This window comes from Burkholderia sp. Tr-20355, assembly GCF_017104685.1.
Taxonomy (GTDB): Bacteria; Pseudomonadota; Gammaproteobacteria; order Burkholderiales; family Burkholderiaceae; genus Burkholderia; species Burkholderia seminalis.
In genome coordinates this window covers 1-57,671 of sequence record NZ_JAAGPK010000033.1, presented here as the reverse complement: position 1 = coordinate 57,671, position 57,671 = coordinate 1, and the positions used below count along the sequence as shown (strand labels likewise).

General features: G+C 62.6%; 45 protein-coding genes (1 of these 45 running past the window's edge). 27 read left to right on the top strand and 18 right to left on the bottom strand.

The features are described 5' to 3' along the window. Positions 1-549 carry the final stretch of a phenylacetate--CoA ligase PaaK gene (paaK, locus tag G3N62_RS11610; RefSeq protein WP_034187475.1) on the top strand. Its footprint begins 750 nt before the window's first position, so the window shows 549 of its 1,299 coding nt (coding positions 751-1,299); its start codon lies off the left edge, out of view; it ends in the stop codon at positions 547-549. Positions 550-715: 166 nt separating this feature from the next. Here paaK and G3N62_RS11605 read toward each other — a convergent pair whose 3' ends face one another. Both G3N62_RS11605 and apaG read right to left on the bottom strand, forming a co-directional pair. Beyond that, entirely contained in the window at positions 716-1,948 is a 1,233-nt protein-coding gene (locus tag G3N62_RS11605) for an MltA domain-containing protein (protein WP_034187532.1), read from the bottom strand. An 81-nt stretch (positions 1,949-2,029) separates the two neighbouring features. Then, the gene (gene apaG / locus G3N62_RS11600; RefSeq protein WP_034187476.1) at positions 2,030-2,404 is read right to left on the bottom strand and encodes a Co2+/Mg2+ efflux protein ApaG; all 375 of its coding nucleotides are present in this window, start codon (positions 2,402-2,404) and stop codon (positions 2,030-2,032) included. Positions 2,405-2,582: 178 nt separating this feature from the next. On the opposite strand from apaG, the gene rpe reads away from it, so the two are divergent. The 8 genes from rpe to G3N62_RS11560 all read left to right on the top strand — a co-directional run bounded on the left by rpe (position 2,583) and on the right by G3N62_RS11560 (position 9,907). Continuing rightward, a complete protein-coding gene (gene rpe, locus G3N62_RS11595) occupies positions 2,583-3,269 on the top strand; it encodes a ribulose-phosphate 3-epimerase (protein WP_006482066.1) in 687 nt (228 codons plus the stop codon). A 4-nt stretch (positions 3,270-3,273) separates the two neighbouring features. Beyond that, positions 3,274-4,047 (top strand): phosphoglycolate phosphatase, encoded by a 774-nt coding sequence (locus G3N62_RS11590; RefSeq protein ID WP_034187477.1) that lies wholly within the window; start codon positions 3,274-3,276, stop codon positions 4,045-4,047. A gap of 357 nt (positions 4,048-4,404) precedes the next feature. Then, positions 4,405-5,898: an anthranilate synthase component I gene (trpE, locus tag G3N62_RS11585; protein WP_011546531.1), complete on the top strand. Its 1,494-nt coding sequence runs from the start codon at positions 4,405-4,407 to the stop codon at positions 5,896-5,898. 13 nt (positions 5,899-5,911) lie between these two features. Further along, a complete protein-coding gene (locus G3N62_RS11580) occupies positions 5,912-6,502 on the top strand; it encodes an aminodeoxychorismate/anthranilate synthase component II (protein ID WP_049030266.1) in 591 nt (196 codons plus the stop codon). 13 nt (positions 6,503-6,515) lie between these two features. Continuing rightward, positions 6,516-7,547 carry an anthranilate phosphoribosyltransferase gene (trpD, locus tag G3N62_RS11575; RefSeq protein ID WP_124670883.1) on the top strand — a complete coding sequence of 344 codons (1,032 nt, stop codon included), beginning with the start codon at positions 6,516-6,518 and terminating at the stop codon, positions 7,545-7,547. 29 nt (positions 7,548-7,576) lie between these two features. Then, the gene (gene trpC / locus G3N62_RS11570; RefSeq protein ID WP_124670884.1) at positions 7,577-8,362 is read left to right on the top strand and encodes an indole-3-glycerol phosphate synthase TrpC; all 786 of its coding nucleotides are present in this window, start codon (positions 7,577-7,579) and stop codon (positions 8,360-8,362) included. Then, positions 8,362-8,988, top strand: a complete 627-nt coding sequence (locus G3N62_RS11565; protein WP_069705988.1) for a CYTH domain-containing protein — start codon at positions 8,362-8,364, stop codon at positions 8,986-8,988. The genes trpC and G3N62_RS11565 overlap by 1 nt, the downstream gene beginning before the upstream one ends. A 13-nt stretch (positions 8,989-9,001) precedes the next feature. Then, positions 9,002-9,907: a uracil-DNA glycosylase gene (locus tag G3N62_RS11560; protein WP_034187483.1), complete on the top strand. Its 906-nt coding sequence runs from the start codon at positions 9,002-9,004 to the stop codon at positions 9,905-9,907. A 120-nt stretch (positions 9,908-10,027) separates the two neighbouring features. On the opposite strand, the gene G3N62_RS11555 is transcribed toward G3N62_RS11560, so the two are convergent. The 4 genes from G3N62_RS11555 to G3N62_RS11540 form a co-directional block, all read right to left on the bottom strand. Then, the gene (locus G3N62_RS11555) at positions 10,028-10,624 is read right to left on the bottom strand and encodes an NAD(P)H-dependent oxidoreductase (protein ID WP_034187484.1); all 597 of its coding nucleotides are present in this window, start codon (positions 10,622-10,624) and stop codon (positions 10,028-10,030) included. A 147-nt stretch (positions 10,625-10,771) separates the two neighbouring features. Continuing rightward, entirely contained in the window at positions 10,772-12,571 is a 1,800-nt protein-coding gene (locus G3N62_RS11550; RefSeq protein WP_124670885.1) for a PDZ domain-containing protein, read from the bottom strand. A 105-nt stretch (positions 12,572-12,676) separates the two neighbouring features. Continuing rightward, on the bottom strand, positions 12,677-13,405 hold the full coding sequence (locus tag G3N62_RS11545; protein ID WP_034187486.1) for a DsbC family protein: 729 nt from the start codon (positions 13,403-13,405) through the stop codon (positions 12,677-12,679). Positions 13,406-13,495: 90 nt separating this feature from the next. Beyond that, positions 13,496-14,674 carry a UbiH/UbiF family hydroxylase gene (locus tag G3N62_RS11540; RefSeq protein WP_034187487.1) on the bottom strand — a complete coding sequence of 393 codons (1,179 nt, stop codon included), beginning with the start codon at positions 14,672-14,674 and terminating at the stop codon, positions 13,496-13,498. Between the two features lie 247 nt (positions 14,675-14,921). Between G3N62_RS11540 and ychF the strand changes: the two genes are divergently transcribed. Next, positions 14,922-16,019, top strand: coding sequence for a redox-regulated ATPase YchF (gene ychF / locus G3N62_RS11535; RefSeq protein ID WP_124670886.1), 1,098 nt, complete (start codon positions 14,922-14,924; stop codon positions 16,017-16,019). A gap of 366 nt (positions 16,020-16,385) precedes the next feature. On the opposite strand, the gene G3N62_RS11530 is transcribed toward ychF, so the two are convergent. Continuing rightward, positions 16,386-16,625 (bottom strand): helix-turn-helix transcriptional regulator, encoded by a 240-nt coding sequence (locus G3N62_RS11530; RefSeq protein WP_124670887.1) that lies wholly within the window; start codon positions 16,623-16,625, stop codon positions 16,386-16,388. A 104-nt stretch (positions 16,626-16,729) separates the two neighbouring features. Here G3N62_RS11530 and G3N62_RS11525 point away from each other — a divergent pair, with 104 nt between their 5' ends. The 10 genes from G3N62_RS11525 to G3N62_RS11485 all read left to right on the top strand — a co-directional run bounded on the left by G3N62_RS11525 (position 16,730) and on the right by G3N62_RS11485 (position 33,475). After that, positions 16,730-17,485: a hypothetical protein gene (locus tag G3N62_RS11525; RefSeq protein WP_162531912.1), complete on the top strand. Its 756-nt coding sequence runs from the start codon at positions 16,730-16,732 to the stop codon at positions 17,483-17,485. 11 nt (positions 17,486-17,496) lie between these two features. After that, positions 17,497-17,652: a hypothetical protein gene (locus G3N62_RS11520; RefSeq protein WP_185733116.1), complete on the top strand. Its 156-nt coding sequence runs from the start codon at positions 17,497-17,499 to the stop codon at positions 17,650-17,652. Positions 17,653-17,956: 304 nt separating this feature from the next. Next, positions 17,957-18,760 carry an HAD domain-containing protein gene (locus G3N62_RS11515; protein WP_239694023.1) on the top strand — a complete coding sequence of 268 codons (804 nt, stop codon included), beginning with the start codon at positions 17,957-17,959 and terminating at the stop codon, positions 18,758-18,760. A gap of 21 nt (positions 18,761-18,781) precedes the next feature. Beyond that, the gene (locus G3N62_RS36415) at positions 18,782-18,997 is read left to right on the top strand and encodes a BPSL0761 family protein (RefSeq protein WP_306170532.1); all 216 of its coding nucleotides are present in this window, start codon (positions 18,782-18,784) and stop codon (positions 18,995-18,997) included. Positions 18,998-19,121: 124 nt separating this feature from the next. Further along, positions 19,122-19,733, top strand: coding sequence for a hypothetical protein (locus G3N62_RS11510; RefSeq protein ID WP_058040313.1), 612 nt, complete (start codon positions 19,122-19,124; stop codon positions 19,731-19,733). Between the two features lie 400 nt (positions 19,734-20,133). Then, on the top strand, positions 20,134-21,423 hold the full coding sequence (locus G3N62_RS36410) for an SAVED domain-containing protein (RefSeq protein ID WP_124670889.1): 1,290 nt from the start codon (positions 20,134-20,136) through the stop codon (positions 21,421-21,423). Next, a complete protein-coding gene (locus G3N62_RS11500; RefSeq protein ID WP_239694022.1) occupies positions 21,386-22,777 on the top strand; it encodes a cyclic GMP-AMP synthase DncV-like nucleotidyltransferase in 1,392 nt (463 codons plus the stop codon). The genes G3N62_RS36410 and G3N62_RS11500 overlap by 38 nt, the downstream gene beginning before the upstream one ends. A gap of 74 nt (positions 22,778-22,851) precedes the next feature. Further along, positions 22,852-24,375: a hypothetical protein gene (locus G3N62_RS11495; protein WP_124670890.1), complete on the top strand. Its 1,524-nt coding sequence runs from the start codon at positions 22,852-22,854 to the stop codon at positions 24,373-24,375. A 472-nt stretch (positions 24,376-24,847) separates the two neighbouring features. Further along, the gene (locus G3N62_RS11490; protein ID WP_124670891.1) at positions 24,848-29,383 is read left to right on the top strand and encodes an AAA domain-containing protein; all 4,536 of its coding nucleotides are present in this window, start codon (positions 24,848-24,850) and stop codon (positions 29,381-29,383) included. Between the two features lie 576 nt (positions 29,384-29,959). Next, complete coding sequence (locus G3N62_RS11485; protein ID WP_124670892.1) at positions 29,960-33,475, top strand: hypothetical protein; 3,516 nt, start codon at positions 29,960-29,962, stop codon at positions 33,473-33,475. Between the two features lie 48 nt (positions 33,476-33,523). Here G3N62_RS11485 and G3N62_RS11480 read toward each other — a convergent pair whose 3' ends face one another. The 5 genes from G3N62_RS11480 to G3N62_RS11460 form a co-directional block, all read right to left on the bottom strand. Continuing rightward, the gene (locus G3N62_RS11480; protein WP_124670893.1) at positions 33,524-34,033 is read right to left on the bottom strand and encodes a DUF4365 domain-containing protein; all 510 of its coding nucleotides are present in this window, start codon (positions 34,031-34,033) and stop codon (positions 33,524-33,526) included. Positions 34,034-34,144: 111 nt separating this feature from the next. Further along, positions 34,145-37,291, bottom strand: coding sequence for a type I restriction endonuclease subunit R (locus tag G3N62_RS11475; RefSeq protein ID WP_124670894.1), 3,147 nt, complete (start codon positions 37,289-37,291; stop codon positions 34,145-34,147). Beyond that, positions 37,288-38,631, bottom strand: a complete 1,344-nt coding sequence (locus G3N62_RS11470) for a restriction endonuclease subunit S (RefSeq protein ID WP_124670895.1) — start codon at positions 38,629-38,631, stop codon at positions 37,288-37,290. The genes G3N62_RS11475 and G3N62_RS11470 overlap by 4 nt, the downstream gene beginning before the upstream one ends. Further along, the gene (locus G3N62_RS11465) at positions 38,621-40,207 is read right to left on the bottom strand and encodes a class I SAM-dependent DNA methyltransferase (protein ID WP_058040304.1); all 1,587 of its coding nucleotides are present in this window, start codon (positions 40,205-40,207) and stop codon (positions 38,621-38,623) included. Before G3N62_RS11465 ends, G3N62_RS11470 begins: the two co-directional genes overlap by 11 nt. A 416-nt stretch (positions 40,208-40,623) precedes the next feature. Further along, the gene (locus tag G3N62_RS11460; RefSeq protein ID WP_058040303.1) at positions 40,624-41,328 is read right to left on the bottom strand and encodes a hypothetical protein; all 705 of its coding nucleotides are present in this window, start codon (positions 41,326-41,328) and stop codon (positions 40,624-40,626) included. Positions 41,329-42,351: 1,023 nt separating this feature from the next. On the opposite strand from G3N62_RS11460, the gene G3N62_RS11455 reads away from it, so the two are divergent. From G3N62_RS11455 to G3N62_RS11440, 4 genes are all read left to right on the top strand, one after another. Then, positions 42,352-43,617: a site-specific integrase gene (locus G3N62_RS11455; RefSeq protein WP_124670896.1), complete on the top strand. Its 1,266-nt coding sequence runs from the start codon at positions 42,352-42,354 to the stop codon at positions 43,615-43,617. Further along, positions 43,610-45,298, top strand: coding sequence for a site-specific integrase (locus G3N62_RS11450; RefSeq protein ID WP_058040331.1), 1,689 nt, complete (start codon positions 43,610-43,612; stop codon positions 45,296-45,298). Before G3N62_RS11455 ends, G3N62_RS11450 begins: the two co-directional genes overlap by 8 nt. 404 nt (positions 45,299-45,702) lie before the next feature. Continuing rightward, positions 45,703-47,358, top strand: coding sequence for a hypothetical protein (locus tag G3N62_RS11445; RefSeq protein ID WP_080498871.1), 1,656 nt, complete (start codon positions 45,703-45,705; stop codon positions 47,356-47,358). After that, entirely contained in the window at positions 47,342-47,764 is a 423-nt protein-coding gene (locus tag G3N62_RS11440; protein ID WP_076892507.1) for a hypothetical protein, read from the top strand. Before G3N62_RS11445 ends, G3N62_RS11440 begins: the two co-directional genes overlap by 17 nt. A gap of 314 nt (positions 47,765-48,078) precedes the next feature. Here G3N62_RS11440 and gabP read toward each other — a convergent pair whose 3' ends face one another. From gabP to G3N62_RS11425, 3 genes are all read right to left on the bottom strand, one after another. After that, entirely contained in the window at positions 48,079-49,470 is a 1,392-nt protein-coding gene (gabP, locus tag G3N62_RS11435; RefSeq protein ID WP_034187489.1) for a GABA permease, read from the bottom strand. Between the two features lie 367 nt (positions 49,471-49,837). Beyond that, entirely contained in the window at positions 49,838-50,173 is a 336-nt protein-coding gene (locus tag G3N62_RS11430; protein ID WP_034187490.1) for an MmcQ/YjbR family DNA-binding protein, read from the bottom strand. An 81-nt stretch (positions 50,174-50,254) separates the two neighbouring features. Continuing rightward, on the bottom strand, positions 50,255-51,520 hold the full coding sequence (locus G3N62_RS11425; protein ID WP_124670897.1) for an MFS transporter: 1,266 nt from the start codon (positions 51,518-51,520) through the stop codon (positions 50,255-50,257). A 193-nt stretch (positions 51,521-51,713) separates the two neighbouring features. On the opposite strand from G3N62_RS11425, the gene gcvA reads away from it, so the two are divergent. The 3 genes from gcvA (at position 51,714) to ettA (ending at position 54,900) form a co-directional block, all read left to right on the top strand. Continuing rightward, positions 51,714-52,631 (top strand): transcriptional regulator GcvA, encoded by a 918-nt coding sequence (gene gcvA, locus G3N62_RS11420; protein WP_124670898.1) that lies wholly within the window; start codon positions 51,714-51,716, stop codon positions 52,629-52,631. A 106-nt stretch (positions 52,632-52,737) separates the two neighbouring features. After that, the gene (locus tag G3N62_RS11415) at positions 52,738-53,046 is read left to right on the top strand and encodes a DUF3761 domain-containing protein (RefSeq protein ID WP_069705994.1); all 309 of its coding nucleotides are present in this window, start codon (positions 52,738-52,740) and stop codon (positions 53,044-53,046) included. Between the two features lie 186 nt (positions 53,047-53,232). Beyond that, entirely contained in the window at positions 53,233-54,900 is a 1,668-nt protein-coding gene (gene ettA / locus G3N62_RS11410) for an energy-dependent translational throttle protein EttA (RefSeq protein WP_006494122.1), read from the top strand. 137 nt (positions 54,901-55,037) lie between these two features. Here the strand turns inward: ettA and G3N62_RS11405 are convergent, their stop codons facing one another. From G3N62_RS11405 to G3N62_RS11395, 3 genes are all read right to left on the bottom strand, one after another. Beyond that, positions 55,038-55,661 carry an HAD family phosphatase gene (locus G3N62_RS11405; RefSeq protein ID WP_049028997.1) on the bottom strand — a complete coding sequence of 208 codons (624 nt, stop codon included), beginning with the start codon at positions 55,659-55,661 and terminating at the stop codon, positions 55,038-55,040. Next, the gene (locus G3N62_RS11400; RefSeq protein WP_034187495.1) at positions 55,658-56,209 is read right to left on the bottom strand and encodes a cysteine hydrolase family protein; all 552 of its coding nucleotides are present in this window, start codon (positions 56,207-56,209) and stop codon (positions 55,658-55,660) included. The genes G3N62_RS11405 and G3N62_RS11400 overlap by 4 nt, the downstream gene beginning before the upstream one ends. 66 nt (positions 56,210-56,275) lie before the next feature. Continuing rightward, positions 56,276-57,671: aminopeptidase family protein P (locus G3N62_RS11395; RefSeq protein WP_206141237.1), on the bottom strand; the 1,396-nt coding region annotated here is incomplete at its 5' end.

The following is a 57,671-nucleotide window of genomic DNA, read 5'->3' as shown; positions in this document are numbered from 1 at the left end:
TGCGTCGAGACCAAGGACGGCCCGACCATCTGGGAAGACCATTTCTATCCGGAAATCATCGACCCGGAAACCGGCGAAGTACTGCCGGACGGCGAGCTCGGCGAACTCGTGTTCACGTCGCTGACGAAGGAAGCGCTGCCGATCATCCGCTATCGCACCCGCGATCTCACGCGCCTGTTGCCCGGCACCGCCCGCACGATGCGCCGGATGGAGAAGATCACCGGCCGCTCGGACGACATGATGATCGTGCGCGGCGTCAACGTATTCCCGACGCAAATTGAGGAGCAGTTGCTCAAGCAGCGCGCGCTCGCGCCGCACTATCAGATCGTGCTGACGAAGGAAGGCCCGCTCGACGTGCTGACGCTCAACGTCGAGCCCTGCCCCGACTCCGCACCCGATACGGCAGCGATCCACGCGGCAAAACAGGCGCTCGCGCACGACATCAAGTCGCTGATCGGCGTGACGGCCGTGATCAACGTGCTGCCCGTGAACGGGATCGAACGCTCGGTCGGCAAGGCACGCCGCGTCGTCGACAAGCGCAAGGGATAACACCGGACGCCGCCGGTCAGCGACGCGGAGCGGTCATCGCGCCGCCCCAAAAAGAAACAGTCCGAATCGGCCAGAGCCGGTCGGACTGTTTTGTCTCGGGGCACGGCCCGTCAAGTCAGTCACGTCACGTGGGGCATTCCGCCTGGAACAACCGCGCCGCTGCGCATCACGAATTCGGGAACAGCAGCCACATCCGGCCGACCTGCTTCATCCGGCCGGCCTGATCGCCCGCGTCGTCGCCGAGCCCCCAGAAATAGTCGGCCCGCACGCCGCCCTTGATCGCCGAACCCGTATCCTGCGCGAACACGAGCCGGTTCATCGGCGTATTCGTCAGCGGACGCGTAGTCTGCAGGAACACGGGCGTGCCGAGCGGAATCGCCGACGGGTCGACCGCGATCGAACGCTCCGGCGTCAGCGGCACGCCAAGCGCGCCGATCGGGCCGTCCGCGCCGCCGTGCGGCGCATCTTCCTTGGTCGGCATGTCGCGGAAGAACACGAACCGCGGATTCGTGTCGAGCAACGCGTCGACGCGGGTCGGGTTCGCCTTCGCCCATGCCTTGATGCCCTGCATCGTCGCCTGGGCGGGCGTCAGTTCGCCGCGATCGAGCAGCCACTTGCCGATCGAACGGTACGGCTGGTTGTTGGTGCCGCCGAAGCCGACCCGCATCACCGAACCGTCGTCGAGCAGCACGCGCCCCGAGCCCTGCACCTGCAGGAAGAAGGCCTCGATCGGATCGTCGACCCACACGAGTTCGTTGCCGTTCAGGATCCCGGCGCGCTCGAGCTGCGCGCGTGCCGGCAGCGCGGCCCCCGCGCGATAGCCGGCCGGCCAGCGATAGAGCGCGTACTGATACGGGCCGCGGCGCACGCGCGAACCGTGCAGCAGCGGCTCGTAATAACCGGTCACGAGCCCGTCGAGCGTCCCGTCGGTGTTCGCGAGCTGGAACGGCGTGAAATACGTTTCGAAGAAAGTGCGCGCGCTGCCGACGTCGAGCTCGTCGAGCCGGTCGGCGGCCGCGCACGCGCGCGCCCAGGCCGGCTGGCGCGCGAGCCGCACGCAGTTCTGCCGCAGCGCGGCCGTCGCGCCTATCAGCGAATCGTCCTGCCAGCCCGGCACCTGCTGCCACGCGACCGGCGTGAGCCGCTTCGCGGCGACCTGCCCCGGCACGATCGCCGCGCCGGTCGGCGGCTTCAGCGACGACGTCCGCGTCGGTGCGCTGCCGCACGCGGCAAGCAGCGCCGCCGCCGCGGCCGCTGCCACCCACCCGGCCAACCGGGGCCCAAACCACATACAATGTCCGTTCTTGATGGAAACCGCCATGTCAGATTTTCTCGACCAATATCCGATGCTCATCTTCGCGCTCGAAGCCTTCGTAGCGCTTGCCCTGCTGATCTTCATCGTCGTGTGGACGTCGTCGGGCAGAAAGAAGCACGCCCGCGGCAACAACGACCGCCAGCCGCGCTGACGCGCTTCGCACGCTCAATGCAGCGTGCGCGGCATGTGCAGTGCGAACTCGTCGACCGGCGCCTCGAAACGCTCGCCGTCTTCCGCCACGCAGAAGTACGCGCCCCGCATCGTGCCGACCGGCGTCGCGATCACGGCCCAGCTCGTGTATTCGAAGTGTTCGCCCGGCTGCAGCAGCGGCTGGTGCCCGACGACGCCGAGCCCCTTCACTTCCTGCACGTGGTTCTCGCTGTCCGTGATGATCCAGTGACGCGCGATCAGCTGCGCCGCGACCTGTCCCGTGTTGCGGATCGTCAGCGTGTACGCGAATGCGTATTGACGGTGATCGGGGTCGGATTGTTCCGGCAGGTAGCTGGTTTTCACCGAAACGGTGAACTGATACTGACTCATGATGTTTCCGGTGGAAGGTGACTGTCCGTGCCGGCATGGGCAACGGGGCCGCGGGCGCGCCGCATTGGTTCGGCATTCTATGCGCAATCGGGCCTCGGCCGCACGGCCCGCCGCCGCGCACCGGGTCGCCGGACGGTAGAATGACGGTTTTGCGCCGCAACGTCCCCGCTCCCCTGCCATGACCCAATTCCGTATCGCTCCCAGCATCCTGTCGGCCGATTTCGCACGGCTCGGCGAAGAAGTCCGCAACGTCGTCGCCGCCGGCGCCGACTGGATCCACTTCGACGTGATGGACAACCATTATGTGCCGAACCTGACGATCGGCCCGCTCGTGTGCGAAGCGATCCGCCCGCACGTGCAGGTGCCGATCGACGTGCACCTGATGGTGCGCCCGGTCGACCGGATCGTGCCCGATTTCGCGAAGGCCGGTGCGAACCTGATCAGCTTCCACCCGGAAGGCTCCGATCACATCGACCGCACGCTGTCGCTGATCCGCGACCACGGCTGCAAGGCCGGCCTCGTGTTCAACCCGGCCACGCCGCTGAACTACCTCGACCACGTGATGGACCGCCTCGACTTCGTGCTGCTGATGTCGGTCAACCCGGGCTTCGGCGGCCAGTCGTTCATTCCGGAAACGCTGAACAAGCTGCGTGAAGCACGCGCGCGCATCGACGCGTACACCGAGCGCACGGGCCGCGAGATCCTGCTCGAGGTCGACGGCGGCGTGAAGGCCGACAACATCGCGGAAATCGCTGCGGCCGGCGCCGACACGTTCGTCGCGGGTTCGGCGATCTTCGGCAAGCCCGACTACCGCAAGGTGATCGACGAGATGCGCGCCGCGCTCGCCACCGTCGAGCGGAGCTGACGCCGTGGCCGATTCGTCGCTTGCCGGCCACGCGCCGGCCGGGGCCACCGCGGACGCCACGCACGCCGCCCCGATCCGCTTTGCCGCGCCGCGTATCGAAGCCGCGCTGATCGACCTCGACGGCACGATGGTCGACACGGCCGACGATTTCACGGCCGGCCTGAACGGGATGCTCGCGCGGCTCGGCGCGCCGGCCACGTCGCGCGACGAGGTGATCGGCTACGTCGGCAAGGGCTCCGAACACCTGATCCAGAGCGTGCTGAAGCCGCGCTTCCCGGCCGACGAAGCGCACGCGCGCTTCGACGACGCACTGGCGATCTACCAGACCGAATACGCGAAGATCAACGGCCGCCATGCGCGCCTCTATCCGGAAGTGGCCGCCGGCCTCGACGCGCTGCGCGCGGCCGGGATCCGGCTCGCGTGCGTGACGAACAAGCCGCACCGCTTCGCGGTCGAGCTGCTCGAACAATACGGGCTGGCCGATTGCTTCGGCATCGTGCTCGGCGGCGACAGCGTCGCACGCAAGAAGCCCGATCCGCTGCCGATGCTGACGGCCTGCGACGCGCTCGGCGTCCCGCCGGACGCGGCGGTCGCGATCGGCGACTCGGAAAACGACGCGCTGGCCGGCCGCGCGGCCGGAATGGCGACGCTGACGGTGCCGTACGGCTACAACCACGGCAAAGCTATACAAACGATAAATTCGGATGGTATAGTCGATTCGTTGCTGGTCGCGGCTCGCGCAATTTCCGCGCACAACGCCGGCCGGCCAACCGTCTGATTATTTCTTCCATCCGCATGTTTCTGAATAAAAAACGGAGTCTGAGCAGCATCGACCGGGGAGCCTGGCCCTGGCGTCGCTGGTCGCGCTAACCTCTTCGATGAGGTACGCTGAAGCACGTCTTCAGCGCCGTTTTTTATCTCGCTGCGCATCCGCGCGCCGATCGTCGCACCACCTCGAGTTCCACCGCGTCCGAACGCTTGCGTTCAGGATCGGCCGCAGGCTCGCGACGTTCACGCCCGGAATGCCGGCCGGCAACAGGCACTTCTCGATCGACCGCCCTTTCGCCGACGGCAACCCGCGCAGCGTCAAGTGATCCCTGGCGCACGCGCCGCTCGTCCCGAACAGGACCGGAACATGACCGAACTCGAATTCCAATCGCTCGCGAACGAAGGCTACAACCGCATCCCGCTGATCGCGGAAGCCCTTGCCGATCTCGAAACGCCGCTGTCCCTCTACCTGAAGCTGGCCCAGCCCGAACGCGCGGGCGCCAACTCGTTCCTGCTGGAATCCGTGGTCGGCGGCGAACGCTTCGGCCGCTACTCGTTCATCGGCCTGCCGGCCCGCACGCTCGTCCGCACCCGCAACGGCGTATCGGAAGTCGTGCGCGACGGCCAGGTCGTCGAGACGCACGACGGCGACCCGTTCCAGTTCATCGAATCGTTCCAGGCGCGTTTCAAGGTCGCGCAGCGCCCGGGCCTGCCGCGCTTCTGCGGCGGTCTCGCCGGCTACTTCGGTTACGACGCGGTGCGCTATATCGAGAAGAAGCTCGCGAACACCGCGCCGCGCGACGATCTCGGCCTGCCCGACATCCAGCTGCTGCTGACCGAGGAAGTCGCGGTCATCGACAATCTCGCCGGCAAGCTGTACCTGATCATCTACGCGGACCCGGGCCAGCCCGAAGCCTACGCGAAGGCGAAACAGCGCCTGCGCGAGCTGAAGCAGCGCCTGCGCACGACCGTGCAGCCGCCCGTCACGTCGGCCAGCGTGCGCACCGAGACGTTCCGCGAGTTCAAGAAGGACGACTATCTGGCCGCCGTGCGCCAGGCGAAGGAATACATCGCGGCCGGCGAACTGATGCAGATCCAGGTCGGCCAGCGGCTGACGAAGCCGTACCGCGACAATCCGCTGTCGCTGTATCGCGCGCTGCGTTCGCTGAACCCGTCGCCGTACATGTATTACTACAACTTCGGCGATTTCCACGTGGTGGGTGCGTCGCCGGAAATCCTCGTGCGCCAGGAAAAGCGCGGCGAGGATCAGATCGTCACGATCCGCCCGCTCGCCGGCACGCGCCCGCGCGGCAACACGCCCGAGCGCGATGCGGAACTCGCGACCGAGCTGCTCAACGATCCGAAGGAGATCGCCGAGCACGTGATGCTGATCGACCTCGCGCGCAACGATGTCGGCCGTATTGCCGAAATCGGCTCGGTGCAGGTGACCGACAAGATGGTCATCGAGAAGTACTCGCACGTGCAGCATATCGTCAGCTCGGTCGAAGGCAAGCTGAAGCCCGGCATGACGAACTACGACGTGCTGCGCGCGACGTTCCCGGCCGGCACGCTGTCCGGCGCGCCGAAGGTGCGCGCGATGGAACTGATCGACGAGCTCGAGCCGGTCAAGCGCGGGCTGTACGGCGGCGCGGTCGGCTACCTGTCGTTCTCGGGCGAGATGGATCTCGCGATCGCGATCCGCACGGGGCTGATCCACAACGGCAACCTGTATGTACAAGCGGCGGCCGGCGTCGTCGCGGATTCGGTACCCGAATCCGAATGGCAAGAGACCGAGAACAAGGCGCGCGCGGTGCTGCGTGCGGCCGAACAGGTCCAGGACGGCCTCGATAGCGACTTCTGACCGGAGACTGACCATGCTGCTCATGATCGACAACTACGACTCGTTTACCTACAACCTGGTCCAGTACTTCGGTGAACTCGGCGAGGACGTGCGTACCTACCGCAACGACGAAATCACGCTCGACGAGATCGCGCGCCTGGATCCCGACGCGATCTGCCTGTCGCCGGGCCCGAGCAATCCGCAACACGCGGGCATCACGCTCGACGTGCTGCGCGAGTTCGCCGGCAAGAAACCGATCCTCGGCGTGTGTCTCGGCCACCAGGCGATCGGCGAGGCATTCGGCGGCCGCGTGGTGCGCGCGAAAACCATCATGCACGGCAAGGTGAGCCGGATCGAAACCGATTGCCGCGGCGTGTTCGCCGACCTGCCGAAGCATTTCGACGTCACGCGCTACCACTCGCTCGCGATCGAGCGCGAATCGCTGCCGGACTGCCTCGAAGTGTCCGCCTGGACCGACGACGGCGAAATCATGGGCGTGCGCCACAAGACGCTGCCGGTCGAAGGCGTGCAGTTCCATCCGGAATCGATCCTGTCCGAGCACGGCCATGCGCTGCTCGAGAATTTCCTGAAGCAGGCCCGCGCCGCGGCTGCACAGGCTGCGTGACGGGAGCCCCACGATGACGATTACTCCGCAGGAAGCGCTGCAGCGCACGATCGAGCACCGCGAAATCTTCCACGACGAGATGCTGCACCTGATGCGGCTCATCATGCGCGGCGACATGTCGCCGGTGATGGCCGCGGCGATCATCACCGGATTGCGCGTGAAGAAGGAGACGATCGGCGAGATCGCCGCCGCCGCGACCGTGATGCGCGAATTCGCGAACCATGTCGAGGTGCAGGACAACTCGAACTTCGTCGACATCGTCGGCACCGGCGGCGACGGCTCGCATACGTTCAACATCTCGACCGCGTCGATGTTCGTCACGGCCGCGGCCGGCGCGAAGGTCGCGAAGCACGGCAACCGCGGCGTGTCGAGCAAGTCCGGCAGCGCCGACGTGCTCGAGGCGCTCGGCGTGAACATCGACCTGCAGTCGGAGCAGGTCGCCGTGTCGATCGCCGAAACGGGCATGGGCTTCATGTTCGCGCCGAACCATCACCCGGCGATGAAGAACATCGCGGCCGTGCGGCGCGAACTCGGCGTGCGCACGATCTTCAACATCCTCGGCCCGCTGACCAATCCGGCCGGCGCGCCGAACCAGCTGATGGGCGTGTTCCACCCCGACCTCGTCGGTATCCAGGTGCGCGTGATGCAGCGCCTCGGCGCGCAGCACGTGCTCGTCGTATACGGCAAGGACGGGATGGACGAGGTGTCGCTCGGCGCCGCGACGCTCGTCGGCGAATTGCGCGACGGCAAGGTGCACGAATACGAGATCCATCCGGAGGATTTCGGCCTGCAGATGGTGTCTAACCGCACGCTGAAGGTGGAAAATGCCGACGAGTCGCGCACGATGCTGCTCGGCGCGCTGGACAACCAGCCGGGCGTCGCGCGCGAGATCGTCACGCTGAACGCGGGCACCGCGCTGTATGCGGCGAACGTCGCCGAATCGATCGCGGACGGCATCCAGCTCGCCCGCGAAGCGATCGCGAGCGGCAAGGCGCGCGCGAAAGTCGACGAACTCGTGCGCTTCACGCAGCAGTTCAAGCGCTGACTCCCCTTACGAATCAAGCAGGAATCCCCATGAGCGACATTCTCGACCGAATCATCGCCGTCAAGCGCGAAGAAGTCGCGGCGGCCATGCGCAGCACGCCGCTCGAGGCACTGAAGCTGGACGCCTCCGCGCGCGACCTGCGCGACTTCGTCGGCGCGCTGCGTGCGAAGCACGCGGCCGGCGACGCCGCGGTAATCGCCGAAATCAAGAAGGCCAGCCCGTCGAAGGGCGTGCTGCGCGAGCACTTCGTGCCGGCCGACATCGCACGCTCGTATGCGGCGCACGGCGCCGCGTGCCTGTCGGTGCTGACCGACGAGCAATTCTTCCAGGGCGGCGTCCGCTACCTCGAAGAGGCACGCGCGGCCTGCACGCTGCCGGTGCTGCGCAAGGACTTCATCGTCGACGCGTACCAGATCGTCGAAGCCCGCGCGATGGGCGCCGACGCGATCCTGCTGATCGCCGCCGCGCTCGATACGCCGCTGATGCAGGACCTCGAGGCGTATGCGCACTCGCTCGGCCTCGCGGTGCTGGTCGAAGTGCACGACCGCAACGAGATGGAACAGGCGCTGACGCTCAAGACACCGCTGCTCGGCATCAACAACCGCAACCTGCGCACGTTCGAGACGTCGATCCAGACCACGCTCGACATGCTCGACATGATTCCGGCGGACCGCATCGTCGTGACCGAATCGGGCATCCTGTCGCGCACCGACGTCGACACGATGCGCGCGTCGAACGTGAACACGTTCCTCGTCGGCGAAGCGTTCATGCGCGCCGAGCAGCCGGGCGAGGAACTCGCGCGGATGTTCTTCTGATGGCGATCGAAAAGGAAATCAAGCTCGCGCTGCCGGCCGGTCAGGCCGACGCCGCGCGACGCTTCTTCGAGACGCTGACCGGCGAACCCGGCCGCGACGTCACGCTCGCGAACGTCTACTACGACACACCCGATCTCGCGCTGGCGCGCTCGAAGAGCGCGGTGCGCGTGCGTCGCACGCCGCACGGCTGGCTGCAGACCTTCAAGACGGTCGGCAGTGCGGAAGGCGGCCTGCATCGCCGCCACGAATGGGAACTGCCGGTCGCCGGCGACGCGCTCGAGATCGACGCGCTCGTCGCGGCCTGCGACGTGCCGGAAGCGGCCGCCGCGCTGAATAATGCGGCCGGCGCGCTGCATGCGCTGTTCCGCACGGATTTTTCGCGTACGCTGTGGCGCGTCGCGATCGGCGGTGCGACCGTCGAGGCCGCGGTGGACCTCGGCGAGATCGTCGTCCAGGCGGAACACGAAACGCGCCGCGAACCGATCAGCGAAATCGAACTCGAACTGATCGACGGCCCGGAAGCGGCGCTCTCGACGCTTGCCGCCGAACTGCAGCAGGCGCTGCCGGGCCTCGCTCCCGAAAACATCAGCAAGGCGCAGCGCGGCTACCGGCTGCGCGCGCAATAAACACGCATCACGCATGGCAACCCGCAAGACTTCCCGCGCGCCGCAACAGGCGTCGCTGTTCGACGATCCCGTGCCGGAAACGGCACCGGCCGATATACCGTCCGCGGCTTCCAAGCCGCCCGCGGCCGGGCGCAAACCCGCGAAGAAAACCGCGGCACCGGCCCCCGCCGCGGCGGCACCGCAGCCCGCCGCCGCCGACGTTCCGCATCTCGCCGCGCAATTCGACGCGCTGCCGGCCGTCTGGCGCGACGTGCTGAAGCCGTTCACCGACAGCGACGCGTACGCGCCGCTGTGCCGCTTCGTCGACGACGAGCGCGCAGCCGGCAAGACGGTCTACCCGACCGACGTGTTCCGCGCGCTGCGCCTGACGAGCCCCGACGACGTGAAAGTCGTGATCCTCGGCCAGGATCCGTACCATGGCGACGATCGCGGCACGCCGCAGGCGCACGGCCTCGCGTTCTCGGTGCCGCCGGCCGTCCGCACGCCGCCGTCGCTGCGCAACATCTTCAAGGAAATCGCCGCGAACTTCGGTCACGACACGCCGCGCCACGGCTGTCTCGACACATGGGCGCGCCAGGGCGTGCTGCTGCTCAACACCGTGCTGACGGTCGAGCGCGGCGCGGCCGCCAGCCATGCGAAGCGCGGCTGGGAGCAATGCACGGACACGCTGATCCGCGAACTCGCCGGCCGTCATCGCGGGCTCGTGTTCATGCTGTGGGGCGCACACGCGCAGGCGAAGCGCGCGCTGTTCGACGCGAGCGCGCATTGCGTGCTCGAGGCGCCGCATCCGTCGCCGCTATCCGCACACCGCGGCTTCCTCGGCTGCCGCCATTTCGCGCTCGCGAACGATTATCTGGTCGATGCGGGCCGCGAGCCGATCGACTGGCGCCTGCCGGAAGTCGCCGAAACGCTCGCTTGACGCGCTGCCGGTTCCTTCGTGCCGGCAAGCACGCAAAAACGCCGCGCCCCTTTCGGGAACGCGGCGTTTTTTTCGGGCGACGCAGAGGCAGCAGGTGCGTCGCACCCGCAGCGGCCTTCCTTACGCGGCGGCGATCGCTTCGCGCGCGCTCGCGAGCGCGGCACTCTGCGCATCCGGGCCGAGATTCAGGCCTTCGGCGAAGATGAAGCTCACGTCGGTCAGGCCGATGAAGCCGAGGAAGGTGCGCAGGTACGGCGTCTGGCTGTCGTTCGGCGTACCGGCGTACTTGCCGCCGCGGGCCGTCACGACGTGAACCTTCTTGCCCTTGATCAGGCCTTCCGGACCGTTCTCGGTGTAGCGGAACGTGACGCCGGCACGGGCGATCCAGTCGAAGTACGTCTTCAGTTGCGACGAGATGCCGAAGTTGTACATCGGGGCGCCGATCACGATGACGTCGGCGGCTTGCAGCTCGGCGATCAGTGCATCGCTCTTCGCGACGATCGCATTCTGCTCCGCGGTGCGCTTGTCGGCCGGCGTGAAGAACGCGCCGAGCACCGATTCGTCGAGGTGCGGCAGCGCATCGGCCAGCAGGTCGCGAACCACGACCTTCGCGCCGGGGTTCGATTGTTGCAGCTTTGCCGTCAGTTCGTTGGCCAGCAGCGTGGATTGCGCACCTTGCGAACGCGCAGCGGAATTGATTTGCAGAATGGTCGTCATGTCAGGCTCCGGTGGGGTTGCGCTTCGGTAGCGCGAGTGACGCCATTGTGCGTGGCCGCATGACCGTGAAAAAGCGGGTTCAGGGCGACGGATTGTTGCAGCAGCAGAACAATCCGTGATCGCGCCCCGATACCCGTCTTCTTACGTTCACCCCTTCAGCCAGGTTTCCCGGGCCCTGGAGACCGCGGCCGGCTTCGCGGCCGCCGTCAGCCGGTAGCGCGTGACTTCCGGGCCGTCGAGCTTCAGTTTCGCGGTACGCAGCTCGTCGCGGCGGAATGCGTGCACCTGGACCTTGTCGCCCGGCCGGTAGCGCGCGAGCAGCGCATCGAGGTTCGTGCCCGTCACGCGCAGCCCGTCGACCGCGATCAGCGTATCGCCGGCCGACAGCCCCGCGCGATGCGCGGCACCGCCTTCGTAGACCGCCGCGAACGTGCAGTCCGTGCCGCCGCGCAGACGCGCACCGATCGTCGGCTTCGCGGCCGCGCCGTTCGCGACATCGGGCGCCAGCGTCACACCGAACGGCGCGAACAGCTCGGCGAGCGGCAGGTCGCGCGTGCCGTGCACGGCATCGGTGAACAGGCGGCCGAGCGCGACGCCCGTCGCTTCCTCGATCAGTGCGTCGACTTCGTTCTCCTCGACGCCCGCCTGCTTGCCGCGGTAGAAGTCTCGGCCGTAGCGCTGCCACAGCAGACGCATCACGTCGTCGAGCGACTTCCGGTTGCGCGTCTGCGCGCGGATCGCGAGATCGAACGCGAGCGCGACGAGCGAACCCTTCGTGTAATAGCTGACGATCGCGTTGGTCGCATTCTCGTCCTGGCGGTAGTACTTGATCCATGCGTCGAACGAGCTTTCCGCGACGCTCTGCTTGAGCCGGCCCGTGCCGCGCAGCACGCCGCCGATCGTCCGGCCCAGTGCCGCGAAATATTCGTCCTGCGACATCAGCCCGCTGCGCACCAGCATCAGGTCGTCGTAATACGACGTGAAACCCTCGAACAGCCACAGCAGCGACGTGTAGTTCTCGCGCGTCAGGTCGTACGGCACGAACGCCGCCGGCTTGATGCGCTTCACGTTCCACGTGTGGAAGTACTCGTGGCTGCAGAGGCCGAGATAGGTGCGATAGCCTTCCGTCGTTTCCGGCCGCCCCTTCACCGGCAGGTCGGTGCGGTTGCAGATCAGCGCGGTCGACGCACGATGCTCGAGGCCGCCGTAGCCGTCGCTGACCGCGAGCGTCATGAACACGTAGCGGTCCATCGGCGCCTTCTTCGACTTCGGCTCGAACAGCGCGATCTGCGCTTCGCACACGCGCTTCAGGTCGGTGCGCAGCCGCTCCATGTCGAGCTGCGTCACGCGCCCGGCGATCACGATGTCGTGCGGCACGCCATGCGCGTCGAAGGTCGCGAGCGCGAATTCGCCGATCGTCACCGGATGGTCGGAAAGCTCATCGTAGTTCGCGGCGCGATACGCGCCGAAACCGTAGCGCTTCGTGCCGCGCGCTTCGGGCAGCGCGGTGCCGACGCGCCACGTGCGGAACGCCGCGCCGGCCGGTTTCGCGATGTCGACCTCGCACGGCGCGGCCTCGCGGCCGGCGACGCTCAGGAACACGGCCGTCGCGTTGAAGAAGCCGCCCGATTCGTCGAGATACGCGGAGCGCACCGACAGGTCCCATGCGTACACGTCGTAGCGCAGCGTCAGCGCGCCGGTCACGGGCGCGGCCTGCCACGTGTGCTTGTCGGTCTTCGCGATGCGCACCTTGCGGCCCGCGTCGTTGAACGCACCGAGCGTCACGATGTTGCGCGCGAACTCGCGCACGAGGTAGCTGCCCGGAATCCACACCGGCAGCGAGAAGCGCTGGCCTTCGGGATCGGGATCGGCGACCGTCACCGATACTTCGAACAGGTGCGCGGCAAGATCTTTCGGGACAATCGAATAGCGGATCGGCTGGGTCATCGTGGCAATCGGTCGGTCGAATACGGCGGCGAAAACGAAGAGAGGCGCCGGCAGATCATGCGGGCGCCCCTCGCTCGCCGGGCCATGCGCCCGGCGTGTAGTCGGTTACTTGCTCGAGGCGAGCGCCTGATTGAGTTGGTCGGCCGAGACCGCGCCCGGCAGGCGGCGGCCGTCCGGCAGGAAGATCGTCGGCGTGCCCGTGACGTTCATCCCGCGCCCGAGCGCGAGGTTCTTGTCGAGCGCGGTGGTATCGCAGGTGCCGGCGCCGGACGGGGTGCGGTGGTCGAGCATCCAGCCTTCCCACGTCTTCGCACGGTCGGTCGCGCACCAGATCGCCTTCGACTTCACGGTCGAGTCCGGCGACAGCACCGGGTACAGGAACGTGTAGACGGTGACGTTGTCGACCGACTGCAGCGTCGTCTCGAGCTTCTTGCAATACGGGCAGTTCGGATCGGAGAACACCGCGATCTTGCGGGCGCCGTTGCCCTTGACGACCTTGATCGCGTTCGCGAACGGCAGGCTCGCGAAGTCGATCTTGTTGATTTCGGACAGGCGTGCGTCGGTCAGGTTCTTGTGCGTCTTGGTGTCGACGAGATCGCCGAGCAGCACGTAGTCGCCCGCCGCGTCGCTATAGATGATCTGCGAGCCGAGGTTCACTTCGTAAAGGCCGGCGACCGGCGATTTCGACACGCTCTTGATCGGCGCATCGTTGCCGAGACGGGCTTGCAGCGTGGCCTTCAACTTGTCGGTGGTCTGGTCGGCCTGCGCGGTGCAGCCAAGCGTCGCCATCGTGACGGCCAGCGCCAGCGACGCGATGCGGATCGTTTTTTTCATCGAAATCTTCCTTCAGCTCAATCGGTGTGCACGGCACAGTGTACGCCGTAACGGAACCGTCTCCGACCGGCGAAGCGGCGGAAGGTTCGCTCAGCCGAGCGCGGCCGACACGAGCCAGCGCTTCACGAGCGGCTGCGCACCGACGAAGGCCATGCCCGCATTGCGCACCGCTTTCGCGAGCGAGCCCGGCACCGCGAAGAGCCGCTGCAGGCCGTCGGTCGCGACCATCAGCGCGCGGATGTCCTCGCGGCGCGAACGCTCGTAGCGGCGCAGCAGCACCGTGTCGCCGAGGTTGCGGAAGCTCTCCTTGCCCGCGATCGCGTCGACGAGCGCCGCGACGTCGCGCAGGCCGAGGTTCATCCCCTGCCCGGCGAGCGGGTGGATCAGGTGAGCGGCATCGCCGACCAGCGCGACGCGCGGCGCGATCAGCTTGTCGACCGTCTGCAGCGCCAGCGGGAAACCGGCGGCCGGCGTCACGCATTCGAGCGTGCCGACCTGGCCGTGCGACACGCGCTCGACCTCGGCCGCGAGCTGCGCGGGGTCGAGCGCGAGCAATTCATCGGCATGCGCGGTGTGCGCGGACCACACGAGCGACACGTGGCCGTCCGGCAGCGGCAGCAGCGCGACGATCTCGCCCTCGTGGAACCACTGGTAGGCCGTCTCGCGGTGCGGCAGCGACGCCTTGAAGTTCGCGACGACGCCCGTCTGCCGGTAATCGCGCCGTTCGACCCGGGCCCCCATTTGGGAACGCACCCACGAATGCGCGCCGTCGGCGCCGACGACCAGATCGGCTTCGAGCACCTGTCCCGACGACAGCGTGAGCACGGCCGCGTCGTCGCGCACGTCGAAGCCCTGTGCGCGCGCGTCGAACCACGTGAGGTTCGGCTGGAACCGCAGGGCGGCGTCGAGCGACGTCTCGACCAGCGACGATTCGGCGATCCATGCAAGTTGCGGCACGGAGGCCTGGTAGGCGGAAAAATGCAGTTCCGCATGCGCGTCGCCGTACACGCGCATGTCGAAGACGGGCGCGAGCCGGCCGTGGTCGAGCGCCTGCCAGACCCGCAGCCGCTCGAGCAGCGCCTGCGAACTGGAAGACAGCGCGTAGACGCGGGTGTCGAACGCGAGATCGGCGGGGCGCGGCGTGGCCGGCTGGGCAAGCAAGGCGGTCTTGTAGCCGGACTGGGTCAGCGCGAGCGCGGCCGTCTTGCCGACGAGCCCGCCGCCGACCACGGCGACGTCGAAGGAGTGGTGGGCAGTCATGGCGGGCATTATAGCCGCGGGGCCAAACCCTTACGCGGCCGGACTTTGCGGGAAATCAGCAGAATCGCTGGCGGCCGATGCGGCGGGGCGGCCCGTCGCATCGGCCGTTCGGCGCAACCCCGGAATCCGGGACGTCGGCACGGTACAATAGCGTCTTTGACCGTCGGCTCGCCGCGCTCCACGCGCCGGCCGCCCTTTTTTTCCCGCGCCGCCGTGCCCTGTCCGGCCGCGCCGCCTTACCCGTCCGAAGGATTCCATGAGTCTCAAATGCGGCATCGTCGGCTTGCCCAACGTCGGCAAGTCCACCCTGTTCAATGCGCTGACCAAGGCCGGCATCGCCGCCGAGAACTACCCGTTCTGCACGATCGAACCGAACGTCGGCATCGTCGAAGTGCCCGATACGCGCCTGAAGGCGCTCTCCGAGATCGTCAAGCCGGAGCGTGTCGTGCCGGCCGTCGTCGAATTCGTCGACATCGCGGGCCTCGTCGCGGGCGCGAGCAAGGGTGAAGGCCTCGGCAACCAGTTCCTCGCGAACATCCGCGAAACCGACGCGATCACGCACGTCGTGCGCTGCTTCGAGGACGAGAACGTCATTCACGTCGCCGGCAAGGTCAGCCCGATCGACGATATCGAAGTGATCAACACCGAACTCGCGCTGGCCGACCTCGGCACCGTCGAGAAGGCGCTCACGCGCTATTCGAAGGCCGCGAAGTCGGGCAACGACAAGGAAGCGGCGAAGCTCGTCGCGGTGCTCGAGAAAGTGCGCGCGCAGCTCGACCAGGGCAAGGCCGTGCGCGGCCTCGCGCTGTCGGACGACGAAGCGGCGCTGCTCAAGCCGTTCTGCCTGATCACCGCGAAGCCGGCGATGTACGTCGCCAACGTGAAGGACGACGGCTTCGAGAACAACCCGCACCTCGAGGCGGTGCGCAAGTACGCGGAAAGCGAGAATGCGCCGGTGGTTGCCGTGTGCGCGGCGATCGAAGCGGAAATCGCCGATCTCGACGATGCGGACAAGGAAGCGTTCCTCGCCGACATGGGCATGGAAGAACCGGGCCTCGACCGCGTGATCCGCGCGGGCTTCAAGCTGCTCGGCCTGCAGACCTACTTCACCGCGGGCGTGAAGGAAGTGCGCGCGTGGACGATCCATATCGGCGACACGGCGCCGCAGGCAGCCGGCGTGATCCACACCGACTTCGAGCGCGGCTTCATCCGCGCGCAGACGATCGCGTTCGACGACTTCATCGCGTACAAGGGTGAACAGGGTGCGAAGGAAGCCGGCAAGATGCGCGCAGAAGGGAAGGAATATGTCGTGCACGACGGCGACGTGATGAACTTCCTGTTCACCCGCACATAAGCGGGCATGGACATTCACCCCCGAATCGAAAGCCTATGGACACGGGGTCGTCAGCTTGCCTTTGTGACAGACGAGTAACGGAGGTCCGCCCAGACCAGCCTCCGAGCGTTAGGCAAAACATCCGAATCGGTCGATAGCCGCCTTCTCGGGTTTTCCATCCCCTTCTTTACAAATAGGGCAAGCCGGCAAAGCCGGCGCGTCAGGCGTTCGAGTGTGTGCAACTCTGGTACCGCCCGCAGGGCGGCTGTCCACACCCGTGTGGTGTGGGCAGCAGAGTTGTGCACACGGGGAACTTGCACCGTCACCTGACATCGGCCATTTTTTTTCAGATGATGCTGCGCGTTCTCGACGACCGCACTCAGCCGGTCAAAACTTCTGCTCAAGTTCAACGACGAACTGGCTGGCGGGAATGCCCAGAGCCTCACACCAGCTACATAGTTCAATAACATCCAGCCGGCGCTCGCCGCGCTCGCACTTGCTAATGAAGGTCTGAGTGGTCTTAAGGCGAGCTGCGACCTCTTCTTGTGTAAAGCCCGCCTCTTCTCTAGCTGCTCGCAGCAGCTTAGCGAACAGAGCGTATCGGCGAGAGTAGATAGATTTTTCCATTGGCGGCTCGACGCGAGGAGCCGCAAGGTTGCAAGCGATTTTGGAATAGTCCAAAATAGACTATTTGCAAAGCGAACCTCGTCCTGCTATCGCGCGGATTCGCGATGCCGCGCTACCGTCGAATGTCAACTTCACGCGACGCGCGCTCGGCTGCAAACTTCCTTTTCAAAATTGCTGCTAGCGAAGGACAGCTCGTCCCGCCGCAGGTCGATGACGGAGAATTATTGGTGACTGCTCCTCGAGCACTTCGTCGCACGCTGTCGTGTGATAACTCGCCGGCGGTGCGCCGGCTGGTAAAGACGGTTGAACCCGTGGACACCGAACTGCACCCTAAGCCCCGCATGTGGATGGCGAACACTAGGCAGCGCGAGCTGTTTTCTTGCTTCCCGCTGTTCTTTCGCGCGGTGCATCACCCTGAGTCGTACCTTGCGAACATCTCGCACTTTGGTATTCAGTGCGGCGTTGGCTGGTATCCAATCATTGAAACACTTGCGCGCGACATTGAGGTCGAGCTTCGCACTTTGTGGCGCGAGCAACTCCAGTTTCCGGAGCAAATCGCCCAGATGGATAGGGCACTCCTGCACGGTCGGGCCACCTACCCCACGCTTCCCCTCTGCACCGACATCACGCAGGTCGGCGGCGAACTTATGGTTGTTCTCCTCAACGGACAGCTGTGTCCCCCTGATGTGGAGTCGCGCATTCGAGCGCATGTGGAAATCGCAGTGACAAGTGCTCAGCACATCTGTGAGAGCTGTGGCAAGCCTGGCGAGCTCCGGAAGGTCTATTGGCACCACGTCTACTGTGACGAGTGCATCGATGAGCCGGCCATCGACCTGAACAACTCAAAATCGCAGACGTAGGCGAGCCGGATATGCAAACTACCTCTCAGTCGGTCAACGTCCCCGATGACTTCCCGCATGACACGATGCTCGCCGTCATCTCCGGAGCGCAATCCGAAGTCCGCACCATCCTGTCGGAAGGCAAGTACGTCGCTGGCCAGACTGCCGCGCAACGCGAGGAACGTTGAAGCATCTGCGAGGGCCTAGCGCACCAGCTTGCCCCGAATGCGCTGAAGCATTCGGCGACCCGTCCGGTACCCACGCGCGACGACACGCTTAGACCCGTGTGCGCCGCGGTCGCACGCAAGGGATGGGTTTCCTACGGCGAGTTGGCCTAGCTCGTCTCCCGCCTGCGACCGCTATTGGACTGGTAGCCGTCTCTGGGATTGTTGTACCTTTTTAGCCCTTCTAGCTGCCACTATGCCTCCAGCATCTTCCACGCCGAACTCGGCACTCAGCCCGCTGGCACCTGACCTACGGAAGCTCGGCCGCTTGGTTAAAAGCCGCAGGCTCCAGTGCGAACTCAGCCTTCTCGACGCCGCCGAGAATGTCGACATCGATGTCGCCGAACTGAGCCGCATCGAGGACGGATTGTCTGCCGGCACCGAAGCCCTGTTCAAGGTCCTCGCTGGGTTCGGCCTAGCGATGCTCGTAATGCAACTGGACGACGCCAGTGAAGCACTAGAGGCAGTCGGTCACACCGTCAACTGGCATGAAGTGATGGAGCAGCGCGCTCCTCGGCGGGAACGGCCCCGGTCCGCTCCCTATATTCTTGACTGCACCAATCCAACGCTATTCGTCGACTTCGACGGGACGCTGCACATTGGCAATGCTTACATCGACGAAGATGAAGGAATATCGCTCGATACCGGCCGCCCTCTGCTGGAGTTCGCGCCCATACTCGTCGAGCTTCTGGAGCCTTATCCCGATGTGGAAATTGTGCTCACGACGTCATGGGTGCGGCGGTTGCCCGAGGAGCGCGTCATCGAGTACCTGCCGCCCGAACTGCGTCGACGCGTCGTCGGAACCACCCGGGATGTCAAACCCCGGCTCAGCTATGTGCAGGATGGCACCGAGCGCACCTACGTCATCAGCAGCTATGCCTATGGAAAGCGGCTCAAGCACTGGCTCGCTATCGACGACGCGGTATTCGGCGCCGCGAGATTTGGCCGTGAGCCCGGTGAACTCGCGGACCATTTCCTGCTGCTCGACTCGTCCAGTGGAATCAGCGACAGCAAAGCACTGCGCCGTATTGCGAAGTGGCTTACTGAAGTGCATTCCGCGCGAGATAGCTAGCTGCACACGCCGACAACGTATATGGAGCAGTCTCCCATGACTACAGCGTATGAGCGTACGAGGGCAGTCACCGAAACGCGTAAGCTTTTGCAACTGCTTGCCTCGCCCACCACCGCCGCCACGCGCGACGCGATTCGGGACACCGCTCTGCTACTCCTCCGCCACTATCCGCTGGACGTCGACCTCGAGATATCAGCCGCGGCATTGCCGGGAATCTGGACCGCTCCCAAGCGCTAATGCACCGGCGCGACAAGAATCTCGAATTCTAGTCGCTCGCGAGATAGGGTGATGCTGCTGTGCGTTGAGAATCGGCCGGCCCAAAGCCGCTGCGTCGCAAAGAATCGACCTCCCGGGAGGTAATATGACGCAACGCCTTCAGGACGTTGTTGGCAAGCTGTATCGGTCACTAGCTGGCCACGCACGTCAGGTATTCGCACTGTCGCGACGCGACGCGGAAAGACTGCCCCGTCTGCCGTCGGTGGCCGTCATCTCCGTCACCGCTCCGGGACGCTCACCGGCCAATCTCGACGGCTTCGACCACGTGCTGCGTCTGAGCTTCGCCGACGTGGACTTCCTGAAACCTGACTTGTCCAGAAAGGCAACGGAAAAGCTCACTGATGCATTCACCCGCGGGCACGCTGACATGATTCGCTCATTCGTCGAATTCCTGCCGGAGGAAATCAACGCAATTGTCGTCCATTGTGAGGGTGGCTACTCGCGGTCGTGTGCCATAGCGCTCGGACTTCACCGCCTATATGGCTACAACGTGGAAATGGAGCATCTCGCTCATGCGAATTCTTCAATACTTCACGTGATGACCGCAGACGAAAACATGGCCGGCATTCGTGCAGAGCGCAGCCAGTTGGAAATACTGGATGATGTAGAGAAAGGACTCCAGGACGCGCTTGCCGACAGGACGATGCCCGAAAGAAAGTTCCGCAAATCGCTGCGACGGTCTGCCCGTCGGAAATGAAGCAGGGCACAGTCTCAAGAACTGGCTAGCGATTAAAGATTCGGTTCACTGTCTGTTTCGGCTGAATACGAGAGTTCTCAACACCCACATCGCGTCTCGTGCCCTAGGGCGAGCGCGGCACTGACGATGCTTGAGCATCATTTTTCGGCCAGCAGATTTAGCTCGTTTGCGCCGGAGCCGGGGACCCGACGGCTTCGCGCCGGCAACCGCTAACGTTTGCGGAACATTCCCCCTCACCGTCGCTTCACCCTTTTGAAATCTTTTATTGCGGTGCAGCTGAAAAACACAAGATATAGGTATTGCGCCGCTACCCTTGCGTATCTATAGTAGCCGTGACGCCCAAGCAATCTGGGTGCCTGCCCGAGAAGGAACTACGCAGTAATACCCTGGAAAAAGACACGTGAGTTTCGGCGCATACCAGCTTCCGCCGCCCGCCGATTGGCAGGCATTCGAACGTTTTACACGCGACTTGTTTGCCGCTTACTGGAACAACCCGACCGCTGAGATGAACGGTCGAGCTGGGCAAGCGCAGGCCGGTGTTGACGTGTACGGAATTAACTCAACCACCGGAAAGAACGAAGCCGTCCAATGTAAAGGGAAGGACGGCCGCTATGGACACTCGGTAACCAAAGAGGAGCTGCGCGCCGAGGTGAAAAAGGCGCTCAGTTTCAGGCCTGAGCCTAGCCACTACTATCTGGTGACGAGCGGCGCCGCAGACGTCGCGGTCCAAGAGGAGGCGCGACAAATTAGCGCCGCTCACGCAGCCGAAGGAAGGTTTGCTGTCCAGGTATTCGGCTGGGAGCAGTTACTTGCCCTACTTCAAAATTTTCCGAAAGTTGCACGCGCGCATTTCCGCCCCTTGCTCGTGGCGCTTTCCCAAATCGACGCGCCGGCGGAGCTAATCGCTATCTGCCATCAGTCGTTTCAGCACGCTGGGATGTTTGACGATGTGGACCCCGCAGCCGCAGCCGACGGATTTCACCCTGTTCACATGGATGCCTCCGCCTTTTACGAAGGCGGCGTGCTTGATGTCCGAGGTGCTCTCGCGCTCCAACGCAATCTATATCGCGATGTGACTGCGCAGCTGCGGGCCCACCCCAAAGCGACCGTCGCGTACTTCGGGATTGCACACATCCCGCTCGCGATGCATGCAGGTGCCGCTGTCTCGACCAAGCAGGCCGTGCGCCTCTACGAACTCGACGCTGCCGCTGCGGAGAGCGAGTGGCATCCTCTACTTGATGGTGACGCGCCTGACCTCGGCGTGGAGGTGGTGGATATGGGCGGGCCTGTCGGCGGACCGGACGCTGTTATTCAAGTCGACGTTAGCGCGCGAGTTGCTAAAGCCGATATCGACCATACCATTGACCGACCATACCGCCATTTTTCCGTTCGTATCGCAGAGCCCAAGCGTGGGGTTATCACCCATCACGAACAAGCAAGTGCTATTGCTAAAGCATTTCGCGAAGCGCTAGACAAGATTCACAACGAGAATCCAGCGACCATTCACCACGTTTTCGCAGCAACGCCGATGTCAGTTTCCTTCCGGCTTGGACAGATGGTGAGCTACACGATGCATCGCTCCGTACGTGCCTATAACTATTCGCAGCGGAGCACACCGCCATACTTCTGGGCCGTGGACCTTGTAGCTGCAGATGGCCAACCTGGACAACTCTGGATTTCGGGGGAATAACGCCATGTATGACGCGTCCAATGAATTAGCTGCCTTTTATGAGAATCACGTTCGCCTTGGCACGCAACTGCGCGACGACCTGGGCGGCTATCGCGACCTTAACCTCGACCGCCTGACTGCGGGTTTGAAGTCTCTCGGTGACAAGAAGAACGTCGTCTACAAAACGTTCGTAGATAGCAAGAATCAGGGAAGCTACGCCATGCACACCCTGAATCAAAGCGAACACATCGACTATGACATTGACGTTGCCGTCATCTTCGAGGCAAGTGACCTCCCGGAGAAAGCAGCCGATTCACGCGCTCGCGTTCGCGACGCACTGCTCGAGAAGTGCAGCAACTTCACCAAGGAACCTGAAGCGCGCAAAAATGCGGTTACGGTCTGGTATGCGGATGGGTACCACATCGACTTCGCAGTCTATCGGCGCCGAACTGACTGGTTCGGCAATCAAACAATTGAGCACGCCGGCGGCGACGAATGGACTGCGCGCGACCCGATGGCATACACCAACTGGTTCAGCAAGCAAGTCGATTCGAAGAGCCCTCCAACGTATCTTGAAGTCCTCCTTGGCACGCGGGTCAACGTCGCAAAAGGTCAGTTGCGGCGCATCGTTCGGTTCATCAAGGCATTCGCTCGGTCGCGCTCTGGATGGGCGTTGCCGGGCGGCATCATCATCACTACCCTCGTTTGCGAGGTGTATAAGCCACATCCCACTCGCGATGACGTTGCTCTCGTCGAGACACTCAAGGCGCTGCTTGCGAGACTCCGAGCTACGGTCGATGTCCAGAACCCCGTTCAATCTGGTGCCGGGTTTACATCGTCAGACCGCAGGAAACGTGAGGTCGAGCGCCTTCGCGATACGCTAGCCGACAAACTGCCGAACCTCGACATTTTGCATCAGCCATTGTGTACGCCCGCGCAAGCGTACAAAGCGTGGGATGCGATTTTCTGCCACGACTATTGGACGGGTGCGCGGAAAGCTGTCGCACAATCCGCAGCAGCGAATGGTCTCACTATTGAATGCGCCCTCGCCCGGGTGAGCAAGAGCAAGGTGTATAAAGCGCACGTGAGCGACTCGCCGGCCTTACCGAAAGGCATTCATCTCCGCTTCATGGCGACTCCAGTGGGAGTTGAGCTTCCATACAGCGTGCGCTGGACAGTGCGGAATGAAGGAGACGAGGCACGAGAAGAAGGTCAATTGACCCACAATAGCTTGCTGGGACCCTCAGAACCATACTGGACCTCCACGGCCTTCAAGGGACGCCACACAATGGTCTGTGAAATCGTGAAGAATGGGCAAACGGTGCGCCGAGCCGAGCATATTGTTCGCATCGCTCCTGGAACGCGTTACCTTTAAGCTCTCACGCACAGTTTGTGCCGCGTTTCGCCTCACACTGGCGCAAGACGGGACGACAATTTATCCGCGGATGTATGGACCTCGCTCCTCACCTCGACAAGAAATTCGGCGGACTTTGGTCGCGCGCCGGCACTCTCCATAGTTTGGCTGACCTCGACACCGACACGCTCTCGGGCTGGGCAAGGGCGGCCGGATTGACCGTGGTCGACGTAGTAGAGCGAAACGTTGGTATGTTCCGGCCGGTACCCGCCATCGTGCTAACTGTCGAAGGCGGCACTGCGTATTTCCCAAAAGTTTCGGCGACGAGGTGCCCGACGTGGCTCGCCAACAAAGCAGCGTGTGAGCGTATTGCTACAGCATGGGAAAAGGTGGAATGGTTCGAACCACTCTGGGTAGCCCGAGGTGACCGCAACAAGCTGCTAGCTGATATCGAGCACCGCTCGAAGGAACAAGCAATAGCGATGTTCGATTACCACACGTCCACCATATACACACTCGCATTTCAAGCGGTCTGCATCGCCCAGCTCATACCGAATTCGCGAAGCCTTGCTCCGTTCGCACCCATCGCGAGAGAGGCGTATCTGGCCTTCTATGCGGGACACCGGGCATCGAGTATCGCTGCGCTCATCCCCGTCATGGAAGGTGCTCTGCAGCGAATATCGGAAGAGAGCAGCAACTTGCATGTGCCTGCACAAATCGACCGCATCATCGACCGTGCATGCGCGCTGGCCGGTCGAATTCACTATGACGGCAACTGGGTTCCGAGCGACTATCAAACCAAAGAGTATCTCTACGCGCAAGACGAACGTGTCTTCGTCTTTGAGACATATCGGCAGTGGCTGAAGGGAACGTTCTTCCGCCAGACCGGGGAGTATGACGGCGTCACCTGGCTAAATCGACACCTGTTTGCACACGGCGCTTCGACGCAATGGGCCAATTCGGGAAACTTTCGCAGGCTCGTCGTCGCACTAGCCACGTTGGGCGTCATCGAGTCTTGGCACGATGAGACAAACAGCGTTCCCATGTTACTTCCGAGGATGAGTGATGACAGTACCCTTCTCTGGCATCAGGCTCAAAACCAGGCGAACAGCCAGATGATGCTCAAACTTCTTGAACAAAAGAATTATCACAAGTATGGACAAATTGTCCCCCCGATGCCTACGGACGATGGCGTCACTTTGAGAAAGGCGCATCTGGCTCAACAGTGCATCAGCGACTTGGTGCGCCCTCTACGGAACGCTGGGTGGAGCGTTGACGTTGCGGAGCCAGATGCACAAGCACTCTACATGACGGTTGAAGCGAAGTGCGCCGGCGAGACGTTGCGCGTGGCACTCCTTTTTAGTTGCGCGACCGACAATAAGCTCTACCGCGAACTCGCGCAGAGCGCTAATGCCATTCTCTACCTTGGCGCTCCTTACAATCAGAGCGCGTATGCTTACGGCATCAATGTTCATGTGGGACCGGTCACAGCGTGGCAGCCACCGCGCGCGCCTGCGGGACAAGTCAAGAGACCTCTCGCGGGGCTGGAAGACAGATTCCGCTCGTTTCTGGCGTGGACGCGGTCGGTCATCACTGGATTTCGCCGCGTTTCACGATAACGGGCATTCACTAGCTCGCCGGGCGTCCAGCTATTTGACCGCTCGAACTTGAAAGCGAAGGGAGCGGATGACCAAGCCAACGCCTCCTGCCTCCACATCTCCTTCTTCCAGAGCTGCTTGTTTCGGGAATCCGTTTCGCCATCGTCGTCGGTCTACCACATCCAGCCCTGATTCCCAGACTAATCGGGCACGGGAAACCTGCACTTCAGACGGCAATCGTTGTTGCCGTTAATCAGGCAGTTGTGTAACGTACTCTGCGTTACAAAAAATTGCCGGGAACGATATGCCCGCTGGTAAAACCGAAACCATCAATGTACGCGTTCGGCCGGACCTAAAACGCCTGCTCCAAGAAGCCGCGGAATACGAAAACCGCAGTCAGACGAACCTGCTCGAGACACTTATCCTCGACCACTGTCGAAAGCTCGGGCTCGTCGTGCAGCCGCGCGTGTCCCGCATCGAATCCGAGGGCTAAATGAGTTCTTCCAGCTTGCTTACCAAGCTGCTTGACTACGTCGTCGAGCAATCAAAAGATATCGACCCGCGGGGGTTCAGGCTTTCTGGCACCGATGGATTCCTTCGCACGAGCGGCGACCTGCGAGGGCTGCCGGGCGTAGACCTTGACATCAAGGTCGAAGGCGACCATATCTGGCTCCGCGTGGCACGACTTGAGGCCCAGAATCCGCCAGCGGTTCCGCCCGAACAGAAGGAACTGTTTGTCGTCGACTCCAACCCGACTGGAAAGCTTCCACGTATCAATGAAGCGGCGCTGGAGCGGCGCATTGGCGTCTTGACGGAAGGTAAGCCTGAGCTGGAGTCACAGCAGCTTGCGGACAGCGAGAAAGCGGCTGTTCAGGCGGAGCTGGAGCGCTACACGAGACTCTGGCAGACGTGGGCCGAAGTGGAAAAGCCGCGGTGGCAGGTTATTCGACTTTACGGTGAGCTGTTCTCACTCAAGCAGCAGCTGGAGCTTGAAGACACGGCCAAGCCGCAGGAGTTCGTGTGCGGCATCGGTGTCGCGTCCTGGAAGATGAGCTTCGAGGAACGCACGAAGAAGGTCGACTTCGACTACCAGTATCCGGTGCTCACGCAGTCGCTCGAACTGGCCATCGACGACCGGACCCTCGCCATTGAGGTCCGGCCACGCGCGGTGAGCCCGCGCATCGAGTTCGACGCCTTTTCCGCTTGTCAGCTGCAAAGTGCCGCAGCAGTCGAACGTGCGGCCAAGGAGGAGCTCGAGCGGTCGGCGGAGCGCCCGCCCAATCCATTCGACCCGGGGACCTACGAGCATGCCCTGAGAAGCGTTGCAGGGAATATCGACCGCAACGGCAGATACATTGAAGGGCAGGTGGGACTCCCTCCGGCTGGTCCGTCGCTGCTGGTTACGGACCTATGGGCGCTCCACTCGAGGCCCCGGTCGAACAACTTCCTGCACGAGGACATCGAGCGGCTCAAGGCGTGCCTGAAAGAGGGAGCCGAGATTCCGGAAGGTCCGCTCGCGCTGGTCACACCGCCCGCGGATGAGAAGGTCAGCTATGAAGCTGTCTCGTTCCGCGGCCTCGCCGGTACGCCATCCAGTGGTTCGGGCAAGACGCGAGAACTTTATTTTCCGCTGCCCTACAACCACGAGCAGGTCACCATCGTCGAGCAACTCGAGCGCGCCGATGGCGTGGCGGTACAGGGCCCGCCCGGGACCGGAAAGACACACACCATCGCCAATATCATCTGCCACTACCTGGCGAACGGAAAGAAGATTCTGGTGACGTCCAAGGGCGAGAAAGCTCTCGAACTGCTGCAGGAGAAAATTCCCGAGGAAGTGCGGCCGCTGACCGTGGCATTGCTTTCGGGTGACCGCCAGGGCATGCAGCAGTTTCAGGCGAGTATTGAGGCCATCATTCACCATGTTAGCCAGATGAACCCGGATGTGGTCGCTTCCCAGATTCAGGCAGACCTCTCCGCCATCGACCGCGCGCATACCACCATGCAGCGCATCGACCGCCGCATCGACGAAATCGCGATGACGCAACTATCCGATGTGGAGGTGGATGGCGTCGTGATGCGTGCCCAGAAGATGGCTGAGTTCGTCATCGAAGGTGGGAAGACGTTCTCTTGGTTCGACGATTCGCTCTCGCTTGCTCCCGAGAATGCGCCGCCGCTGGTCGCCGAGGAAGTCAGTGCGTTGCGCGAGGCGCGGCGCAACCTCGGCACCGACATTGGATATGTTTCGTCGCATCTGCCGGCGAGTGCCGCGCTCCTGGCCGTGGATGATGTCCGCCGGCTGCATACGGTCATGGTGAATATCGCGAGCCTCAAGGAGGCAGAGGCGAAGGGCACGCTCATTCCGTTGAGGGCCACAACCGACGATGTTTACGAGCACGCGCGCGACATGCTCGCCAAGGTCGATGCGGCCGTCAGGCTCGCCATCGAGATTGAAGAAACCGAAGAGACATGGCCGTTTGACCTACGGCGCAAATGCCGCCGCGCCGACCACTCGACTGAACGCATGGCACTTGAAGCGCTTTTTGGGGAATCCGACCAGCTGATGGAGGCGCGCTCGGCGTTCATGCAGCGCCCGGTCAAAATCGACGAGGCCGCGCTTGGCTCACCGAAGGTGAAAGAGGCGCTCGAGCGAGCGGCAAAGACCGGCAAGCCCTTCGGCATGTTCGCGATGGGCGCGGGCGATGCCAAGGAAATGGTGGCAGCAATTCGTATTGCCGAAATTGGACCGAAGAACGAAGCCGACTGGCAGCATGTGCTCTCGTACGTGAACCTGCACGAGCAGGTTGCATCCTTCTGCGCGCGCTGGAATGAGTTCGCCGATGTCCTGGTTGTACCGAGACTCACACCGAGCGTCACGCAGTTGCGTCATATTGAGCGGGTCACCATCGCTGCGCGCAAGGCACATGCTTTCGCGACGAACCACGACGTCCATCTAACCGCGGTCGCCGACAAGGTGTTTGCAGTGCCGCCAGTGGATGACCTTCGAGGTGGTTCGGAGCAGCTTTCGCGCGTTCGGGACTATCTGCGCCAGCACCTGAGCCGTGTTGAGCTGGCGCAGGCGATGACGAATCTGAGCATCCTGCGCGAGAAGCTCGCGGGCACCCGCGGGCTGGTGGCGGAGCAGCTGCGCGATTTTGCGGAGAACCGTCTGGGTGAGCCAGCGTTGCCGGCAGAGAAAGCGGCGGCCGACTACGCCGAGCTGGTTGCGGAACTGCGGCGCATCGAAGGACTTTTCAACGAACTCGAAGCGGTCCGCACGCTCAGTAAAAAAATTGAGACTGCTGGTGCAGTGCGCCTCGCCGCGCGACTGCGCAGCGTCCCGGTGCCCGCCGCTGGTGAAGACGTTACCTGGCCCGCAAGCTGGCGCGAAGCGTGGAACTGGGCACGTGTGCGCGACTACCTGGAAAACATCGAAGCGCGGCAGGAACTGCTTGAACTCGCGGCTCAGCGCCGGGATGTCGAGTCGGGGCTCTCCCGCCTGTACTCGAGCATGGTGTCAAAGTCGGCATGGCTGTCGACCAAGATGAATGCGACGCCCAAGGTGCTGTCGGCGCTCGAGACATACCGAACTGCAATTCGCCGCATTGGCGCCGGCACCGGCCCCAATGCGGTCCGGCACCGCCGCGACGCGCAGAAGGCGATGCATGATGCACAAGACGCCGTGCCGTGCTGGGTGATGAGCCACGCCAAGGTGTCGGAAACGCTCCCTGCGAACCTCGGTGCTTTCGACCTTGTCATCGTCGACGAGGCGTCGCAGTCTGACCTGTGGGCGTTGCCAGCAGTCCTGCGCGGCAAGAAGATTCTGGTGGTTGGCGACGACCGGCAGGTGTCGCCGGATGGCAGCTTCATCTCGGCCGTGCGTATCCAGGAGCTGAAGGACCGTTTCCTTGCTGACCAGCCCCATGCGCCCGTACTGACGCCGGAGAAGTCGCTCTACGATATCGCGTCGACTGTGTTCGCCGCGCAGAAGGTCATGCTGCGCGAGCACTTCCGATGCGTCCCGCCCATCATCGCGTACAGCAACAAGCACTTCTACAAGGACTTCATCCAGCCACTGCGCATTCCAAAAATGTCACAGAGGATTGACCCGCCGCTGGTCGACATCTACGTGCCGCACGGCGTGCGCGACAAGAGGGACATCAACCGCGCGGAGGCCGAGGCGATTGTGGCCGAAATTCAGGCCATCCTCGCCAACCCGCAGTTCGAGCATCGCACGCTGGGCGTGGTCACGCTGCTCGGGCCAGAGCAAGGCAAGTTCATCGACACGCTCGTGCGCGAGCGTTGTGACGCGGCTGAACTGCACCGGCGTAAGTTCGCCTGCGGCGATGCCCGGACATTCCAGGGTGCTGAGCGCCACATCATCTTCCTGTCGCTTGTCATCGACTCGTCCGGCACGCGAGCGCTTTCGGACCAGTCGTCAGAGCAGCGGTTCAACGTCGCTGCGAGTCGCGCGCAGGACCGCATGTATCTCGTGCGCTCTGTGAAGCTCTCGGAGCTGTCTGCATCAGGGAAAGACCTGCGTGCAGGCCTGTTACAGCATTTCTCGATGCCAATCGACCAGCAGGGCAACGGCGAGGAGGAAAAAGGCCTCATTGACCTATGCGAGTCGGGCTTTGAGCGACAGGTGTACACGGAGCTGGTTAATCGGGGCTACCGCGTCATCCCGCAGGTGAAGGCGGGCGCGTTTCGCATCGACATGGTGGTTGAGGGCGCGAACGACGCGCGACTTGCCATCGAACTGGATGGCGACGAGTTTCATGGCCCTGACCGATGGCAAGCGGATATGAACCGGCAGCGGGTGCTCGAGCGCGCCGGTTGGGTCTTCTGGCGCTGCTTTGCCTCCACCTGGTCGATGCGCAGGGAGGAAGTGCTCAACGACCTGCTGGCCCGCATGTATGCGCTTGGCATTGAGCCCTTGGGAGCTATTGAGCGAGTGCCGGCGCTAGTCGAGTACCGGGAATGGAATGGTGAGCGCGATGACTTGGTCGACGAAGAACCGCTACCTGCATAGTCCTTGGCCAGAATCCGACCTGTTGATGTCTGAGATAACGTCGCACGGAAAGCGGCGAAGTCTCTGCTGAAGTTCCTATTCGGAGCGAGCACGGCCAGCAATAGCCACAACAAATCAGACGGAGCAACCGATGAAAGAGCGTTGTGAGAGATGCGGCTGCACTCCCCACTCGCCTCGGCACCGCTGCTCACTTTGCGGCAAACTTGTATGCAAAACAAATTGCTGGTCGGCGTCAGCGAAAACCTGTAATCACTGCGCCCCTGAGAACATGGCGAAGCAAGTCGCATCGCTCGATGTGTCCCGGCCGACGCCAACCGAACACAAGACATTTGATGGCAAGCCCATCTATATGTGCAGTGCGTGCAAAGGTTTGGTCGGCCGGAGTGCATCGCGATGTTCTTCCTGCGGGAAACCTGTCCGTTGGGTATAGCTTCGACGATTTCTCTCGCGACCGAAGTTACTCCACCGCAAAGTCTTCGATGACCGACCGCTTCGACCACTGAGGCAGTTCGGTGAAGCGGCAGTAACGTCGTCGAAGAAGGGCAAGCGCGAGTCGTCGAAATAGAAGGAGCGGGGATGAGTGAAACATTCACGAGAGCAACCGCAGCAATGCGTGCCGTCCGAATGGGTGTTAAGACGAGACTGGCTGAATCGCGTCGTCGAGTAATCGACGTCGCTTCTTTGTTCCTTTCAATTTCCCGCAATCTCAGAAGTGTGCCGTGGTCCATTCGACATGTCGTCCGTCGGGATATTGCGGATTGGAAATCGTTCAATCAGCATCAGAGAGATGTTGCATTTTCACCGTGGGCTCGACTATTGATGCACGCTGGCGAGCACCCAGTGTGGCTCTGCCTATCGTTTCCTGTCGTGTTTTCTCTGGCTTTGTTAGTGACCCATGTGCTGCCGACTCATTGGCTTCCTGCAGGCTGGGAAAAATGGGGCTACTCGGAGCAATTGAGCTATTTCTCGACCCTATGGTCGGTACAAGCCACCATTGCTGCGCTCGCGTACCCAATTGTCATTGCGTTCGTGGCGGTGTTTCTGCAACGCAGACCCGCTGCAGATAGCGTTATGCATCTCTACATGCTGAGCTCTGGTGCGCTTGCCGCGGGGCTTTCGTCGCTCATTTTGGTCGTTGCCATGGGTGTTCAATACGTCGCAATGCCGTACTTCGGAGCGTCCGTACTGCTTCAGTGGGGAGCGTTGGACTCGGTATGGTTTGTGATAAACGCCGTCCTCACCGCGCACTTCTTATACAGGACGGTGGAGTTTCTGAGGCCAGATGTACAGCTCGACGTTGTTAGAAGGTATGTGGCAAGCGTTGCCCTGCCTCGCGACATTAACAGACTTTATTTGTTTCAGGTCTTCGCGCAGTCGCACTCCAAAGGGTGGATTCCCGTGCCGGACTACTTGGGTGATGAGAATTCGAACGGACCGAAGGTGCTCCTGACGCGATACGGGTTCGGTCGGGGGGAGCCACAGGGGACATTGAAATTTGATACGCCGTCGAGGCTTGTCAATGTCCGACTTTGGCCGCTTGTGTTGGTTCTTGCAACATGGGCGCATTCGGCTTCCGGATTGCCGCGTCCTGCGAACGCACGTCGGCATCGTCGAACTGAGTGGCCACTTTTGTCAGTGCCCATCACACCGGGAACTGTGTACCACGAGTCCGTGCCTCTAGCTCTGGTTGAAGCAGGGCCCGGCCTCTCTCCGCTGCAACGTTGGTTGTTGCGCCGTACGTTTGTTTTTGCCGGGGTAAAACGAGAGAGATATCAAGTCAGGGTCAAGTCAGTCATTGACGAGTTCGAATTGGACGCACGCACGGCCGCAGGGAAATCCGATGCCAAGGACTTCGAGCGCGCTTATAACGCTCTGGTCGGGCTACACGAGCTTCTGCTAAGCGCATCCTTGGTAATGACAGAGGACGGTTCAGTCGGGAGCTGGGCGCTGATGCCGGACTTCGAGGTGTTCTTTGAAAGCCCGATGCACGTGGCTTGGAACGATGCGTATCGCTCGATTTTCCTGGCAGCAATCGAGTCGATGACAATCGACAGCAACCCGATTCGTCGTCTTTGCTATCTCGCTCAGCACCTTGGTGGCAAGGAACTGCGAGACTCGCCAGTCGAAATCCGGGAAGGCATTCTCGACCTACCGATGCTATTGATGTATCAGCTCGGCAACTGGTGGGGGCGACGCATCGAGGAGCAAGGTGTGCGGGAGCACGGCCCTCACCAAAGTGCAACTCTTACCCCGCCGTTGTTTCGCCTCTACGAAGACGTAGTGGCGACATTCATCGGTGGTTGGGAGAATGCAAGAACGTATATTGCCGAAATTCCGGAAACTTCCGATGCCTTCGAATGGCGAGCGGCGGCCTCAATAGCACGCGTGCAAGCAGCTCATGTTCAGGGTACAGCGAAGATGCTGATTGCTGCTGTGGCGCGTGGCGACGAAATCGCCGCTGAATGGCACGCGGACGCACTGAGCAAGTGGTGGGGAAATCTACTTTACGAGCATCAGGCGATTTCTCTCCATGACAAGACAGCGTTCGTTACCGTAGACGACCTGAAGGACGACTGGCACCACCTCGAAACCTCACTTGGACTCGCCGAGCAGAATGGTCAGCTCATCGGAGAAAGTCGTGCTGACCTGCAGCGTGGGGTCCTGCTCGCTTCTCTGCTTAATTTTTGGGCAGATATTCGACTTGTGAGCATCGAGCTGCTGCTGGCTTTCGCGTGTCAACAAAATAGCAGCAGTCTGGACGGTTCCTTGGCCTTAGAGATTGCCGTCGGAATGCTAACGGGAAAGCAGTGGCGTCGCGGGGGAACGGCGTCCGAGTCGTTGCGCGATATGGACGCGGTCAACTACTTAACTGCAAAGGTTCGGCAGTTTGCCTCGGGCGGTCAATACCGGGGTGGGTACGTTGGCCGTCTCAGCTTGTTCGTAGAGAGAATCAAGGACATGCAGCAGCCGGGCATGATGAGTTCGCGCGTCTACTCCTCGGTTGGTGTAGACGACCTCGAGTCGTTGCAGGAACAACAACTGATTTTGATGGCGGTGCTTTCTGCGGCAAAGTGGGCAGCGAGTGCGTCATTGCGCCGTCAATTGGATGTGTGGATGGTTAAGCAGTACGCGAGCGTCGACATCCTTCGTAATCGCCTGAAGGCATGGCTCGATAGGCTGAACGAGCCAGCCCAACTGCCGGCGCCCGTTATAGCATCGTTACTGAAGCGAACTGGAAAAGCGTACGACCCGGCCGTCGCAACTGCAAACCTCAAGACTAGTCTTGAAGCGCTGCAGGAGACGATGGAATCGATGAGGGCAGAGGTACTTCAAAACGAACCGGTAGACCCGCAAAGGTTGGCTGAGATTTCGAGATTCGCGTCCCGCACCGCGTTCAGCGCAATTTCGGGGGCCTTCCCCCTGCCGCTTTTTGCGACCATTGGCTACACCGTTGAAGCATTGCAGGACCTCACGCTCAATATGCTCCAAGTCAGAAAGGGGGAACTGACGCGCATCGAAATGGACCAACGGGCGATTAACGAAGCAGACTTTTGGGACGACACGATGCGAAGCCGTGTAGGGGCCCTTGTGCTGTCAGACAGTTTGCGCGATTGCAACATGCGGGTCCACGTAGTGCACGACGCTGATTCCTACTGGTCGGTGCTGCGGTCAGAAGCCGAACGGATGATAGCGTGCGGCTTGCATCCTATCCTTCTTCTCGAGAACCCCACCAAACCTGAGTGGGTTTGGCAATGGCAGCACGCCGATTTCGGATTGGGATACCAGAAGCCTGGTGACCTGCGCGTCTGGCATGCAAACGGCAAGGGCCACGCGTACGTCTGTAACTTCAACGAAGTCGAGGTCTATGGCGCCATGCTACCTCCGGGAGCATCGATACTTTTGGCGCGAGAGGCTTTCCACAGAGTCGATTTTCAGAAATTTGCCGACGACACGTATGTTGAGACGACATGCAGTCCGCGTAGTGACAACAATGCGCTTGTGGACCTACACCTCAAACTTTCGAGGCGAGTTCAGGTGAGACATGGCGAGGCAGTTCGACTCGTCTATGCTGCTGACGAGAACGTTCAGTGATTTCGGGCAGAGGACAAGTAAGCGGTGGAGAAATCGGACTTATGGAAACTATAGCGCGGCCACAATTTTGTTTGGCTCGCAGATGGCGATGATGCGCTGGACCAGTTCATCGACTGAAGTACACCGGTAAGACGCGAAGCGGTCCGCGCTGCTTTTCGACTTGTTGGGCCGGATGACCCACTTGGTTGTACTATTGCGAGCGAGTTCCGGCAAAATCGACATCGGAACGAGCCAAGTCACGACAAAACCTGTCAGCTCCTCGTTGCAGAGCCCCGCGACCAGATACGCACGACGCGTCTCGTTGAACGTCGTTTTCCGGACTTCAAAGTGGGCCTGATTTCCTCGCTCTTTGGTGCCGGGCTTGTACAGGGTGACGGTCCTGCACTTCAGCTGGATGGCGACTGATTGGCCGGTCGCCTTGTCCCAGAACAAGCAATCAATGCCGTCGTCATCGGCCAGAGGCTGAAACGGTGCAAGCCGACCGCTGCTCCCCTTCATGACCGCATTGACCAGCAGGTTCTCGCCGATTGCGCCGATTTGCGTGGAGGATAGAGGCATGGTGTCTACTGGGAAAATTGAACCTGTCGAGTATCGCGACGGCCTTGCGCCGCCACGTTCCGTGGACACTCGCCTGCAGCTCACTCGCTCTCTTCTCAACGGCATGCACGGTCATACGCTCGTCCACTCGGCGGAGAGCGACTCCGCCTGCCTGAGAACCGTATCAGTTGCTTCCTCCTGACGGTCGGGCGGGTACTTGTAACGCTTCAGCAGTGTCTTGACCATTACGCGCAGCTTCGCGCGCACGGTTTCGCGCTTCGACCAATCCACAGTGACGGAGCTGCGCAGTCGGACGACTAGTTCGACGGCGATTTTTTTCAGGGTCTCGTCGCCGAGTTCGCGCACCGCCGCCTCATTTGTCGCCAACGCGTCATAGAACGCCATTTCATCGGGACTCAGACCGAGGCGCACGCCTCGCTGCGCCGCCTCCTGGAACTGCTTCGCCATCTCGATGAGTTCCTCGATGACTTGAGCAGTCTCGACCGCCCGGTTGCGATACCGCGTGAGGCTCTGCTGCAACAGCTCCGAAAATTTCGCCCCCTGCACGACATTGGTCTTGAAGCGCGCCTTGATTTCGCCTTTGAGCAACCGCTCTAGCAGTTCGACGGCCAGATTGCGTTCCTTCATGTGGCGCACATCTTCAAGGAACTCGTCGGACAGCACACCAATGTCAGGCCGCTTCAGGCCAGCCGCTGCAAAGATATCGATGACCTCGGCGCTCACTACCGCGCGGCTGATAATCTGCCGAAGGGCGTGTTCCTTTTGCTCATCTGTCAGCGCCCTGTCTGCGCCGCCGTGCTTGGTCAGCGCCGCCTTCACGGCCTGCAGGAAAGCCAGCTCATCGCGGTACTGAAGAGCTTCGTCGAGCGTGCAGCACAGCGCGAATGCCTTGCTCGCCGCGAGCACCGTGTCGGCAAAACGCTTCTTGCCATCGTCCAGGCCAAGCACATGGTCCGCCACCGCTGGAAGCAGTTGCCACGCCTTAGTACGGAAGTCGTCATAGGCGACGCCGTGCAGCATGCCGTGCAGCACGTCCATCTGCTCCTTGAGGATGACCAAGGCATCGTGCGCGTCAATGGTCGGCTTGCCTCGTCCGTGGGCCTGCGTGTAGGTGGCTAGCGCTGCCTTCAGCTCGTTGGCGATGCCAATGTAGTCCACCACCAGCCCGCCGGGCTTGTCCTTAAATACGCGGTTCACGCGCGCAATGGCCTGCATCAGGTTGTGTCCGCGCATTGGCTTGTCTACGTACATCGTGTGCATGCACGGCGCATCGAAGCCAGTCAGCCACATGTCACGAACGATAACAATCTTGAACGGGTCGGCGGGATTTTTGTAGCGTGCCTCAAGACGTTTGCGCACTTCCTTCGAGTAGATGTGCGGTTTCAGCAGCGCCTTGTCGGACGCCGAACCGGTCATCACAATCTTGATGGCACCGTGCGTCGGGTCGTCACTATGCCAGTCTGGACGCAACGCGACGATGGCGTTGTACAGGTGCACACAGATGTCGCGGCTCATCGCGACAATCATTGCCTTGCCGTCCATCACGGATTGTCGGTTCTCGAAGTGCTCGATGATGTCAGCGGCAATCTTCTGGACACGCGGCGGTGCGCCTACGAGTTGCTCCAGCGCGGCCCACCGGCGTAGCTTCGCAACCTTGGCTTCGTCGTTCTCTTCGTCCTCGGTCAGCTCTTCCACTTCGCTGTCCAGGGACGAGACATCAGCTTCCTTCAGCTCGAGACTGGCGAGCCGGCTCTCGTAGTAAATGGGCACTGTTGCCCCATCCTTCACTGCCTGCTCGATATCGTAAACGTGGACATAGTCGCCGAACACCGCGCGCGTGTCGCGGTCGTCCAGCGACACGGGCGTACCGGTGAACGCGACGAACGTGGCACCAGGCAGCGCGTCGCGCAGGTACTGCGCGTAGCCATAGCGGACGGCCGTGGTACCGGCCGGCGACAACGGGCGGGTACCGTTCGTGGGCTGGTCATTGACCAGACGAGCATCGAATCCGTACTGACTGCGATGCGCCTCGTCGCAGATGACGACGACGTTGCGCCGGTCGGAGAGGACAGGAAAAGTGTCCTCGTCCACGCCGGGCGTGAACTTCTGGATGGTGGTGAAGACGATGCCGCCGGATGGGCGGTTGGCCAGCAGACGCCGCAGCTCGGGCCGGGTATCGGCCTGGACCGGCGTTTCCCGCAGCAGCTCGCTCGCCCCAGCGAATACGCCGAAGAGCTGGTTGTCGAGGTCGTTGCGGTCGGTCACCACCAACAGCGTCGGATTGCCCATGCCTTCGTGCGCCATCAGCGCCCCGGCCAGACATGTCATCTCGATGCTTTTGCCCGCGCCCTGCGTGTGCCAGACGACGCCGCCCTTGCGGGAGCCTCCCGGTGCGGAGGCCTTCAGCACACTGTCCACCACGGCTCGTACCGCGTGGAACTGGTGATAACCAGCGACCTTCTTGACGAGCTGCCCCTCGTCCTCAAACAGAATGAAATGGTGCAGGTAGTCGAGTAGCAGGTCGCGCTGAAATAGGCCCAGCGTCAGCGTTTCCAGCTCGCGCATTGCGCCGAGCGGGTCGGTCGTGACACCGTCGATGGTGCGCCAGGCCATGAAGCGCTCGCGGCTTGCGGTGAGCGAGCCCATACGGGCGTTGGTGCCGTCCGAAATGACTTGGAGCGCGTTCGCGTGGAACAACTCGGGGATATCCTGCTGGTAGGTCTGGAGCTGGTTCCACGCGGCCCAGATGTCCGCATCCTCGTCGCCGGGGTTCTTTAGCTCGACCACGACGAGCGGCAAGCCGTTGACGAATAGCAGTACATCGGGACGGCGGGTCTGCTTCGCGCCCTGAATCGTTAACTGGTTGACAGCCAGCCAGTCGTTGGCGGTAACGTCCGAGAAGTCGATGAGCCGTACGCGGTCGCCGCGCGTCTCGCCGTCTTTCTGGAACTCGACCGGCACGCCATCAACCAGCCAGCGGTAGAGCTGACGGTTTGCGTTGACGAGGACCGGCACGTTGGGATTCAAAACGTGGCGCAGCGCGTCGTCGCGGGCACCGGCCGGGATGTGCGGGTTGATGCGCGCGATGGCGCCAGCGAGGCGGTGGCGCAGCACCACGTCGCGGTAGCTGTCGCGCTCCGTACCGGGCGTCTTCGCATCGGGCGGCGAGATGTCGGGACCGTGAACGGTCTGCCAGCCGAGACCAGCCACCCATTCGAGCATGGCCTGTTCGACTGCGTCCTCACTAATGCCGCTCATGCGATGGCCTCACTCAATTGCGCCTCGGCTTCGGGGAGGCGAAGTTTGCCGGAGATGAGGTGCGGGAGCAATGTGTCACGCAATTGACTAAGCGTGTTCGCTTGCTTCTCATTTTCACGCGTTCGCCCGAGTAAAGCGGACGCGACGGTTGTGTACGCGTCAACAAGTAGCTGCGGTGGTATCAACGCCGGCTGCGCGTGCACATGATTTCGGTTCAGGGTTGGGACTGCGGAACCGGCATTGAACCGCTTGAGGTCCAATGTCTTGAGGAACTGGTACGCATAGGCTGGAGTTGCCACCTTGAATTCTTTTACCCAGAGCGACGTATTAAGGGGCCAGAAATCATCACAGACGAAATAGACGTTTCCGATTACGCCACTTCGCCCAGTGGTTACTCCAGGCCCAGCAACCATAAATTCATCGTGAGTACCGCTCGGCCCGCTTGCGGCCAACACCGGAAATTCTCCAGGAGTGCGCTTCGTTGCGGGTAAATCAAATCCCCGCTGCAAAACCAGAAGGCTCTCAACCACACCGGCCTTCCACCCTTTCGGAATCGCCCCCAACGCCGATTCCTCGAACTCGGCAGGAAACAGCGCTGCCGTGTCCGCATCCATGCCCTCGGGCTCGCGGCCTTCGGCCTTCGCGCGCACCGGGTCGAAGTCGATGAACCAGCTCTTGAACAGCGCCTGCGCGATGGATTCGATGGTGGCGTTGGTCTGGCGCAGGAGGTCGATGCGGTCATCAAGAGAACTAAGTACATCTGCTATCTCTCGCTGAGTCCTCAGTGGCGGTAGTGCGATATGGAAAGCCTTAACTTCTGGAAAGTAAATCGTCTGGTGCGTGGTTCCCGAAGCAAATCGCAAGAAGCTCCCGCGTTCCCCAAGCAGCACATATTTCAAGAACCGATGGTCCAAACTAGGGCCACAGACCCAGTTCACAAAGTCCTGACTTGTCGCCATAGGTGCGCCCATGACAACGACATAGCCGACGGATGCAGTGCGAGAAAGGCAAACGGTATTTGCCGGCAGAATGCGCGCCGACGAATTTTTAATCCCAAGCTCGTTCGTATATTGAAGCGTCTTATAGAGCGTACCGCCGTGATTGCCAGTGGCATCGCGAATACCAATCCACGGGACATCCCCGCCCCAATACTCGGGATGCTTGCGGCTCGGGGTATGTCCTGTTTCGAGCCGTGCAACATCAGTGAGCAACCGCCAGCCCCATCCATCGGGCAATGCTGACCCAGGATTTCCTACCGAAATGGCGCAGTCACCAGGTATCACGCCGGTAGTAGCTGCTCGCCCCCCCGTGCGGGACTCCAACGAGCGCTCAGACCGCATAGCCCATCCCCCCGAGCTTTTCACGAATCACCGCATCCAGCTCCGTGCCCTTCGCCATCTGCTCGGCAAGCTGCGCGGTCAGCCGCTCCATCTTGTCGTTGAACGCCTCGTCGTCATCCTCGGCTTCCTCGGCTCCGACGTAGCGACCAGGCGTCAGCACATGACCGTGCTCGGCAATCTCCGCCAGCGTCACGGCCCGGCAGAAGCCCGGTACATCCGCATAGGGTTCGTCAGCACCATCCTCGCCATCAGCACGCCAGCGATGCACGGCTGAGGCAATCTTCGCGATGTCTTCGTCATCGAACACGCGCACCACGCGCGTTTCCATCCGGCCGAGCTTACGCGCATCAATGAACAGCACCTCACCGCGCCGGTCGCGTCCGCGCTTGCCGCCCGGCGCCGCCGCACCGCTCTTGTCCTTCGCCAGGAACCACAGGCACGCGGGAATCTGCGTGTTGAAGAAGAGTTGCGGCGGCAACGCCACCATCACGTCCACCACGTCGGCTACGACCATTGCACGGCGGATGTCGCCTTCGCCGTTCTGGTTACTGCTCATGCTACCGTTGGCGAGCACAACGCCTGCCTGCCCGCGCGGACTCAGGTGGTGCAGGATGTGCTGCAACCATGCGTAGTTCGCATTGCCGGCCGGTGGCGCGCCATGGACCCACCGACGGTCTTCAATCAGCCGCTCGCCGCCCCAGTCACTGATATTGAACGGCGGATTGGCGAGCACGTAGTCGGCGCGCAAATCCGGGTGCTGGTCGCGATGGAACGTATCGGCCGGCTCCTTGCCGAGGTCGGCCGCGAAACCGCGAATGGCCAGGTTCATTGCCACCAGCCGCCAAGTAGTCGGGTTCGCCTCCTGGCCGTAAATGCTGATGTCGTCCGACTTGCCGCCGTGCGCCTCGATGAACTTCTCGCTCTGCACAAACATACCGCCCGAACCGCAGCAGGGGTCATAGACGCGCCCCTGGTGCGGCGCGAGAACCTCAACCAGCACCTTCACCACCGACGCCGGCGTATAGAACTGCCCGCCCTTTTTGCCCTCAGCGGTTGCGAACTGACCTAGGAAATACTCGTACACCTCGCCGAGCAGGTCTTTCGCTCGATGGCCTTCGCCGAAACCGACTGTGGAGATGAGGTCCACCAGCTCGCCGAGCTTGCCCGGCTCGAGTTGCGTACGGCCGAAACGCTTGTCAAGAATGCCTTTCAAGCGCGGGTTATCGGCCTCGATGGCTTCCAGCGCGGCATCGATGCGCACACCGATTTTAGCCTGCTTAGCCTGGGCGCGAATTGCTTCCCACCTTGCCGCCTCCGGCACCCAGAACACGTTCGCCATCGTGTAGTAGTCGCGCTCCTCCACCGCCTCCGCTCGGTCCGCCTCGTCGGGCAGGTAGAGGTCGTCGCCCTCGTCGGAAAATGCGGCCTTGAGTTGGGCACGACGCTCGTCGAATGCATCGGAGATGTACTTGAGGAAAATCAAGCCCAACACGATGTGTTTGTACTCGGCCGCGTCCATGCTCGAGCGGAGCTTATCAGCGGCGGCCCAAAGGGTCCTTTTCAGGTCCTGGTTCATGTAGTGATTCTGTAAGAATGTGGTGATGCTGATGTGATTCGACCAGGTGATTTTACTTGCCGCATCGGCAATGCGGATGGCGCCCAGTCTTTGAATCGACCGCGACCACTCCGTTAGGTGCTGCTCGCGTGGTGCGGCGACGCGTTTGGCAAGGCTCCGTTCGGCCGGGACTCTCCGTAGTCATCTGTTGCAGCACCCGCTACGCGAGTGCCCAGCGGCTCCAATCAATTTACTCGTGAACTGAGATGTCCTTTGGGACATCGGGTAATTCTGGGGGACGCCGCAGCGATAGGCATTGCGCGGCGGTAACAGTCACTCGCTTCGCAGACTATGTTGCGGATTCAATTGAACAAGACGCGCTCCGAGAAGTTTCCGCGACCGGACATTCGGCCCACGCGCGACCCGTGATTCGAAAACTACCTGAATTTGACCCGTACTTTACGGCTCATCAGCCTACCACGCTCACCCGCCACAAGGCGGCCATTGCGCAGCGCTTCGTACCGGCTCGCGTAGATGGAAAGGTTGCCGTGTGATACGACATCGACTTCCTTCGGCTCCTCGACCTCGACGTGCACGTCCGCATTCGCGCTCGCCGCGGCCCGCGCCAGGGTACGCGCCAGGAGCGCGCTCGTGGACTTCGCTGCCAGAAGCGGCGAATTGAACGTCAACGTATGCGCATGGCATATCCGGGCGATGCGCACTAGCTCGTCGACCTGCGCGCGAAGTACCGCGACGTCGCGAGGATGCACGCTCGTATCGGGCAGATGCACGCGCAACTCGCGGCCATAGCAGGACGTCACAATCATCGACGCCTTGCCGGGGTTCAGCCGGAAGTACATGCTCTGCAGCGGCAAGAAGGTCACCAGCAGCAAGGCTGTCGCAAGGTCGCTTGTGGGGTTCAGCCACGCAAATACGCTAGTGGTCACCATGCAAGCAAGCGTGACGTAAAGGGCGTTCACGCGCGCGAAACTCACGAATGCCACGCGCTGCACCGGCGTGGAAATCCACCAGTCCAGCACGCGGCCCACCACCTTGTGTCCGAGCGAAAGAACATGTGACATCAGACGGCCGAAATTGAAGCCGACCGTCTCGAATCCACGCGAAAGTATGTTGCTGCTCATCACCGTGTTTCCTCATCAAGTTGAAATGCGCGCGGTATTGCACAGCAAGAGGCTTTTCCCGTGCGTCATCGGCCAACTATCGCCTTTCGGAAATAACGGCTGCGATGAGGAACTCTTTAGCCGGCGAAGATGGCACGTACTGGAGCCCATCACGCTGTCTGTCACGCGGATGAGTATCGCAGCGATGCGCTTCACAGTACCGCCTCAGTGCTCGAGGCAGATTGATTAGTGTCGCCGGCGCGCAAACCTTTCTGCGCCGCTCCGTCCGAGCGCTCTTATCCCCGATGCGTACGGTGACTCAAGAAGCCAACTGGCGCTAACAGGAGGTGGCGGAGCAGCTAAATCTAACTGATTGCACAGTCGTCGATAAAGCACTTAGTTATACAAACCGTATAATGTTTATTGAGTAATACGCAAGCAGTAGTCTGCTGCCAGGGGCTTTGGCCAGAGGCGCTCTGTATCGCACGCTCATTCAGACAGGGCAATCGAAATACTTGAAAGGGGGAAGCGCATTTGCTAGATTGGAAGACGGGCGCAAAGCCCATTTGACCCACATCGCACTCGAAGACGTCGCGGGGCCCTAAGACCGGGGTCCACCTCGCATATTTATGAGAGGGTAAATTGGCGAGGATGCGATGTGGCAAGAAATCGAGCAGCGAGATGGGATTAGTCATAGGCTGTTTGTAAGCGGTCCGACTCGTCCGCGGCCGACCACCGGTATCAGAGGCCTCTCCGACCGCCGTGGCCGCTGCCGAGCAGAACTGCCCGACCGGCAAGCCCCTGTTCCGGGATACTTGACCCGCAGTAGCATCCATTGCGAACCGGCTTTGGTACACAGAGAGTTCTGGAGTGCGAGCGCCACCAGAACTGCTGCTCGAATCTCAACACATTATCCGTCTCCACTCACCGACGATGCCACCGCCTCCCTCCGATTGAGACTTGGTTTAGCCTCGCTCGTTCAGTGCGCTCCTGCACGTGGTGAGTCAAGGAGGACCATCCGAAACAGCTTCGCTGGAGCAGGCGATGGCGCGGCTTGAATACATTCGTCACGAATTCTTCGATGCCTCGTTGTCCGAGAAAGAGGAACTGGTCTGGACAAGACAATCGAAAAAGCCTATCGACCGTCTGCCGCAAATCTTCTGGAATGACGGCAGTAGTTGGCACGAAGCAAATTTGTGGGCCTTAGACAGGGCTGCCTCCAATCAGGTTGACGCCGAGACGACCAAACGAACGATGAAGCACCTGAACCGGTATGCCGACTTCCTTGAGGTTCGTGGTGCTGACTGGCGGCACTTCCCTGTTCGCAAAGAAGAACAAGTGCTTAGGAAGTTCAGAAAGCACCTGATTGAAGAGGTCGACAAAGGCATGCTGGCCGGTAGCACGGCGACGAATTGCATGAGCACCGTCATTCAGTTCTATCGGTTCGCCGATTTGCACAATCTCGTATGCGCCGACGGCCCGATGTGGATTGACCGGATTGCAAACATCCCTTACTACGATGCAGCCGGCTTCAAGCGGAGCATGGTCCGCTTGACCAATGACCTCAAAATCCCGAACCGAAAGCGAGTAGGCGCTACACTCGAGGAAGGTCTTTTGCCGCTTCGCTCTCAGCACATGGGCAAACTGCTGGAATACACGGCAAAGCACGAAATCGAGGAACTGCACCTGATGCTCAGCACAGGCTTCTTCACGGGAGCACGCGCAGGTACCATCACCACCCTCACCGTGACCAGCCTGCAGACAGCACGTGAAGACCTGTATACGCCTGGCATATATCTGCTTCGCGTGGGGCCAGGAACCGGCGTGTCCACCAAGTTTTCGGTCGCTGGCGAGCTAATGGTTCCCAAAGCAGTTCTAGCCGACTTGAAGACTTATGCGTCGTCGACAACGCGCCTTCTGAGAGAAGCGAAGGCGCATCGGAATGATAAGAACCTGTTGTTCCTTGCGCGAAGCGGTCGACCATACACCGTCGAGACGGTGAACCGGTTGGTTTATGAAATGAGAAGGCGAGCAGTCGCGAGTGGGCTGCAGTTCATGCAACGCTTTAGGTTCCATCAGTCTCGCGCCACGTTCGGGACCTGGTTGATGGAAATTCTACTGGACAACAAGGTCAAGACGTCCGTCGCGATAAGGGTCGTTAGGGACGCCATGCTTCACAAGGACGAGAGGACCACTTTGGGCTATATCACGTTCCTTGAGAACACCCGCGCGAAGGGGCAGTTCGCAGCCGCCTTCAATGAAGTATTTACGGGACTCTGCAACAGAAATTGGGACAACGCAGATGCGTGACCAACTTCGGCTACCCGATTTGAGCTTCCAGGACGTCAAATTCGGAGCGAAGGAGACACCGTGGAATCTGAACATCCTGCTTTATAAGGGTGGTGCCGACGCCAGAGCGGACCAGGCTGAGCAGTTGATAGCCAGCGGAGCGCTGGGTGACCCGCAGCTTGACCGCCTGGAACTCGTATTCGAACTGTACAAGGAAATCCGCGCGGGGCTCGGTAGCGGCGGCTCTCGAGAGACAGCGGTCTCACAGGTCCGCTACCTGAGGAGCTTCTTCGGGTTTGCAGACCGCACGTGTCGCCCGTTGACCCTCGAAGCTGTCACCGAGACTTACTGTGCGTGGGCAGATTCGCTGTTTCACCGAACGCGCACGAAGAAGGGAACGCCGTTAAACAAGCACCATCCCGAGCATCGACCTATCTCGATGCGTTCAGCCTATGGCTATGGTGCGACGGTCGGGACGCTCTTGGACCGCGTCCTCGAACGACACACCAGTGTCATAGGGATGACCCGGCTGGACTCGCCGAGGCAGCGTAAAGCTGCGGTCGGTGTTCAGGCAGAGAAGCAGAACTTGAGCGAAACTTTCGCCTTCGGACATTTGCTGCAGGACCTCTGTGATGGGTTGGCTCTCCAAACGGTTCTTGAAGCCCCCCTCCCCGTTGAAATCAAACTGACGTGCGGGAAGGCACTAACTCGCAATGGAGACAAAGGATGGCAACAGCGATTAGAGCAAGAAGCACGACTGGGGGAGCGGTACCCACTCGCTAATTTGCGGATAGAGGCTGAGCTGCTAATGTTCATCGCTCAAACGGGGATGAACCTCGCACAAGCACTCAAACTCGAGCTACGTCACTTCTTCTACGTGAGTCACCTTGACGGTTATCAAGTTAAAGAACGTAAAGACCGTCGCGGCGGCACGGTGCTATTTGAGGTATTCAAGGAATATAAGTCACACTTTGAGCGCTATCTTGAGTGGCGCAAGAACGTAGCCCCATATTCGAATCGACTCTTTCCCTTCATTGGAATCTACGAAAGCAGGCCGGAGCGAAGATTCCAGGGGCACCGGCTTCGGGGGATTTGTAAGGAGCTAGATGTCCCCTTTGTCTCGCCCCGCTCATTGCGAAACACACGAGTGAACTGGCTGCTGCGCATGACAGCCGACCCTGACCTGACCGCTGAAATGGCGCAGCATACGAAGCAGACACTGCTTAGGGTGTATGAGCGGCCAAGCCTTCAGCGTGCAATGGTCGAGACTACTCGGTTCTGGTCGAAGTTCGACCCTCATTCGACAAGGACGCAAGCTGTGGCACCAGGTGGTTGCACCGGCACCCCAAAAGAGGTAGCAGGGATTCCCAAGGAGGCACCGAAGCCCGATTGCATGAGGGCGTCCGGGTGCTTGTGGTGCGAGAACCACCGCGACGTGAACTCGCTTGATTATGTCTGGGCACTCACGAGTTTCAAGCATCTTAAGGTTATCGAGTTGAGCATGGCGCGGTTACCGCAACGCGATGGGGACGTTCCGCCTTCGAAGCATGCTATCGACCGCATCCACGAGAAGTTGAAGTGGTTTGAGCAGTCCAACGAAGTCAGACGCGGGTGGGTGAACGAGGCGCAGGCACGCGTCGCGGAGGACGATTTCCACCCGAATTTCCGAGACGAAATCTCAAATCTAGAGGGTACGGCGTGAACCTGTCCGTCTCCGCACTTGGGCTGAAACTGTCCGACGCCCCGATTACACCTGACAGTGCATGCTATCGGCCGCCAGACTGGCCGCCGCCAGCGGACTGGGTCGTGAGTGAAGACGCAGAAGGCAATCCCCTCTCACGGTGGGGCGGACCCTATTGGGATTTCTCTGCATGGGCGGGGTACAGCTTCAAGCTCGATTTCGCCGGAGGGCGACACGGACGTAGCGTCCCATCGCTGAGCCCCGAGAACCAGCACATAATGAGGCTGTTGGCCACTTGGATACTGTGGGGTCCTCGGGGCACGCGAAGCTGGACCCATCTCCGGAATCTCTTCTACCGCTTACGTCGGATTGTGGTCCTTTGCGACCGAGAAGGTGTTCTTGCGAGCACTCTCACCCGGTTCCCAATGGTGCTGCAACAGGTACCGGGGTTGTATCCAGGCGCAAAAGAGAGAAAAAGCATACTGGTCACCTTGGACCGGCTACTTCGCGCGAAGGACCAGATTGGCTTTACGCTAATAGACGAGACGGGCATCGCCCGCCTCTCCAAAGCCTTTGCAGGAGCGGATGACGAAGATGACGTGGAGCAAACCGCTTACATCCCTCCACGCATCTGGACGTACCAGGTTTTGCGACTGAGAGAGTGCCTCGACGAATTCCTCACTCACAGGCAGCAAGTCGAAAACTGCTTCAACTTCTGCGTCGACGCATATGCCCATAACTTCGGCTCGCTCGAGGCTGCGCTCGTCACTAAACGACCACTGAGCATCCACCGCCCGTTTACCGCGCAGAGAAAGGGGGCCGGAGCGCGGAACGGCCGACAGTACCATGGTCCCTTCGAGCTTACCGCTCGCAGATTTGGTATCGACGCACTCCTTCACAAGTGGGTCCTTCCCCCGAGGGGAAATATCGACATCAGGTCTTTCAGTGCGTACCTGTCGTTGGTTCAATTGGCAGGATTCTCGTACATCGCGAACTTCACGCTCCAACGGCGAGAAGAGGCTGCTGCATTGAGGGCAGATTGCCTCATGTGGGAGCAGGACGCTGTGCTAGGCCACATCCCCGTCATTTGCGGCGAAACCACCAAGACCGACCCGGACAGTGACGCTCGGTGGCCAACGAGCCCCAGTGTCGAAGTGGGTGTCGACGCCATGACTGTGGTGATGAAATTGCGTATGCAGTGCGCGGCTGTCAATCCAGAGGTTAACTGCAGCGACGACGACAAAGCTAACCCGCACTTGTTCCACACGGCGTTCGAACCGTGGGCATGCGGTCCGGGCGGATGGCGACCTTACTCGACACGCCCAAAGGTGCCCAGCTTCCTATCGTTGATGCAAAGGTACCCGCGCCTTTTTGAACCCGAGCAGCTCAAGATTACCGAGGACGACCTGGTCGTTGCTCGCATGTTCACCCCGAACCTGGACAAAGGCGGGAAATTCGAGGTTGGCGAAATTTGGCCGTTGGCCTATCACCAGCTCCGCCGCACCGGCGCAATTCACATGTTCGCGAGTGGACTTTTGAGCGACAGTTCAATCCAGGTCATCATGAAGCACCTTACGCTGCTACAGACCCGATACTACGGCCAGAACTACAGCCGGGTTCGCTTCAACAAGGACTTCGAGGAGCAGACCGTGGCAGCCCGATACGAGGTTGTGGCCAGGCAAATTGAAGCCCTCGTGGAGGGCCGCTACGTTTCCCCGCTGGGCGAGCAGCGCAAGCAGGAGATTGTTGTCAACCTAATTGGCACAAAGGACTTCAATGCGCTCGTCAAAGCTGGCTGCACAGGCGAGGTTTCGTTTCGGGAAACCCGACTTGGAGGCTGCACGAAGCGGGGCCACTGCGACTATGGCGGCATCGAGTCGGCTGCGCGGTGTGCGGGCGGTGACGGCGATAAGCCTTGCCGCGACGCGATATACGACAGGACAAAACAGGCGTCCGTCGAGCGGCAGCTTAAAAGCGTCGAGCGACGATTTGACGACGCTCAGCCAGGAAGCCCCCGCCAGCGGGCCCTACAAGCCGAAGCGCACGGCCTAAGGAACTACCTCGATGTCATCCGCAAGTGAAACGGCAGAACAACGATTCCGCTCAGCCTTCGAGCGCTTGAAAGCCGACGAGCCTCAGTTGCTGCCGCGTGGCACTCCTGTAAGCCAGAACAACGTCGCCAAGGAGGCTGGTACCGACCCCACCGCCCTTAAGAAGGTGCGTTACCCGGCGCTGATTCGTGAGATACAGGCATGGGTAGAAATCAATGGTCAAGAGAAGGCGGTGCAGCGGGAACGCCAAGACCGACGGAGGCGCGCCAGGGACGACTTAGCGGCAAAGGTCAGGAAGCTTGAGGACCAGCGCGACCACGCACAGGCACAGCTCCTTAATGCAGAGCGCATGGTGCTCGAACTTCTCCAGGAAAAGGCTTGCTTGCAGGGCCGGCTCGATGATTTACTTCCCCCTCCAACGCCGTTACGGAAGTAACTTTCGGCTATGGACATCCGAATCCTAAAACGAGTCCGGATGCACGAGAAGGCATGGACATTCAAACGACAATGCATTTTTTAAATAGAACAATCACTTACGACGTTGTCCATAGTCCCTGTATTCCGGGGTGCTTTTTCAACGTCTGAGCGTTGCATCGACCGATGCCGTGTGAATCGCGCGGCATCGCGCAACACGTGCCCGGCACGAAAAACGAATGGCCCGACGGCAAGCGCCGTCGGGCCATTTTCATTGCGGGACGTTCCGCCAGCCAGCGGCGAACGCCGTGCGTCCGCCGCCGCTTCGTCATGACATCAGGTCGCCGACACCCGCCGCCCCGCGCTCGCCTGCGCATCGCGCCCACGCTTGTTCAGCCACGACGCCAGCAGCACGATCAACGCCAGCACGGCCGTCGCCCCCACTTCCATCCGATGCTCCTCGCTGACGAACATCACGGTCAGCGTGCCACAGATGAACAGGATCACCGCCCACGTGAGCCACGGGAACAGCCACATGCGCAGCGTCAGGTCGGCGCCGGTCGATTCGAGCGTCTTGCGCATCCGCAGTTGCGAGATCGCGATCACCAGATACACGAGCAGCGCGATCGCGCCCGACGTCGCGAGCAGGAAGCCGAACACCTGCTCCGGCATCAGGTAGTTCGCGATCACGGTCACGAAGCCGAATGCGGTCGACGCGAGCACGGCCGCGCGCGGCGTGCCGGTCGAATCGGTGCGATGCAGGAACGCCGGCGCGTCCTTGCGCTTCGACAGCGAGAACAGCATCCGCGACGCGGTGTACAGCGCCGAATTCAGGCAACTGGCGACCGACACGAGCACGATCACGTCGATGATCGCTTTCGCGTTCGGGACGCCGATCAATTCCATCGCGCGCTGATACGAGCCGTGCTTCGGCAGCAGCGGGTCGTTCCACGGCACGATGGCCGCGACGATCAGGATCGAGCCGAGATAGAACAGCGTGATGCGCCAGATGACCGAGTTGGTCGCGCGCACGATCTGGCGTTGCGGGTTGTCCGATTCGGCGGCCGCGATCGTCACGATCTCGGTGCCGAGGAACGAGAACATCGTCGTCAGCATCGCCGCCAGCACCGCGCCGGCACCGTTCGGCATGAAGCCGCGATGCGCGAACAGGTTCGACACGCCCGATACGGCGGGCGCCGGGATGATTCCGACGATCGCCGCGCCGCCGATGCACAGGAACACGACGATCGCGACGACCTTGATCAGCGCGAACCAGAATTCGAATTCGCCGTAGTTCTTGACGGAGAAGAGGTTGGTGAGGGTAAGCAGCAGCGTGATGCCGAGCGCGAAGATCCACGTCGCGACGCCCGGGAACCATGCATTGAGGATGGTCGCGGCGGCCGTCGCCTCGATCGGGATCACGAGCACCCAGAACCACCAGTACAGCCAGCCGATCGTGAAGCCGGCCCAATGGCCGATCGCGCGATCGGCATAGGTCGAGAACGACCCGCTGTCCGGATGCGCGACGGCCATTTCGCCGAGCATGCGCATCACCAGCACGACCAGCACGCCCGCGATCGCATACGCGAGGATCGATGCCGGACCGGCTTCCGCGATCGCGTGGCCGGAGCCGACGAACAAGCCCGCGCCGATGACGCCGGCAATCGACATCATCGTCACGTGACGCTGCTTCAGGCCCGTGCCGAGGCCCGTGTTGCTTCCACTCATCTGTCTCTCTCCAAAAAACGGTTCCGGTATGACCGGGTGTCGCGTGAAGGCGGCGCGGGGCGTTGTCGTTCTTGATTCCGGCTGCGGCCGTGCGTGCGTCGTACGCGGGCGTGAGGCCAGGTGGGGCCGTTCGGGTCGGTGCGCCCACGCAGTCTGCGAAGCTGCGGGTGCGATGCGGCGTGCAAGACGCCGGCGCATCGCGTGCGCCCTTTCCATCGGCTGTCGTCAGCCGCCTTCGAAGCGAAGGAGTGTAAGCATCAAACGGTTCGTCACTAAGAACCAATTGAAGAATTTCGATGGAACCACTCGTTGCATCGATGCGAACCGATGCAACGCTTGATCCGGCGTGGTGCCGGATTCCGCGCCGTCAGTGCGCCGCTTCGTCCCGCCACCTGGCCGGGACGATCGCGTGCCATTCGCGCAGAAGCAGGTTTTTCACGGCGTCGGGGTGCGCGACCGACAGGCGGACCAGCACGATCGGCCAGCCGGCATAGTGATCGGTCACGTAATACACGTCGGGTTCCGATTCGATCAGCCAGGCGCGCTCGTCGGGGCCGACACCCTTCACGACAAGCGTGTCGCCGTCCTCGCGCAGCCGCGCGAGCATCCTGCCCTTCACCTTGAGTGCGGGCGTGCCGTACGACGTGCCCTCCTCGACACCGCGCCACGCGAGCGCGATCTGCCGGACGTCGTCGAATGTCACGATGCCTCCCTGACCGTTGGCCGATGGTTGCCGGTCCGGCCACGCTACCGGAAATCGCGCGGCGCGCCCAGCCGGATGCGCCTATCCGCCGGTTGCGCGCGCGGCCGCCGGCGCCCGTCCGGTCGTCGCGACGATCGCGAACGCGATCGCATTCGCGGCGGCGCTCGCGAGGATCGGCACGAGATAGCCGCCGCCCGCGTCGAAGATGAAGCCGGCGGCGGCCGGGCCGATCAGCGTGCCGAACGCGACGCTCGTGTACAGGATGCCGATGATCGCGCTCACGTTGCGCCCGCCGAAATAGTCCATCACGACCGCCGGCAGCACGGCGACCCAGCCGCCATAAAACACGCCGAACACGAGCGCGAACGCGGCGAGCGTCGCGACGGTGCCTGCCCCCGCCCATGCGACGAGCGCCACGGCCATGCCGGCGAACATCGCCAGCAGCGATGCGCGGCGGCCGAAGCGGTCGGCCAGGCCGCCGAGGAAGAAGCGCCCGGCCGTGCTGCCGACGCCGATCGCCCCGAGCAGCAGCACGGCCGTGGGCGGCGCGACGCCGTGATCGAGCGCGTACGGCACGAGGTGAACGAACGGGACGAACACGCCGAACGAGCACACGAGGCATGCCGCGTAGAGGCTCGCGAACGGCCGCGACGTGACGGCTTCGCGCACGGTCGCCTCGGCCTGCACCTTCACACGGGCCGAGGCGGCACCGGCATGCCGGCCGTCATCGTCGGCCGCATCGCCATCGGGCAGCAGTCCGCGCCCGCGCGGATCGTTCTCGATCAGCAGCGACATGCCTGCGCCCAGCACGACCGCGATCACGGCGAGCGTGAAATACGCGCCGCGCCAGCCGGCATGCGCGATCAGCGCGGACGCGAGCGGCGGCATCACGAGCGTGCCGACGCCGATCCCCGCGACCGCGAGCCCCGACGCGAAGCCGCGCCGGCGCACGAACCAGCGCTGCACGGCACCGACGGCCGGCACGTACGCGCAGCCGACGCCGAGTCCGACCCCGAGCCCGTACGCGACATAGACCTGCAGCAGCGTGTGCGCCGCGCCGGCCGCCGCGAGCCCCGCGCCGGTCAGCAACATCCCGGCGACGGCGAGCCGCCGCGAGCCGAAGCGATCGGCCAGCGGCCCGCTGACGATGCCGAAACCGAAATACAGGAAGCCGGCGAGCGAGAACACGAGCGAAATCTGCCCGCGCGACGCGGCGAAATCCCGCTGCAGCGACTCGACGAACGCGCTGAACGTATACGCGCTGCCGAACCCGACCAACGTGACGGCGAACGCGGCCGCGACCACGTACCAGCCGTAGAAGAGGCGCGATGCGCCCGGGCGGTTCATGACGATGCTCCTCTCAGGTTCCACCGGCCGCCGGGCAGCGCCCGGATTGCCTCATGGATATAGATGAACTATGTTGATCGCATCCGCTACCGAAACGCGGCCACGCAACGTGTGATCCGATACATCAACGGTACTCGCGCATACACGCGGCCTCAAACGATATTTCGTCGGCCTTTCGCTTTAGAAAAACTGAATGAATCGTTCCCGTCTGCCGCCACTCAACGCCCTGCGCGCCTTCGAAGCTGCCGCCCGCCACCTGTCGGTGAAGTCGGCCGCCGAAGAGCTGTCGGTCACGCCCGGCGCGGTGAGCCAGATGATCCGCACGCTCGAGGCGCATCTCGGCGTGCAGCTGTTCGAGCGCGTGAACCGCGGCATCCTGCTGACGGCCGCCGGCCGCGACTACCTGCCGCCCGTGCGCAACGCGTTCCGGCAGATCGCCGACGCGTCGCAGCGCGTGTCGGGCGCCGCCGACAGCGGCGTGCTGACGGTGAGCGTCACGCCGTTCTTCGCGTCCGCGTGGCTCGTCCCGCGCCTCGCGCAGTTCCGGCACGCGTGCCCGGACGTCGACCTGCAGGTCGTCACGAGCCACGCGCTCGCGGATTTCTCGCGCGACGGCGTCGATGTCGCGATCCGTCACGGCCTCGGGCGCTACATCGGGCTGTGCAGCGAGCGCCTGCTGACGGTGGAGATCGTCGCGCTCGCGTCGCCCGAACTCGTCGCGCGGCTCGGCAGGCCGGCGACGCCGGCCGACCTCGTCGGCTGGCCGCACCTGCACGACGCCGAGCGCAAGGGCTGGCACATCTGGTTCGGCGCGCAGCGGATCGACGATTTCGGGCCGCCGCGCGGCCCCGCGTTCGACGACTCGGGCCTGCTGCTGCAGGCGATCGTCGCCGGCCAGGGCGCCGGGCTGCTGCCGGCCGCGATGGTGCGCGGAGAGCTGGCGAGCGGGCGACTCGTGCAGCTTGCCGAGGTCGCCTGGCTCGACGATTTCGCGTACTACCTCGTCTATCCCCCGCATCACGCCGAGCGGCCGAAGGTCGCCGCGTTCCGCCGCTGGATTCTCGAGGCCGCGCAGGCGGACGGCGCGGCGTCGATGTCCGGCGCGGCGTAGCGTCGCGCCGCCGCGCGGCGCCGGCACCGGTCGGGCGCCGATCCGTTAACATGCGGCGCGGGCGATCCGCCCGACATCGATAACAACAAACCGACCGGGAGAGACCATGCCTGCCCTGTTCCGCCGCGCGACACGCATCGCGGCACTGTCCGCCGTCTTCCTTGTCACCTGCGCCGCGTTGCCCCACCCCGCACACGCGTACCGCGCATCGCCCGGCTACGGCAACGAAGCCGATCTCGACCGTCACGACACGTATCGCAACCGCGACGGCGAGACCGTGCACGCGCCCGCGCATTCGAAATCGGGCCGCGTGCCGGACGGGGCGAGCGCGCGCTGCCGCGACGGCACGTACAGCTTCAGCCGCCATCGACGCGGCACGTGCTCGGGGCACGGCGGCGTCGCCGCGTGGCTGTAACGCGACGCATCCGGACGGCTGCGCGGCGCCAGCGGCAGCCGGCGGCGAAGTACAATACGCGTTCGCGCCGCCGACACGCGGCGCCGCCGCCGCGCCCCGCGCGGCACGCTCCGTACCGAATCACCCGACGCCGCCACGCCCGCACGCTGCGCGGCCGTCTCAACCACTTCTGACTTTCACACCGAAATGGCCCAATACGTTTTCACGATGAACCGGGTCGGCAAGATCGTGCCGCCCAAGCGCCAGATCCTGAAGGACATCTCGCTGTCGTTCTTTCCCGGCGCGAAGATCGGCGTGCTCGGCCTGAACGGCTCGGGCAAGTCGACGCTGATCCGCATCATGGCGGGCGTCGACAAGGACATCGAGGGCGAAGCCACGCCGATGCCGAACCTGAACATCGGCTACCTGCCGCAGGAACCGCAGCTCGATCCGACGAAGACCGTGCGCGAAGCCGTCGAGGAAGGCCTCGGCGACCTGTTCCAGGCCAACAAGAAGCTGGAAGAAATCTACGCGGCCTACGCGGAACCGGACGCCGATTTCGACGCACTCGCGGCCGAGCAGGCGAAGTACGAGGCGATCCTCGCGTCGAGCGACGGCGGCAGCCCCGAGCAGCAGCTCGAAGTGGCGGCCGACGCGTTGCGCCTGCCGCCCTGGGACGCGAAGATCGAGCATCTGTCGGGCGGTGAAAAGCGCCGCGTCGCGCTGTGCAAGCTGCTGCTCGAAAAACCGGACATGCTGCTGCTCGACGAACCGACCAACCACCTCGACGCCGAATCGGTCGACTGGCTCGAGCAGTTCCTGGTGCGCTTCCCCGGCACGGTCGTCGCCGTGACGCACGATCGCTACTTCCTCGACAACGCAGCCGAGTGGATTCTCGAACTCGACCGCGGCCACGGCATTCCGTGGAAGGGCAACTACAGCAGCTGGCTCGACCAGAAGGAAGAGCGCCTGAAGCAGGAAGAAGCATCGGAATCGGCACGCCAGAAGGCGATCAAGAAGGAACTGGAATGGGTGCGCCAGAACCCGAAGGGCCGTCAGGCGAAGTCGAAGGCGCGTATCGCGCGCTTCGAGGAACTGAGCAGCCAGGAATACCAGAAGCGCAACGAAACGCAGGAAATCTTCATTCCGGCCGGCGAACGCCTCGGCAATGAAGTGATCGAGTTCAAGAACGTCAGCAAGTCGTTCGGCGACCGCCTGCTGATCGACAACCTGAGCTTCAAGATTCCGGCCGGCGCGATCGTCGGCATCATCGGCCCGAACGGCGCCGGCAAGTCGACGCTGTTCAAGATGCTCACGGGCAAGGAACAGCCGGATTCGGGTGAAGTCGTGATGGGCCCGACGGTGAAGCTCGCGTACGTCGACCAGAGCCGCGACGCGCTCGACGGCTCGAAGACGGTGTTCGAGGAAATCTCGGGCGGCGCCGACGTGCTGACGGTCGGCAAGTACGAAACGCCGTCGCGGGCGTACATCGGCCGCTTCAACTTCAAGGGCGGCGACCAGCAGAAGATCGTCGGCAACCTGTCCGGCGGTGAACGCGGCCGTCTGCACCTCGCGAAGACGCTGATCTCGGGCGGCAACGTGCTGCTGCTCGACGAACCGTCGAACGACCTCGACGTCGAAACGCTGCGCGCGCTGGAAGACGCGCTGCTCGAATTCGCGGGCTCGGTGATGGTGATCTCGCACGATCGCTGGTTCCTCGACCGGATCGCGACGCACATCCTCGCGTTCGAAGGCGATTCGCAGGTCACGTTCTTCGACGGCAACTACCAGGAGTACGAAGCCGACAAGCGTGCGCGCCTCGGCGAGGAAGCCGCGAAGCCGAAGCGTCTGCGCTACAAGCCGATCAGCCGCTGACCGGCACGCCGGCCTGGGCATCCGGCACCGCGGCAACGCGGGGCCGAATGCCCGAGGCGGCCGCCTCCGGATCGGCAGAACGAAAAAGCGGGCCCGTGGCCCGCTTTTTTTATCGCCGCGCGGTCGCCCGCTGTCGCTTACGCGAGCGCGCCCAGTTCGCGCAACCGTGCCTCGGTCGCCGCCGCGCTCGTGTGATGAATGCCGTGCCAGCCGAGCGCCGTCGCGGCCTGCGCATTCTTCGCGTTGTCGTCGATGAACACGAGCTCGTGCGGCGCGATACCCGGCAGGTGCGGCACGATCCGCGCATGCATCTCGCGATAGATCGCCGGATCGGGTTTCACGAGCTTCACGCGGCCCGACACGACGATGTCCCTGAATCGCCGCAGCACCGGGAAGTTGTCCCACGCGTACGGAAACGTCTGCGCGGACCAGTTCGTCAGGCCGAACAGCGGCATCCCCTGCGCGTCCAGCCGGTCGACGAGCGCGGCGCCCTCTTCCAGCACGCCGCGGATCATCTCGTGCCAGCGCGCATAGAACGCGCGGATCAGCGCCTCGTGCTCCGGAAACTTCGCGACGAGCTCGGCCGTGCCTTCCTCGATCGTCTGCCCGCCGTCCTGGCGGATCACCCAGTCCATCGCGCACACGTGCGTGAGAAACCAGCGACGCTCGGTTTCGTCTGGAATCAGCTCACGGTAAAGGTACTCGGGGCTCCAGTCGATCAGCACGCCGCCGAAATCGAACACCACGGCCTTGATCGTCATGCAAACTCCGCAGCAAGGACTTCCGCGAGCGGACGCGGCGTCACCGCGTTGCCCGACAGCGAGTTGTTGTTCCAGATGAAGTGGTGGTGCGCGACGATCTGCGCGGCCGACAGGTGCGCACGCTCGTTCGTCGTGTGCAGGTCGGACACGACGGTCGTCCGGTAGCCGAGCAGCGCGGCGCGGCGCGCGGCCGAATCGACGCAGAACTCCGTCGCATAACCGCAGATCAGCACCGAACGGATGCCGTGCCGATCGAGCTGCGCCGCGAGCGGCGTGTCGTGGAACGAATCGCTCACCTGCTTGCGCACGCGCCAGTCGTCGCCGCCGACGACCAGCCCCGCATGCAGCTCCCAGCCCGGCGTGCCGGGCACGATGTCGTCGTCCGCATCGCCGTCGTGCTGCACGAAACAGACGGGCGCGTTGGCCGCGCGCGCGGCCGCCGTCAACCGGTTGATGCCCGACACGACCTCGTCGAGCCGGTAGGCAGGCCGCGCCCGCTCCACCAGCCCGCGCTGCATGTCGATCACGATCACTGCGGTGTCCGTCATGGCTTGCCCTCGGTTCTGTCGTTCGGCTTATGTCGGCTGATGGTCCGGCCGTTGCCGCCGGCGGCGTCAGATCGGCTGCGTGCGCGCGTCGAGCCACGCTTTCGCATCGCCGCTCACGTGCCTGCCGACGCGCTCGCGCACCGTCGCGTGATACGTGTTCAGCCATGCGCGTTCCTCGTCGTGCAGCATCTCGATCAGCACGCAGCGCGTGTCGATCGGGCACAGCGTCAGCGTCTCGAACGCGAGAAAATCGCCGAACTCCGTCTTTCCGGCCGCGCGGTTCACGACCAGGTTCTCGATCCGGATGCCCCACTGGCCCGGACGGTATACGCCAGGCTCGATCGACGTGATCATGCCTTCTTCCATCGCCGTGTACGGCTCGGCCGGCGCGTAGTGCGAGATGACCTGCGGGCCTTCGTGCACGTTCAGGAAATAGCCGACGCCATGCCCGGTGCCGTGGCCGTAATCGAGCCCGGCCGCCCACATCGGCGCGCGCGCGATCGCGTCGAGCATCGGCGAGCGGATGCCGCGCGGGAAGCGTGCGCGCGACAGCGCCATCATCGATTTCAGCACGATCGTGAAATCGCGCCGCTGCAGGTCGCTGACGGTGCCGACCGGCACGACGCGCGTGATGTCGGTCGTGCCCGTCATGTACTGGCCGCCCGAATCGATCAGCAGCAGGCCGTCGCCGGCGATCGTCGCGTGCGACTCGCGGGTCGCGTGGTAGTGCGGCATCGCGCCGTTCGCGTTGAAGCCCGCGATCGTCGCGAAGCTCGCCGACACGTAGCCGGGGCGCCGTGCGCGTGCGGCCGTGAGCTTCTCCTCGATCGTCAGCTCGGTAATCGTCTCGCGGTTCACGGCCTGCTCGAACCATGCGAAGAATTCCGCGAGCGCGGCGCCGTCGTGTTCCATCGTCACGCGCACGTGTTCGATCTCGGCGGACGTCTTGCGCGACTTCGCGAACGTCGACGGATTCACCGCCTCGACGAGCTTCACGCCGGCCGGCACGGCCTCGAGCGTGCCGAACGTCACGCGGCGCGGGTCGATCAGCAGCGTCGCGCCGGCGGGCAACGCCGCGAGCGACGCGCGCGCGTCGCCGTACGCACGGACGTCGACGCCGTCCCGCGCGAGCGACTCGGCCAGCGCCGGCGACACCTTGCCGTCGGCGATGAACAGCGTCGCGCGATCGGCGCCGATCATTGCGTGCGCAACGAACACGGGATTGAAGTTGACGTCGGCGCCGCGCAGGTTGAACAGCCAGGCGAGATCGTCGAGCGTCGACACGAAATGCCACTGCGCGCCCTGCGCGTGCATCGCGCGACGCACCTCGGCCAGCTTGCTCGCGCGCGTCGTGTCGGCCTGCGGCGCCGTATGCTCGAACACAGCGTCGCCGGGCAACCCCGGCCGCTCCGGCCAGATCGCGTCGAGCAGGTCGAGATCGGTGCGCAGCGCGATGCCGCGA

Bases quoted from the DNA above. Each gene is read 5' to 3' on its own strand.
- G3N62_RS11460 (WP_058040303.1), bottom strand. From the start codon at position 41,328: ATGAGCAGCAACATACTTTCGCGTGGATTCGAGACGGTCGGCTTCAAT.
- G3N62_RS11400 (WP_034187495.1), bottom strand. From the start codon at position 56,209: ATGACGGACACCGCAGTGATCGTGATCGACATGCAGCGCGGGCTGGTG.
- G3N62_RS11555 (WP_034187484.1), bottom strand. From the start codon at position 10,624: ATGACGACCATTCTGCAAATCAATTCCGCTGCGCGTTCGCAAGGTGCG.
- G3N62_RS11500 (WP_239694022.1), top strand. From the start codon at position 21,386: ATGGCCAACCTGGACAACTCTGGATTTCGGGGGAATAACGCCATGTAT.
- trpC (WP_124670884.1), top strand. From the start codon at position 7,577: ATGAGCGACATTCTCGACCGAATCATCGCCGTCAAGCGCGAAGAAGTC.
- G3N62_RS11545 (WP_034187486.1), bottom strand. From the start codon at position 13,405: ATGAAAAAAACGATCCGCATCGCGTCGCTGGCGCTGGCCGTCACGATG.
- G3N62_RS11445 (WP_080498871.1), top strand. From the start codon at position 45,703: ATGGTGCTGCAACAGGTACCGGGGTTGTATCCAGGCGCAAAAGAGAGA.
- G3N62_RS11490 (WP_124670891.1), top strand. From the start codon at position 24,848: ATGAGTTCTTCCAGCTTGCTTACCAAGCTGCTTGACTACGTCGTCGAG.
- ettA (WP_006494122.1), top strand. From the start codon at position 53,233: ATGGCCCAATACGTTTTCACGATGAACCGGGTCGGCAAGATCGTGCCG.
- G3N62_RS11485 (WP_124670892.1), top strand. From the start codon at position 29,960: ATGAGTGAAACATTCACGAGAGCAACCGCAGCAATGCGTGCCGTCCGA.
- G3N62_RS11425 (WP_124670897.1), bottom strand. From the start codon at position 51,520: ATGAACCGCCCGGGCGCATCGCGCCTCTTCTACGGCTGGTACGTGGTC.
- gcvA (WP_124670898.1), top strand. From the start codon at position 51,714: ATGAATCGTTCCCGTCTGCCGCCACTCAACGCCCTGCGCGCCTTCGAA.
- trpE (WP_011546531.1), top strand. From the start codon at position 4,405: ATGACCGAACTCGAATTCCAATCGCTCGCGAACGAAGGCTACAACCGC.
- G3N62_RS11510 (WP_058040313.1), top strand. From the start codon at position 19,122: ATGACGCAACGCCTTCAGGACGTTGTTGGCAAGCTGTATCGGTCACTA.
- G3N62_RS11455 (WP_124670896.1), top strand. From the start codon at position 42,352: ATGGCGCGGCTTGAATACATTCGTCACGAATTCTTCGATGCCTCGTTG.
- G3N62_RS11415 (WP_069705994.1), top strand. From the start codon at position 52,738: ATGCCTGCCCTGTTCCGCCGCGCGACACGCATCGCGGCACTGTCCGCC.
- G3N62_RS11580 (WP_049030266.1), top strand. From the start codon at position 5,912: ATGCTGCTCATGATCGACAACTACGACTCGTTTACCTACAACCTGGTC.
- G3N62_RS36415 (WP_306170532.1), top strand. From the start codon at position 18,782: ATGGAGCAGTCTCCCATGACTACAGCGTATGAGCGTACGAGGGCAGTC.
- G3N62_RS11560 (WP_034187483.1), top strand. From the start codon at position 9,002: ATGGCAACCCGCAAGACTTCCCGCGCGCCGCAACAGGCGTCGCTGTTC.
- G3N62_RS11475 (WP_124670894.1), bottom strand. From the start codon at position 37,291: ATGAGCGGCATTAGTGAGGACGCAGTCGAACAGGCCATGCTCGAATGG.
- G3N62_RS11450 (WP_058040331.1), top strand. From the start codon at position 43,610: ATGCGTGACCAACTTCGGCTACCCGATTTGAGCTTCCAGGACGTCAAA.
- G3N62_RS11540 (WP_034187487.1), bottom strand. From the start codon at position 14,674: ATGCCCGCCATGACTGCCCACCACTCCTTCGACGTCGCCGTGGTCGGC.
- G3N62_RS11470 (WP_124670895.1), bottom strand. From the start codon at position 38,631: ATGCGGTCTGAGCGCTCGTTGGAGTCCCGCACGGGGGGGCGAGCAGCT.
- G3N62_RS11480 (WP_124670893.1), bottom strand. From the start codon at position 34,033: ATGCCTCTATCCTCCACGCAAATCGGCGCAATCGGCGAGAACCTGCTG.
- G3N62_RS11495 (WP_124670890.1), top strand. From the start codon at position 22,852: ATGGACCTCGCTCCTCACCTCGACAAGAAATTCGGCGGACTTTGGTCG.
- trpD (WP_124670883.1), top strand. From the start codon at position 6,516: ATGACGATTACTCCGCAGGAAGCGCTGCAGCGCACGATCGAGCACCGC.
- G3N62_RS11550 (WP_124670885.1), bottom strand. From the start codon at position 12,571: ATGACCCAGCCGATCCGCTATTCGATTGTCCCGAAAGATCTTGCCGCG.
- ychF (WP_124670886.1), top strand. From the start codon at position 14,922: ATGAGTCTCAAATGCGGCATCGTCGGCTTGCCCAACGTCGGCAAGTCC.
- G3N62_RS11465 (WP_058040304.1), bottom strand. From the start codon at position 40,207: ATGAACCAGGACCTGAAAAGGACCCTTTGGGCCGCCGCTGATAAGCTC.
- G3N62_RS11530 (WP_124670887.1), bottom strand. From the start codon at position 16,625: ATGGAAAAATCTATCTACTCTCGCCGATACGCTCTGTTCGCTAAGCTG.
- G3N62_RS11405 (WP_049028997.1), bottom strand. From the start codon at position 55,661: ATGACGATCAAGGCCGTGGTGTTCGATTTCGGCGGCGTGCTGATCGAC.
- G3N62_RS11440 (WP_076892507.1), top strand. From the start codon at position 47,342: ATGTCATCCGCAAGTGAAACGGCAGAACAACGATTCCGCTCAGCCTTC.
- G3N62_RS11605 (WP_034187532.1), bottom strand. From the start codon at position 1,948: ATGAAGATCAGCAGGGCAAGCGCTACGAAGGCTTCGAGCGCGAAGATG.
- G3N62_RS11520 (WP_185733116.1), top strand. From the start codon at position 17,497: ATGCAAACTACCTCTCAGTCGGTCAACGTCCCCGATGACTTCCCGCAT.
- G3N62_RS11525 (WP_162531912.1), top strand. From the start codon at position 16,730: ATGCCGCGCTACCGTCGAATGTCAACTTCACGCGACGCGCGCTCGGCT.
- gabP (WP_034187489.1), bottom strand. From the start codon at position 49,470: ATGAGTGGAAGCAACACGGGCCTCGGCACGGGCCTGAAGCAGCGTCAC.
- G3N62_RS11565 (WP_069705988.1), top strand. From the start codon at position 8,362: ATGGCGATCGAAAAGGAAATCAAGCTCGCGCTGCCGGCCGGTCAGGCC.
- apaG (WP_034187476.1), bottom strand. From the start codon at position 2,404: ATGAGTCAGTATCAGTTCACCGTTTCGGTGAAAACCAGCTACCTGCCG.
- rpe (WP_006482066.1), top strand. From the start codon at position 2,583: ATGACCCAATTCCGTATCGCTCCCAGCATCCTGTCGGCCGATTTCGCA.